We start from the raw sequence: 56,949 nt of genomic DNA on the forward strand, positions 1-56,949 counted from the left end.
CCGGCCAGCTGCTGACTGAGCATGACGGCATCGATAAAGTCTCCTTCACCGGTGGCGTTGCCAGCGGCAAGAAAGTGATGGCAAACGCCGCAGGCTCAACGCTGAAAGATGTCACCATGGAACTGGGTGGCAAATCGCCGCTGATTGTCTTTGATGACGCCGATCTCGATCTGGCAGCCGATATCGCGATGATGGCGAATTTTTACAGCTCCGGTCAGGTCTGCACCAACGGCACGCGCGTATTTGTGCCCGCTGCCCTGCAACCGGCGTTTGAGCAGAAAATTGCCGAGCGCGTGGCGCGCATCCGCCCCGGCTCGCTCACCGACGCCGACACCAACTTTGGCCCGCTGGTTAGCTTTGCCCATCGCGACAACGTGATGCGTTACATCGAGTCAGGTATTGACGAAGGCGCACGTCTGCTATGCGGCGGCACGCGTCTGACCGGCGCAGGCTTTGATGAAGGTGCATGGGTTGCACCAACGGTGTTTACCGACTGCCGTGATGAGATGAAGATCGTTCGCGAAGAGATCTTTGGTCCAGTGATGTCAATCCTGACCTATGAAAGCGAAGAAGAAGTGGTACGCCGCGCGAATGCCACCGAGTTTGGTCTCGCCGCCGGTGTGGTCACCAACGATCTGAACCGCGCGCACCGCGTGATTCATCAGATCGAAGCCGGCATTTGCTGGATCAACACCTGGGGCGAGTCGGCGGCGGAAATGCCGGTCGGCGGTTACAAGCACTCTGGTGTCGGTCGCGAAAACGGCCTGATGACCCTGCAAAATTACACTCAGGTCAAATCAATCCAGGTTGAGATGACGCGTTTTCAGTCCGTATTTTAATATTTGATCCTGAGGAGTAACCGATGGAATTTGATTATATCGTTATTGGCGCCGGTTCCGCAGGCAACGTGCTGGCGACGCGCCTGACTGAAGACAGCAGCGTCAACGTCCTGCTGCTGGAAGCGGGCGGCCCCGATTACCGTGCGGACTTCCGTACGCAGATGCCTGCCGCGCTGGCATTCCCTCTGCAAGGCCGTCGTTACAACTGGGCGTATGAAACCGACCCAGAGCCTTACATGAATAACCGTCGCATGGAATGCGGTCGTGGCAAGGGCCTTGGCGGTTCGTCGCTGATCAACGGCATGTGCTATATCCGCGCTAACGCCCTGGATCTCGACGGCTGGGCGAAAGAGCCCGGTCTGGAATCCTGGAGCTACCTGGATTGCCTGCCCTACTACCGCAAAGCGGAAACCCGCGATATCGGCCCGAACGACTATCACGGCGGCGACGGCCCGGTGAGCGTCACCACGCCAAAAGCGGGCAACAATGTGCTGTTCGAAGCGATGATTGAAGCCGGTGTGCAGGCAGGTTATCCGCGTACTGACGATCTCAACGGCTACCAGCAGGAAGGTTTTGGCCCAATGGATCGCACGGTCACGCCGAAAGGTCGTCGAGCCAGCACCGCGCGCGGCTATCTGGATCAGGCCAAAAGCCGTCCAAACCTGAAAATTGTCACCCATGCCACCACCGATCGCATCTTGTTTGACGGCAAGCGCGCCGTCGGCGTGGCCTATATGCTCGGCGACAGCAATGAAATGCACGAAGCGCGTGCGCGCCGTGAAGTGCTGCTCAGCGCGGGCGCTATCGCTTCGCCGCAGATTCTGCAGCGATCCGGCGTTGGCCCGGCCGCACTGCTGAAACAGTTCGATATTCCGGTGGTGCACGATCTGCCTGGCGTCGGCGAAAACCTACAGGACCACCTTGAAATGTACCTGCAGTATGAGTGCAAAGAGCCGGTGTCGATTTATCCGGCCCTGAAATGGTGGAACCAGCCGAAAATCGGTGCGGAATGGATGTTTAACGGCACCGGTATTGGCGCCAGCAACCAGTTTGAAGCGGGCGGCTTTATTCGCAGCCGTGAAGAGTTCGCCTGGCCGAACATTCAGTACCACTTCCTGCCGGTGGCGATTAACTACAACGGCTCGAACGCGGTCAATGCGCACGGCTTCCAGTGTCACGTGGGTTCGATGCGTTCCCCAAGCCGCGGTCACGTGCGACTGAAATCACGCGATCCGCGCCAGCACCCATCGATTCTGTTTAATTACATGGCGTCTGAGCAGGACTGGCATGAATTCCGCGATGCCATTCGCATCACGCGCCAAATCATCAATCAGCCGGCGCTGGATAAATACCGTGGTCGCGAAATCAGTCCCGGCCTCGACTGCCAGACGGACGAGCAGCTGGATGAGTTTGTGCGTAATCACGGCGAAACGGCCTACCATCCTTGCGGTACCTGCAAAATGGGTAACGATGAGATGTCAGTGGTTGACGGCGATGGTCGTGTGCACGGCGTAGAGGCGCTGCGCGTGGTCGATGCGTCTATCATGCCGCTGATCATCACCGGTAATCTGAATGCCACCACCATTATGATTGGCGAAAAAATCGCCGACCGTATTCGTGGCAAGGCACCGTTACCACGCAGCACCGCCAGCTACTTTGTCGCCGGTGAGAAACCGGTGCGCGGCGAGCCACAGCGCCCGTAAATTGTTGCGGCAATCAGCGCCATCAACGTTAACGCGTTGATGGCGTTTTTTTTGCCTGTCTGCGGCGCATGCTCACGTAAACTCGTTACTCACCGTCATCACCTGCGCTATTTTGTGATCCTTTCCGTTACTGGCTGTCCAGTTGCCCAAAAAGCTACGTTCATGCCCGCTTATCCTTAGGCTTTCGCCTGATGCTGCGCCGCGGCTGCATTCCTATACTCGCTAATGATTTGAACAGGTTACCGTGATCCCGGCTGGCTGGGATACCCTTCTGCGAGGTATCACTTTGGAAATATCATCAATTGAGGTTATGCGCATTGCGATTCCTTTTCATGCGCATCGCCGCCCGCCGCAGCGCGAAGAAACCACCTTTAATGCCGCGTCACCTTCCTTACGCAAAATGGAAACGCTGCTGGTGAAAGTGGAAACCACCAGCGGCCTGTGTGGCTGGGGTGAAGCCTTTGGTCACCTGGCAAACCCGGTGACTGAACAGGCGCTGCGCTCGCTGGTGGCACCGTTCTTTTTGCACCGTTCGATGCCTGAAAATAGCGGACAAATAGAAGCGTTAATGCAGCAGGCAGAACAGGCGCTGCATGCCTTCGGACGCAGCGGGCCGGTGCGTTATGCGCTTTCGGCGCTGGATATCGCGCTGTGGGATCTGCTCGGCCAGCACCTGCAACAGCCACTGTGGCAACTGCTGGGCGCGCAACGACAACACATCGAACGCTACGCCAGCCTCGTCAGTTATGACAATGATCCCGAAGCGGTCGCTAAGCAGGTGGTGCGGGCACAGCAGCAGGGTTTTACCACGCTAAAGCTGCATGAAACGGAAGTTGCCGCCATCACGGCGGCCCGCCGCGCACTGCCTGAAACCGTTGAATTAATGGTTGACGTTAACTGTCCGTGGACGCCGGAGCAGGCGGTGCAGCAAGCGCATGCCCTGCGCTCGCTTAATCTGGCCTGGCTGGAAGAGCCGATCTGGCCGCCGGATGACTATGCAGCGTTGTCGGCGCTGCGCGAAATTGGCGTGCCGATTGCGGCGGGTGAGAACGCCGATGGCGACCAGGGTTTTGCTCACTTAATGGCGTTGAATGCCGTGGATATTGTGCAGCCAAGTGTGGCAAAAGTCGGCGGCATTAGCGCGGCACTGCGCGTGTTCGCTCTTGCCCGACAACACAAGGTCACCGTGGTGCCGCACTGCTTCTATTATGGCGCTGGCATGCTGGCGACCGCGCATCTGGTTGCCACTCTGCCGCCTGCGATCAAAATGGAAGTGCCGTGGATCACCTTTGAGGCGGCGCTCTATCCTGAGCTGTCAACCGCGGTGAACTTTACCCTTTCATCCGCGCCCGGACTCGGCTATCAACCCGATCCCGCCGTGCTCCAGCGCTACCGTATTTCACACCATCGAATTGCTGCCACAGAGGGAAGCCACCATGTTTAAACGCTACCGGGTGGTCATCGCCCTGCTGCTCTTTTTTGCCGGCATGCTTAACTATCTCGACCGCGCCGCGCTGTCAGTGATGGCACCGCTGGTCAAACAGGATCTGCACATTAATGACGCGCAGATGGGCATTCTGTTTAGCTGCTTTTTCATCGGCTACTGCGCATTCTGTTTTATTGGCGGCTGGTGTGCCGATCGCTTCGGTCCACGCCGCGTCTACGCCTGGGCGGCCACCATCTGGTCGTTGTTCTGTGGCGCAACCGCGTTGGTCACCGGCTTTGCACATCTGCTGATTGTGCGCATGCTGTTTGGCGTGGGTGAAGGCCCGATGGGCACCACCACCAACAAATCGATCGCCAACTGGTTCCCCAAACAGGAAGTGGGTCGGGCGGTAGGATTCACCAACGCTGGCCAGCCGCTGGGCGCCGCCATCGCCGCGCCCATTGTAGGGCTGGTCGGCTGGCACTTCGGCTGGCGCATCGCTTTTGTGGTCATCGCGCTGCTAGGGTTTATCTGGGTAGGCTGCTGGCTGCTGCTGTTTCGCGATAAGCCGGAGCAGCATCCGCGCGTCAGTCAGGAAGAGAGTGACTACATCGCACGAAATCGTCCGGCAAGCCTGAAAAGCGCAGCCTCGCCGCAGCAGGACCCGCATTCATTGTGGCGTTACGTTTTTTCCCTGCCGGTGCTCGGCGTCGCCAGTGCCTTCTTCTGCTTTAACTATATCCAGTTCTTTTTTCTCTCCTGGCTGCCCAGCTATCTCACGGACTTTCAACATCTGGATATTAAAAGCATGAGCATTATCGGCGTGCTGCCCTGGCTGGGCGCGACGATGGGCTTTCTGGGCGGCGGCATGGTATCGGATATGCTCTATCGGCGAACGCGCAACTTTCTGCTGTCGCGCAAGCTGGTGATCTTTGTGGGTCTGGCGGTGGCAGCGGTCTGTGTAATGCTTACCGCCTGGAGCAGCAACGTAGTGAGCGCGGTAACGCTGATTACCCTCGCCAGCGTCTTCGCCTACATGACGCCGCAGGCCTGCTGGTCGCTGCTGCAGGATATTGTGCCGCCCGGCCGCATAGGCACCGCTGGCGGGTTTGTGCATCTGCTGGCCAATCTGGCGGGAATTCTGTCACCGGGAATTACCGGCTTCCTTATCCAGTACGGCGGCGGTTATCACACTGCCTTTGTACTGGCGAGCCTGCTCGCACTGGCGGGAATGCTGCTGCTGGCAGTGCTGGTGCGTGAAAAAGGCGTGGCATCGCTGCGTGCGTTGGCGACAGAGTAAGGCCTGAAACAGAGGCCGAAACGGCCTCTGTTTTTACGCGTTTTTCTGTAACATGCCGTGTTGCCACAGCCGATCGCGAGCGATGTTTTTCATTTTGACCTCACACATGATGTCAAAATCTGCAAACGACAGCGCCCAGTTATTCAACGTGTCATTGAAATAGAAGTCGGAATGCGCCCGCAGCTTCGACTTCCCGATGCCCAGCGTAAGCTGATCGGGAAAGCCGGTTTCCGGGATCAGTCCTTCCTGCGAGATCGAGTAGTGCAACACCGGTCTGACGCCTCGCCACGATGCTTTGATGCGTTCAATACGCGCATCGTCAGGCGTAATAAATTCGTTCTCTTTTACCCAGTGGTGATGAATATCGAGCACCACCGGGCACAACTCTGCTGCCTGCAGAACATCGTCCAGCGAACAGGAGATTTCATCGTTTTCGACCGTCAGCATGCGCCGCGCTTCCTCGCTGAGTTGGCCGAACGCCGCCTGAAAACCGGCAAAGCCCTGTTTGCCGTTCATATGAATATTAATTTTGAAGTCCTGAAACGCACGACCATAGCCGAGCATCACCGCGCAAAGTGCGTGGTATTCCACATCTTCCCGCGCGCGTTCCACTACCAGCGGATTATCGGACGCCAGCACTGAATATTGTCCCGGATGAAACGAGAGGCGAATATTATTGGCCTTTGCCACTTCACCGCAGGCGGTAAACAAAGGTGCCAGATCGGGCAGCAGTTCCTGATAAAGTCGGCTGGCTTCGGGCACGGTAAATAATGGCAGCAGATCGCTGCCGATACGCATCATTCTTAGTGCGTCGGGCTGGGTCGCCAGCGCGTTAAAGGTTGCCAGCAGATGATTAAGATTATTGGTAGCAAGCTGATACAGCAGCGCAGACTGCTCTTCTTGTTTCAGGCTTAAAAAACGCGTGCGGGTGGTGGCCTTAAAAGGGAATGGCTGTTTAAAATCCGCATCAAGATATTTACACGCAAAGCCTAATTTCATAATAACCTCAGTTTGTTCAGGTGCTATAAGTGTAACAACAAATCCCACTTTCGCTGGCGACCCACACCCGCTGCGGCCTGACTGCGTTATTAATAAGCACCTCATAATCTGCTGCCTTTTACCGGCAGGTTATGATGCCGCGTTATAAGTTATATCGCGGCGGAAGTGTGCAGTTTCCGCGACTTATATTACTATCCAGCACTTAACTTTTCTGAAGGGATACGTTCATGTTTAAAGGTTTGCTTACGGCGTTACTCGCCAGCTCCGTTTTACTGTTATCCGCCTGTTCACCCGATAACGACAATAAAGTCAAAGTTGCCATCAATACCGGTCCGGATCAGGCAATCTGGGAAGAAGTACAGAAAGTCGCCAAAGATAAATATAAGCTGGACGTCGAAGTGGTCTCCTTCAACGATTATGTGCTGCCGAATGAAGCGCTGAGCGGCAAAGATGTCGATGCCAACGCCTTCCAGAGTCTGCCTTATCTTGAAGATCAAACCAAAGCGCGCGGTTATAAATTTGCCGTAGTCGGAAAAACCTTTGTTTTCCCGATTGCCGCCTATTCCCACAAAATCAAAAACATCAATGAACTGCCGGATGGCGCAACCATTACCATTTCCAATGAAGCGACCACGCTGGGCCGCAGCCTGCTGCTAATGCAGGCACAGGGCTTAATCAAGCTCAAGGACGGCGTGGGTTATCTTCCGACTACGCTCGACATTGTTGCCAATCCGAAACATCTGAAGCTGGCCGAAGTGGATACGCCGCAGCTGACCCGTACGCTTGACGATCCAAACGTCACCCTGTCGATCATTAACACCAACTTCTCTGCCCAGGCGGGATTATCTTCAACCCGTGATGGCCTGTTCCGCGAAGGCGCGGCTTCGCCATACGTTAACGCACTGGTTTCACGTGAAGAAGACAAAGACAGCGATAAAATTCAGAAGCTGAAAGCGGCGTTGCAGTCGCCGGAAGTCGCTGCCAAAGCGAAAGAAGTTTACAAAGGCGACGCGATTCAGGGATGGTAATCCACGGATTACCTGGTGATGGTTGCAACGGCCTGCGCTCAGCAGGCCGTTTTCTTTTTTAGCGCTCGCCGGTGAACAGGCCACGATGGTTTTCCAGCCAGTGGTGGAAGGTTTGTGGCTCACGGCCGGTTAACTGTTTGAAGTCGGTGGTCACCGCCGCGACGCGGCCCGCAGCGGTATTGGCATCAAACGAGGCGAAAATACGCGCCAGCGGCTCCGGCAGGCCCGCCGCCATCATACCCTGCACCAGCGATTCCAGCGGAACCTGCACCACCGTAATCGGTTTATTCACCACTCCGGCGATGGCCGTGGCAATCTGCTGTTTGGTCAGTGATTCGGGGCCGGAAAGCGTCCAGGTCTTTTTACCGGTTTCTGTGCCTGAAAGCGCTACGGCAGCGGCCAACGCCAGATCGTCACGCGCGATATCGGCGCTGCCCTGCCCTTCGTCTGCGCTGTACCACTGGCCCGAGGCGATGGCAGCCGGAATCGACATCGCAAGATTTTCGAAATACCAGTGATTGCGCAGCACCGTCCAGCCCGGCAGTTCGCTGGCTGCCAGCGCCTCTTCGGTGCCCAGGTGGTCGGGGGCGATCAGCAGCGGTGCACCCTCAGGATGAGGTGCGGAGGTGTAGACCACATGCTGAACACCGGCCGTTGCAAAACCAGTAACAGCATTCTGATGCTGCTGCAGGCGCTGGCCTGGCCGGTCGAGGGTATCGGTGCTGATCAATAACGCCCGCTCAATGCCTGATAGTGCCGCCACAAAGCTGGCCGGTTTTTCAAAATCGAGTTCGCGCACCTGCACACCTTTGGCGGCCCAGCTGGCAAGTCGCTCCGGCTGGCGACTGGCGGCGACGATGCGATTAGCCGGGATATCCAGCGTGCTGGTCAGATGCTGTAACACTGCCTGGCCAAGCTGGCCCGATGCGCCGGTAACGAGAAGTAATGATTCCACAGTGAAACTCCGCTATTGCTGTTAAGAGAGAGAAACCATAAACTCATACCGCACTTAAAAGAAGTACGCACAAAAATGTTAGTAAGGAAAAAATATGAAAGAGGCAGAAAAACCGGCGTCCGGATTGACCGCTGCGCTGCGCCGCGGCGAGTTGACCAGCGTTGACTGTCCTTCGCGCGAGGTGTTTAAACATGTCACCAGCCTGTGGGGCGTGCTGTGCCTGATTGCATTACGCGACGGCACGCTGCGCTTCAGCGAACTGAGACGAAAAGCCACCGGCGTGAGCGAACGTATGCTGGCGCTAACCCTGCAACGGCTGGAAGAAGATGGTTTTGTCAAACGAACCGCTTATCCGGTTATTCCGCCGCGCGTGGAGTACGATCTCACGCCGAGCGGTGAACAGGTTGCGGCACACGTAGCCATGCTGGCTGACTGGATTGAGGAGAATACCGGAGACGTGATGCAACAGCGGCAGGCGCGCGGCTAAGCACGGCGCCTGCCATCAAACCACCTGCACAGCACTGTGCAGGCAGCTGACGCATCAGTTTTTTTCAGGCCAGGAGACCGCGGGAATACCGTTGCGTTTCGGCGTGGCGAACAGCGAGCCCTGGAAGTGAAAAATACCGGCTGCTTCGAGCCACATCCACTCTTCCGGCTTTTCAACGCCTTCCGCCGTCACGGCAATCTCCAGCGATGAACAGCATTTCAGAATCGCCTGCACGATCGCCTGCTTCGGACCGCTTTTGTGCACGTCGCTGATGATATTGCGGTCGATTTTGATCTTGTCGGGCTGGAAACGTGTTAACAGCAGCAGTCCGGCAGAGCCGGCGCCAAAATCATCAATCGCCACGCTGATACCGGCAGACTTCAGCTTTTTGATCGCGCTTTCAAACTCATCAAGTCGGGAAATCACTTCATTTTCAGTGACTTCTACTACAACCTGCTCTGGCACCAGATCGCTGGCTTTCATCGCCTCAATCAGCTTTTCAACCGCGTCTGGCACCACCACCAGTGACATCGGCAGCAGGTTAACCGACAGCGTCAGGCCTTCGATGCCCAGCTTTTTCGCCAGCGCAAAGGCCGTGGCTTTCGACTCAAGATCCAGCGCATAGATCGCGTCCTGCGTCAGTTCCGCTGCGTTCTCAGCCGGACAGAACACCGCCTCAAGCGACACAATCTGACGAGCAAAGGGATCGATAATCGGCTGGAAGGCGAAATGATGGTTGCCTGTACCCGACGCATCCGCGGCATCTACTGAAGCCACCACATCATCGGTAATGAAATCCCAGTAGTCCGCCGGTGGGACCTCAAAATAGTTCTCTTTTTCACGTGCCTCGACAAAAGTACGCAGAAATTGCAGCGCCCGATCATCATAGGTCAGGCGATATTTTGAGGTGCCTTTATCCAGCACCGCCTGCAATACCGATTCTTTGTCGTACTGACGCAGATCGAACAGCTCCATACCGGCGTTACCGAAACGACGCGCAGGACCGTGATCGCGCATTAATTCAACAACGTTGTGATGGCGGGTATCGCTTAAGATACAGCCATAAATGTCGAGAACTGCCTCTTCCGGGCCTTCCAGCACCTGGAAAAAGTGGGTGCCATTGAACAGAAGAATCCCGGTCACGTTAAATAAACTGTTCAGTTTATTCGCTTTTTCCGCCAGGTACTCCAGAGATTTAATCGGAACGTCATCGGCAAGATGACTGCGATAGATAATTGTCGACAACATTACGTATTCCAGACTCCTTGCGTGTGTTCGGCTACTTTACCAGAAGTTCACGCCGTGTTGTGCAGATCTCTGCAACATTGCGTTATCGTATTATGAGCAACGTTGACAGAATAACAAACCGTAACGCACGGTTATTTATCCTTTATGGAGAATATTATTTTTTCTGCCCCGGCGTATGGACTGACGTCAGATGCGCTTTTGACGGGTATACCTGGCGGCAACGATGACACGGTGAATGACGAGTCAGAAAAAGCCGCCTCTGTGTTGATGCGCTGGCTCGTACCGCTCGCCAGCCAGCGCACATTCATCAGGCATTGGCGGCGGTGGGCAATACGAAGTAAAACACGCTGCCTGCGGACGCACGCGGTTCAGCGCATAAGCTGCCGTGATGTCGCTCGATAATGCCGTGGCTGATGGTTAATCCCATCCCCATCCCTTCTGCTTTGGTGGTGTAAAACGAGTCGAACACCCGAGCAATCACCGCCGGTTCAATGCCGCTGCCGGTATCCGCCACGTCAATGCGCAGTTGATCAGGCGATGGATTGCTGCTGGTCAGGGTCAGCACGCGCGGGCGATCGTTAATCGCTGCCATCGCCTCGATGGCGTTTACCACCAGGTTAAGCAGAACCTGCTGCATTTGAATGCTGTCGCCAATGATCCCATCATTGCTGGCCCACAGCTGATAATCAACGCTGATGGCGCGGCGCTCCAGCTCGCTGCGCGACAGGGTAATAATGTGATGCACCGTATCGTGCAGGCTGAGCCAACGCGCGCTGGAAGCCTGATTGCGGGTCAGCGCCTGTAGCCCGCGAATGATATTCCCGGCGCGCTCGCCCTCGACAATGATCTCCTCCAGCCCGATACGCGCGTTTTCCAGCTCAGCGGGCGCGCGCCTTAACCAGCGCAGGCTGGCGCCCGCGTTAGCGACAATCGACATCAGCGGCTGATTAATCTCGTGAGCAATAGAGGCAGTCAGTTGACCCACGGTGCTGGCGCGCGACACGCGGGCCAGATCGGCCTGCGCCACGCGCACTGCATCCTCGGCCTGCCGCTGCGCGGTGATATCGGTAATGATGCCAAAATACTCCTTCACGCCATCTTCACCGTCTACCGGATCGCCGATGCCCAGCAGATAGCGGCATTCGCCATCCATACGAATAATGCGAAACTCGGCGCGCATTGAGGCGCATTGATGCACGCTTTCCACTACCCGTTTGCTGATGCGCACATAATCTTCCGGGTGCACCAGCGTGAGAAAATCGGCCATCGATAAGGTTTTTTGCCCTGTTGGCAGGCCGAGAATACGCACGTACTCATCGGAAATGGCCATCACATCCTGCTCAAGCTCCCAGCGCCAGCTGCCGGTATGGCTAATCTGCTCGCCGAGCATCAACGACGTCTGGCTGGCGCGCAGATCTTTCTCTACCCGACTGCGCTGGATGTTTTCCGCCAGCAGCTCGGCATAGAGCCGTGCGGTCTCCAGCGATACCGCCGCCTGAGCCGCCAGCGTCTGCACCACGTGTGAATGTTCGGCGGTGAAGACGTCGGGCATCAGGCAGTTTTCCAAATACAGCACGCCGACCAGTCGCGCCTGCTTAAACATCGGCACGCACATCACTGCCGCGCCGGAAGTGACCAGATAAGGATCCTGACTGAAGGGGCTGAAGCTGCCAGGACGGCCGGTGCGAATCGCCTGGCCGGTGCGAATCACGGCTGACAGTACCGACAGCGGCAAATCGCTGGCCAGCGGCGTTTCATTCACCATGCGTACATAAATGCCGTCGGGGGTGGTTTTTGCCCAAGCTTCCGTTTCGGCAATATCACCGTCACGGATGCGCAGCAACAGGCAGCGCTGCGCGCCCGCGCGTTCCAGCAGCATGGTTAACAGAATCTTGATCAGTCGGTCGAGGTTGATCTCTTCGGTCAGTGCACGCGCAGCGGTGGCAACGCTCTCCAGATCGCGTATCGCCTCGCTTTGGGCGAAGGCGATGGTATCAAACGGCGTCTGCGGCGCCGCGTTAACCAGATGCGGATGACGCTTTTCCAGCTGCTGTACTTTGGCGTTTGCGCCCCAGCGCGCCCAGGCGGCGATCGCGCCGCGCAGGTAGGCATCTGCGGCAACGGCTAAACCTGTGCGGGTGGCAAGGCGCGCGGCCAGTTCATAAGCCAGCCCGTTCACCTGCACAAAGCCGCCTTCATGCGACAGCACAATCGCCTTTTCATACTGCATCATCGCCTGACCGACATCGCCTGCCAGGCGCGCCAGCTCGGCCTCAATCAGCGCGGCTTTATCAGCGAAGGTGCCAGGATTGACCTCTGCCCAGCAGCGCAATTTATCCACATGCGGCTGCAGACGCTGGGTGCGTTCCTCAGAAATTTCCTGCGTGTCTTCCGCCAGCGTCAGCGCCAGCGCACTGTAAAAATGATAATCGAGCAGCGGCACGTGGCCCGGCACGGCGGCCACCAGCGGCGCGGCGCGGGTAAAACAGCGGTCCGCCTCGGGATATTCTCCGGCGGCAAAATGCGCCAATCCGCGATAGAGCCAGCGCCAGAAATGCAGCAGCGGCGTATTGCCCTCTGCTCCCCCTTTCACCGGCGCATCGGCGAGCAAACGAGCACCGCTGAAGTGCGTGTCAAACGGCTCACGCAGATGCTGCACATAGTGCCGCTGAATCAGCAACACGCTTTCAACCTCGGCAAAATCGGTTTTGCGCACAAAGGCGAGCCCGCGATCGAGGGTGGTCAATACGCTGTCAAGGTGATCACCGCGCATCAGGTAGTTCATGATCTGATGACGAATAGCAAAACAGGCGGCGGTTAAATCGCCCTGCGCCACCGCGGCGGTAAAGCAGGTTTTCGCGCAGTCAACGGCATACGAGAGCGGCTGGGTCCAGATGCTGACCTGATCCAGCGGCAGCAGCGTGCGCCCTTTGAAGTGCGTAAAATCGTGCTGTATCACCAGCTCACGTGCCAGCGAGCCGCTTTTGAAACCCAGCGGATACTCCTGATAATAGTGACCAATCAGCACGCCGTACCACGCCAGGGCGAAAGTGGAAGCGCCGCTGATACCGTGATCGAGCGTGAGATGCAGCATGCGGCAGAGCACCAGAAAGTGCAGCCGTGGGCAGACAAAGGCGGCAAAAATAGTCGCGCTGGCCATCAGTTCCAGCATGGCTTCAATTTCAGGATTGTCCATGACCGACAGCGGCATAAACGCCTGATAAGGATCGCTGCCAACGCGGGCGCGTAGCTGCTGGCGGGCGGCATCGCACTCCTCGGCCTTGGGCTGGCGGCTGAAACGCACGCCAAATACTGCCAGCCACGCCAGCGTGGTTTCCAGCGCCCGCTGGTTATCTGACTGACGCATATGCACTTCGGCCAGCAAACAGGCCGCCGAGGCTTTCTCTGCCAGCCCACCACGCGTCCGCATCAGCGTATCGCACAGGCTCAGCGCCGCGGGAAGATCGCCCTGCAAAAAGTGGCATTTCGCCGCTTCAAGATTCAGCATCAGCGTCTGTTCATCGTTGTCCGGCTGTTTGAGCACCTGCGCCACGTGCAAATAGCGCAGCGCTGACGCGTAATCTGCGCTGTTTTTTGCCTGGCGGGCGGCCTGCACGGTAATGGCATAACAGGCATCGCGGTGCGGCGAGCGAGCCAGTACGTGGCTAACCGCAGCGATATGGTGCACCGCCTGAAACAGCGCGCGGCTGCCGTCGACCTGCCCCGCCTGATCACTCAGTAAAATGGCCGCGTTGAGATGCAACTGCTGCCGATCGTCGTCGCCAATGAGCGCAAAAGAGGCGGCGTGCACGCGATCGTGCGTAAAGGCGTAATCATCACCGGTGAGCGTGACCAGCTGGGCGATGATGGCCGGATAGAGCCGCTCGCGCAGCGCGTGCACCGCGCTTTGCTGCATCTGGGCCAGTGCACGCAGATCGCCAGAGGCGCCGAGACAGGCGAGCCAGCCGAGCAGTTCTCGGGTGGGTAACGGCATGGTTGCCAGCTCTTGCAGCACCCGGCTGGCGACGTTATCGGTGTAGTGGCGCGCGCGCAACGCCGTGCCGTCAACGTGCCATTTACCGTGCTCGGGATGATGGACGATCAGCCCATCCTCCTGCGCCTGGCGAAAGAAGGTATGCGTGTAGAGCGGATTGCCGCCGGTCTTGCTGTGAATCAGCGCGGCCAGCCCCAGCGTTGAGGCGATGCGCGACTGAAAATGGGTAGCCAGCCAGCGGGCGATCGCTTTGACGGTCAACGGCGCAGGCTGAATATCGATCAGCCGGGTAGCCGCACCGCGTAACTGCGTCAGCCGCAGGGCAAACTGTGGCAGCGGCAGTGACGCTTCCTCGCGGTGCGCCACCACCAGCATCAGCGGCAGCGCGTCGCTGTCAACGATCAGGTGCTGCAACAGTTGCAGGCTGGCGTCATCGGCCCAGTGCATATCGTCGATCAGCACGATCAGCGGGCAACCCGGCATTGCCAGCGCGCTGACCAGCGACTGCAACATCTGTCGGAAGCGGGTATGCGCATGCAGCGCCAGCCGATCGTCCGGCACTGCGGGGCGGCGATCGATCAGCAAACCCAATTCCGGCACCAGGCTCACCGCCAGCCCGGCATCGTCGCCCAGCCGGTTAAGCAGCCGCGCCTTCCAGCGCACCATCTCTTCAGCGGGTCGCCCCAGCAGCCACAGCGTCAGCGAGCGGAACGCCTCATTAAGCACCGCATAAGGCACATCCGGCGAATATTGTTCAGCTTTACCCACCGCGAACAGGGCAGGTTCATGCTGTAAGTGAACCAGCGCAGAGGCGATGAGCGATGATTTGCCGATGCCCTGCGCACCGCGAATCACCACCAGCTGGCTGCTGCGCGTCTGTTTCATCTTATTAAATACTGCCACCAGCTCACGCGCCTGCGGGTGCGTTGTGCACAGCGTGTCGGTGAGATAGCGGCCGGGCACGCTGTCTTGCAAGCCCGGCGTAAAGCTGGCGATATCACCACCAACGGTCAGCGTCGCCTGACAGCGGCGCAGATCGGCCAGCAGCCCGGCTACAGTTTGGTAACGATGCTCTGGCAATTTTGCCAGTAACCGCAAAACAATTGCCGCCAGCATCGGCGGTACTTCGGCATGCTGCAGCGGCGTTAAGCGCGGCGGTGAAGCGATGTGATGATGGATCCATTCCGCCTGGCCGTCATCCGGCGCACCAAAAGGCAGGTCGCCGGTCAGCAGCTCGTAAAACACAATGCCAAGGCTGTAAATATCGCTAAGCGCATTGACCGGATGGGGCGTGCGCGAACTGTGCTCAGGCGACATATAGGCCAGCGTACCGCCGATCATCGGCAGCGAGGCCGCGGAGGGGATGCCAATAGAGGCCGATGCCAGCCCAAAACCGCCCAGCATAAAGCGGCCGTCGGCGGCGATAAAAATGTTGCCGGGTTTAATATCACCGTGCGTAATGCGCTGTTTGTGCAACACCTGTAAGGGTTCACACAGGGCGATCGCGCGATCGAGAAAGTCGGCCATTTTCGGCGTGGCGCGCGGCGGCAAAGTAGCCAGCGTAATAAACGGAAATGGCGCGTAGATCAGCGCATAGCGCCCGTGCCAGATGGTGCAGGCATCGGGCCGAATTGCCCAGCGTGCGGAAAGGTGCTGACGCAGCGCAAACTCATTTTTCAGCAGCTGGCGGGCCTGTCCGCTGGCTTGTTCATGCACGGCGGTGACCAGCACGCCTTCATCGCCTGAGAGCTGGCGATAGCGCAGCCACACCAATGCGCCCTCCTGCGCCAGCGGCGTAAATTCCGCGTCGTCGTCCAGCGTGATGCAGACGTTTTCAGGCGGCGTGTTGCGAACAGAAAGGGATGATGAGCGGGCGTCGGGCATGCAGATGTCCTGAGTCAGGCTAAAGACTGACGGATACAGTCGAGTAATGTATCAATATGAATAGGCTTGCGCATAAATGCCAGCGCGCCGGTGCCCATGGCATACCAGTGCATGTTTTCATCGCCATGGCCGGAGATGTAAATCACCGGCGGCAGCGCCGCGTGCTGTGCCAGTTTTTCCACCAGCGCGAAGCCGCTGATGCCCTGCAATTTAATATCGATAATTAACAGCGCCGAGGTGTCCAGCGTCTCTGGCACCGCCAGCAGCGCTTCTGCAGAATCAAAGGTCTCGGTCAGGTAGCCTTCTGACTGCAGTAAATTGCTCAGCCCGCTGCGCACCGACCGTTCATCGTCCACAATGATAATCCGCTGTGATCGCATCCTGTCGCTCTCCTCACCGTCGGTGTGCGCTTCAGGGGCGCGGACCCTCGACCGGCGGCGGTGTGCCGCTGATTTTTGGCACGCATTCATGACGAAACCACGCCAGCGTTAGCGGCTCACCGCGGCGCAGACGTTGCGCTAAGGGCACCAGCTGTTCGCCCACCAACATGCCAAACAACCCCGCCAGCGCGGCTACCGGCGGTGCTGGTGAACGCAGGCTGATTATGCTGTAAATCACGCCAACCAGCAGGCCCATTGCCAGCGAAAAACCAAAAGATTTCAGCATAGTCATTCCGTTGCAGAAGTGCTTTGTGGCGCGGCATGCGCAGCAGGCAGCAGATGGTTGGCGATCTGTTCGCCGCAGAGCATACCTAATAAGCCGATCAGCGCGATCGCCGGAGGTGCTGGCGATCGTACCCTGAACAGCGCGTACAGCAAGCCGATGCCCACGCCTGCAGTGAGGGAGATAAGAACAGTGTTCATAGCAGCTCCGGGTGCGGATCGGGCAGCACAGCCCGATCCGCCACCTCTTATTTGTTAGCCGGCACTGGCGCCAGCGTATTGTGACGGCCCTGTTCGCGAGAAGGCGACTTGTGCACCATGGTATAAGCGTAATCAACGCCCATGCCGTAGGCGCCGGAGTGCTCTTTCACGATATCCATCACCGCGTTGTAAGTCTCTTTACGCGCCCAGTCACGCTGCCATTCCAGCATCACCTGCTGCCAGGTCACCGGAATCACGCCAGCCTGAATCATGCGCTGCATGGCGAAGTCGTGCGCTTCTTTGGTGGTGCCACCAGAAGCATCTGCCACCATATAAATCTCGTAGTCCCCTTCCAGCATGGCGCACAGCGAGAAGCTGTTGTTGCACACTTCGGTCCACAGGCCCGATACCACGATTTTTTTCTTGCCGTTTTTGGCTAGCGCGTCACGCACCTTCTGGTCATCCCAGGAGTTCATTGAGGTGCGTTCCAGAATGTCGTGCTCAGGGAAGACGTCGAGAAGCTCAGGATAGGTGTGGCCTGAGAAGCTTTCGGTTTCTACCGTGGTGATGATGGTAGGAATGTTAAACACCTTTGCCGCTTTAGCCAGCGCCACGGTGTTGTTCTTCAACACCTGACGATCGATAGACTGTACGCCGAAGGCCATTTGCGGTTGCTGATCGATAAAAATCATCTGGCAGTTGGTAGGGGTCAGGACTTCAAGTTTGGAGTCGGTCATAAGGTATCCATTGAGCAGAGGAGGCAGAGCTTCCGCAAAAATCAGTAAGCGGAAACAAGCGAGACAGTGCGCCAGGCGGCGTCATGCTGTCAGGGCTGATACTAGGCGCGTGCTCTCCGATCGGATATTACCAATAGGTATAATATACCTTGGTATAACTAGACGCTGCTTTCGCCTGCTGACCATAATCGCCGCAGTTATCGCCTCCCAGAGGACGTCGCACCGGCTTGCTGTTCCGACGTTCCCTTCCGGACATCTTATGCAGGAGTGAATATGGTCAACCTTGATAAAGCCGATCTGATCTTAACCAACGGTCAGTTTCATACCGTCGATCGGGAAAAACCGTTAGCGGAAGCGGTCGCTATCCGCGGCGGCACATTCCTTGCGGTGGGCAGCCAGGCCGAGGTGATGCAGCACTGCGCCGACAGCACCAACGTGGTGGATCTGCAGGGCCAAACCGTGATTCCCGGCCTGAACGATTCGCACCTGCATCTGATTCGCGGCGGCCTCAATTACAACCTTGAGCTGCGCTGGGAAGGCGTGCCGTCGCTGGCCGACGCGCTGCGCATGTTAAAAGAACAGGCGCAGCGCACGCCTTCACCACAATGGGTGCGCGTGGTCGGCGGCTGGACCGAGTTTCAGTTTGCCGAACGCCGTATGCCCACGCTGGATGAGATCAACGCGGCGGCGCCTGACACGCCGGTGTTTATTCTGCATCTATACGATCGCGCCCTGCTGAACCGCGCCGCGCTGCGCGTGGTCGGTTATACCCGTGATACGCCCAATCCACCGGGTGGCGAAATTCAGCGCGACAGCAACGGCAACCCGACCGGCATGTTGATTGCCCGCCCGAATGCGATGATTCTTTACGCCACGCTGGCTAAAGGCCCGAAACTGCCGCTTGAGCAGCAGATCAACTCCACCCGCCAGTTTATGCGCGAGCTGAACCGTCTTGGCCTGACCAGCGCTATCGATGCCGGTGGCGGCTTCCAGAACTACCCCGAAGATTATCAAATCATCAGCGAGCTGCATGAGAAGAAGCAGATGACGCTGCGCATCGCCTATAACCTGTTTACCCAACGTCCCGGACACGAGCTGGAGGACTTTGAAAAATGGACCGACATGCTGGCGCCGGGCCAGGGAAGCGATTTCCTCCGGCACAATGGCGCCGGCGAAATGCTGGTATTTTCCGCCGCCGACTTCGAAGACTTCCTCGAACCACGTCCGGATCTGGCGCCTGGCATGGAAGATGAGCTGGAACGCGTGGTGCGTCATCTGGTGGAACATCGCTGGCCTTTTCGCCTGCATGCCACTTATAACGAATCGATCGGCCGTATGCTGGACGTGTTTGAAAGGGTTAATCGCGATATACCGTTCGACGGCCTGCACTGGTTTTTCGACCATGCCGAAACCATTACCCAGGCGAACATCGACCGCGTCAAGGCGCTGGGCGGCGGCCTGGCCGTGCAGCACCGCATGGCCTTTCAGGGTGAGTATTTCGCCGAGCGTTACGGGATTGAGGCGACTAAACAGACGCCGCCGGTCAGACGCATGCTTGATACCGGCGTGCCGGTCGGGCTGGGCACCGACGCCACGCGCGTTGCCAGTTACAACCCGTGGACTGCGCTCTACTGGCTGGTTTCCGGCCGCACCGTCGGCGGCATGCAGATGTATGACGTCAATGCGCGCCTCGATCGCGACACCGCCCTGATGCTCTGGACGCAGGGCAGCGCGTGGTTCTCCAGTGAACAGGGCAAAAAGGGGCAGATCCGCGTCGGCCAGTTGGCTGACCTGGCGGTGCTGAGCAAAGATTACTTCCGCGTGCCGGAAGAGGAGATCAAAGGCATCGAGTCGGTGCTAACGGTTGTCAACGGCGATATCGTCTATGCCGCTGGTCAGTTTGGCCCGCTGGCTCCGCCCGCCATTCCGGTGCTGCCGGAGTGGTCGCCGGTGATCACCGTGCCCGGTCATTATCGCAGTGCGCCGCCGCAGGCGGGTTTGCTGCCGATGGTTCACCATTGCAGCGGGCCGTGCGGCGTGCACAGCCATGCGCACAATGCTGCCCGTCACGCTGGCGTACCGGTTTCCGATGACAACGCATTCTGGGGGGCGCTGGGCTGTAGCTGCTTTGCGTTTTGAGTCCGCTGATGTCCGGCATTCAGGTCAATTGTCGCCCAATCGATAACAAGGAATCGCGATGAGTCATATCAGTGAAACGGTGTCGGCGGATCATACCGCTGCGCCGCTGGCAAATCCGCCTTCCTCATGGCAGCCGCTGCAGCAGCCGGTTTTCCGCATGCTCTGGATCGCTACCGTGGTCTCCAATATCGGCTCATGGATGAGCGATGTGGGCATTAACTGGACCATGCTGTCACTGAGCGCCGATCCGCTGGACATTGCGCTGGTGCAGGCGGCCAGCAGCCTGCCGATGTTTCTGTTTGCTCTGCCCTCGGGCGTGATGGCCGACATCGTCGACCGGCGGCGTTATTTGATCTTCTCTCAAATCTGGATGTTTATTGCGGCGGCGGGCTTAACTCTACTCTCGCTATTTGGCCTGGTGACACCGATGATTCTGTTAGCCGCCACCTTTCTGCTCAGCACCGGTGCGGCAATGAGCTCACCACCGTTTCAGGCGATTGTGCCCGACCAGGTCAGCAAAGCGGAGCTAAGCCCGGCCATCGCGCTGAATTCGCTGGGCATCAACATCAGCCGGGCGATTGGCCCGGCGCTGGGCGGGCTGATTCTCTCGTTTGCCGGTCCGTGGATGGTGTTTGCGCTGAATGCCCTGTCGGTGCTCGGCGTCATGTGGGTGCTGTGGCGCTGGAAACCAGCGGCAAGCGTACAACGGTTGCCGCCGGAGCATTTTTTCTCGGCAGTACGGGCAGGATTGCGTTACGTTCATGCGGCACCGGTGCTGCGTAACGTGCTGATCCGCACCATCGCCTTTTTTCTGTTCGCCAGCGCGGGCTGGGCGTTGCTGCCGCTGGTGGCGCGCCGTGAACTTGGCCTTGGACCCGGCGGCTATGGCCTGATGCTCGCCTGTATTGGGCTGGGCGCGATTTGCGGTGCCGTGCTGCTGCCAAAACTGCGTGCGCGACTCAATCCCGATCGGCTGATGGTGGCCGCCAGCCTGCTGTTCGCCATGACGCTGCTGGCGCTGGCGTTTGTGCGTCATGTCTGGTGGCTGAATGCAGCGGAATTCTTTATGGGATTTGCGTGGATTGCCGTGCTGTCAACGCTGAACGTCGGTGCACAACGCAGCGCCGCCCGCTGGGTCAAGGCACGGGCGCTGGCGGTCTATCTGACGGTATTTTTTGGTGCCATGACGTTGGGCAGTGCCATTTGGGGGCAGCTCGCCTCGCAGTTTGGCATCAGCCAGTCGCTCATGGTGGCCACCGTCGGCTTAGTGCTGGCCAGTGCCACTGCCCTGCGCTGGCGGCTGGATCAGGATCCCGATCTTAACCTCGATCTCAGTGGCCAGACCGACGCCAGCGGGCTAAAGATTGCTCATGGCCGCGGTCCCGTAATGGTCAGCTATGAATACGCCATTGATCCTGCCACCGGCTATGATTTTATGGTGGCCATTCAGGAGATGCGCCGGGTGCGACGACGCGGCGGCGCTATCAGCTGGTCGGTTTATGAAGATGTGCAGCAGCCGGGCATTTTCGTCGAAACCTTTGTCATCGGCTCATGGATGGAGCATCTGCGTGAAGCCGATCGCCACACCATGAACGATTTAAAAATTCAGCGTCGCGTTCATGCTTTTCTCGCTGACAACGCCCGCCCAACGGTGCGCTATCTGGTGGCACCGGAATAACAGACTCGATAAGTGACTTCACCCCCTTGAGGAGAACACCATGAGCACCATTAAAACGCAGGACGGCACGCAGCTTTACTACAAAGACTGGGGCAGCGGTAAGCCGGTGCTGTTCAGCCACGGCTGGCCGCTGGATGCCGATATGTGGGACAGCCAGCTTAACTTTCTCGCGGAGCGTGGCTGGCGCGCTATCGCCTTCGATCGCCGTGGTTTTGGTCGCTCCGATCAGCCCTGGGTCGGTCACGACTACGACACCTTCGCCTCGGACATCAATGACCTGATCACCGCGTTGGATCTGCAGGACGTTACGCTGGTTGGTTTTTCCATGGGCGGCGGCGATGTGACGCGCTATATCGGCCGTTACGGCAGCGATCGCGTGGCGGGTCTGGTGCTGCTTGGCGCGGTGACGCCGATTTTCGGCAAAACCGACGATCATCCGCAAGGTGTCGAGCACAGCGTATTTGCCGGTATTCAGTCGGGCCTGCTAGCCGATCGCCCGCAGTTTCTTCATGATTTCTGGACGCCGTTTTACGGTCTTAACGCCGGACAAACGGTTTCAGAGGGCATACTGACGCAAAGCTCATCGATTGCGCTGCTGGCGTCGCTGAAAGGCACGCTGGATTGCGTCATGGCGTTTGCTGAAACGGATTTCCGTCCTGACGTGGCGAAAGTAGATGTGCCAACGCTGGTGATTCACGGTAGCAACGATCAGATCGTGCCGTTTGAAGCGACCGGTAAACTCTCAGCCGAGATGATTGCCGGTGCGGAACTGAAGATCTATGACAATGCGCCGCATGGCTTCGCCGTCACGCATCAGGACCAGCTTAACAACGATCTGCTGGCTTTCCTGGAAAGCCATTAAGTTAACGACCCTGCGCCTCGCGCGCAGGGTCGTTTCCCTTCTCTGTTTCTACGCCTCCGGGCGCATATCGAACAGCAAGACTTCCGCCTGCTCGCCATCGCTGAAGGTAAGCGTGCTTTCATTACGTATCCGCGCGCCATCACCCGCATTAAATCGGATGCCGTTAACGGTGATTGCGCCACGCGCCAGATGAATCCAGGCCCAGCGATCCGCCGCCAGACTGAACGTCTGCTGCTCAGCGTCATCAAACAGCCCGCTCCAGATACGCATATCCTGGCGAATACGCAGCACCCCGGCACCGCCTTCCGGCGAAACGATCAGCCGAAGGGCACCACGCTTTTCCGCGTCGGCAACCGTCACCTGCTGATAGGCAGGCGGCGTCTCTTTTTCCGCAGGCACCACCCAGATTTGCAGAAAATGCACCTCGTCCACCCCTGAGTGATTAAATTCACTGTGGGTGATGCCCGATCCGGCGCTCATCAGCTGCACATCGCCAGGCCGAATCACCGAGCCGGTGCCCATGGAATCTTTATGCTCCAGCGCCCCTTCCAGCACATACGAGATGATTTCCATATTGCGATGTGGATGCGCACCAAAACCGCGTGACGGCGCAACGCGATCGTCGTTGATCACCAGCAGATCGGAGAATCCCGCCTGCTCAGGATCCCAGTAGTTGGCAAATGAAAACGTATGACGGGAATGCAGCCAGCCATGGTCGCCGCGTCCGCGTTGTGCTGACAATCGTTGCTCAATCATGATCCGCTCCTGAAGTCGTTGAGTGAGTCGGGGGAAGCGCGTTCGCCCTTCCGGTAGAAAGAGATTACCGGTAAACTAATTCACTCAACAACGGGCTGAAACGGCAATCAGTGTCCTGATTTAGTGGACAACAGAACAGCGGATATGTTTACTCTGCGCGCAGTTCCTCATAAGAGATCATCACATGTTGGCGAAAGGCGGATCGTTGGGGTTCATGGCAAGAAATGGCGGCGTGTCGTTGCCACCATAACGGTGGCCAATATCAATGCGCTGATAATCGAGATCCAGCTCTGCAACGCACCACATCAACGCCTGCACGTTTGAAGAAGTTTTCCTGCCCCATAGAGTTAACATCTGCTGCCCTCTGTGTTGTTATGACGGTTGCTCAAAGCGTCTTTTCCCCTTGCGAAGCGGAATCCTTCAATGAACATAACGTATTTAACCAACCATCTGCCACAGCTGCGCCAAACCGCGCGTTTGATGTCAGCCGAATGGTCCGCGCTACCCTTGTGGGCGTCGGAAACAGAGATTGTTGCCCGCCTGCAGGCGCGGCTGGCAGCGCAGGATCATCAGTTCACGCTGATCGCGATTGATGAGCAGGAACGGGTCATCGCTACCGGCAGTATTATTCGTTATGAGCTGGAAGATGTTGAACAGCGCCGCTGGTGGTTGGGCGAAGTGGTGACCGATGCGGCCTGTCGCGGTAAAGGCATCGCCAGCGCGCTGATCGGTCAGTGTCTGGCGCACTGTCAGGCGAAAGGCATTGCCACACTCTGGCTCTATACGCCGGATCAGCAGGCATTTTATCGGAAATCGGGATGGCAGGAGATTGAGCAACGCGAGGTCTATGGTGAACGGGTGTCGGTAATGAGCCTGTCATTGTCACCGCAGGAACGCGCACCGGGCGTAATAGCGGATGAATAACCGCCAGGTTGAAAGAAGGCCGCCGCGGCGGCCTCAGCAGGACTATTTGGCGATGATGAAACGTTTGTCGTCGTCGATATAGGTTTTCTCACCGGCGGGCGCGTTGATCGCACCAAAGTTCATCTGACCGCGCAGCTTCCAGCTGGCAGGCACATTCCACGTGCGTTGAACGTCTTCGTCAATCAGCGGATTGTAGTGCTGCAGGTTAGCGCCAATCCCCTGCTCGGCCAGAGCAACCCAGACGGCATATTGCGCAATGCCGGTGCTGTGTTCAGACCATGCCGGGAAATGCTCCGCATAAGCGGCAAACTGCGCCTGTAGCGTTTTCACCACTTCCTGATCTTCGAAAAACAGTACCGAGCCAGCGGCCGCGGCGAAGCCGTCAATCTTGTCGGAGGTCGCCTGGAATTTCTCAGCGGGCACCCGCTTTCTGAGCTGTTCACGGGTCAGTTCCCACAGTTTATTGTGTTCTTCACCGAGCAGAATCAGAATGCGTGAGCTTTGGGAGTTGAAGGCTGATGGCGCCTGTTTTACCGCTTCTTTGATCAGGTTGATCACCTGGTCTTCAGCAATCGGCAAGGTCTTTCCGAGGGCATAAATCGTTCTGCGTTGTTTCGCGAGCGACAGAAAATCTTCTGACATAACTCCTCCTGTAGGGATCACATTTCAAAGGCGTGTGGAAAACGTTCACTTCCGGCCCTGGAATCGGGACAACACTGTGTTCACTATAGCGATGATTGATCGGCCTTTTAAGATTTATTTGCGCTTTGCTTAATCACGCCGGTCAATAAGAAAAGGGTATTTCCTGTCGTTGGGCGTCACGCGTAAGCTGCATAAAAAAATAAGGATCTTAAAGCATGGACATTATTGCTGCGGAAGCAAAACACCTTCCCGCTATCCAGCAGATTTACGCCTGGCACGTGCTGTACGGCACCGGCAGCTTTGAAAGTGAGCCGCCAACCGAGGCAGAAATGGCTGGCCGCCTGAAGCACATTCAGCAGGCGGGATTGATCTGGCTGGTGGCGGTTGAAGGAGACGACGTTAAAGGTTACTGCTATCTGATGCCGTATCGGCCCCGCTTTGCCTACCGCTTCACGCTGGAAAATGCGGTCTATGTCGATCCGACCTTTCAACAACGTGGCGCAGGTCGCGCCCTGCTCGATCGGGCTATCGCCTGGGCGACAGAACATGGCTATCGTCAGCTGATCGCCAACGTCGGCGACAGTGAAAATCGTGGCTCACTGGGTCTGCATCACGCCGCCGGATTCAGCGTAATGGGCACATTACATGCGGTGGGTTTTAAGCACGGACGCTGGCTGGATACGGTATTAATGCAGCGCCCGCTTGGCGAGAATAGCGAGACGCTGCCAGCGATCAACTCAGCACCTTCATCATAAACACGCTAAGCGGATCGGCCTGATAAGGAAAAAATGGCGCGCAGAAGCCGTAGCCACAGCGTTGATAGAGCTGAATCGCCGCGGGTTGATGTATACCGGTTTCCAGGCGCAGCAGCGTGCAACCGGCCTCCCGCGCCAGCGTCTCCAGCGCCGCCACCACTTTTTCGCCGAGCCGTTGCCCACGGCAGTCAGGATCGAGATAAACACGCTTGATCTCACCAGCCTGCTTATCGTCGAACACCACCGCACCGCAACCCATGGCGCGCCCGTTTTCGTCGCGCACCAGAATGCAGCGCAGCCGATCTTCCGCCAGCGCATGCAGGGCAACGCTGTGCTGGCTGGCGGGCGGATAGAGTGCGTTTTGATACGCATCCAGCGCGGCAATCAGCGGCACCAGCTCTAATGAGCGCGCTGAAATTTCGGTCAGGCTATACATCGTTGCGCCCTCTTTTTAGCTGTACAGCGTCGTGGACGCGGCGCGAGGGATAAACCGCGCACCACTGAAGGCCGCGATCAGCTGTTCGCCAGCGGGCCAGTCGCCAAAGCCCGCCGCCGAATGAAGGTGCCCGCCCCCGGCAATCACTTTTAGCTCGCTGCCCCACCAGGCGGCGAGTTGCTGAGCACGCGGTAAGGTCAGGTGCTCATCATTATCACTGCATATCAGCAGCGTCGGCAGAGGGAGCCGCGTGCCGGGCAGCGGGCGCTGCGGTTGAATGGCGTCAAGCGCGTGCGGCGCATCAACATCGGCGGGCGCGACCAGAACAGCGGCTTTTACCCGCTCGTGAGGATTAACAGCCAGCCACTGGGCCGTCGCCACCGTACCGCAGCTGTGTGCCACCAGCACCACATCGCCGGGCGTCGCGGCCACGGTTTCGCCCACACGACGCGACCAGCGCTCACGATCGGGTTTTTGCCAGTCATCCTGTTGCACCCGCCGCGTGTTGACGTATTTGTTTTCGATGCAGGTTTGCCAGTGTTGCGGGCCAGAGTTGGTAAAGCCCGGCACGATGATAAATGTCACATTCATAAGCTACGCTGTTCCTTATTACGCGGTGAGAACGTTATTCCACAAAAATCCAGGCAGGTTATCAAATCTTAATGCGAACTTTTGATTCGGCCATAAAAATGAGCCTGATGAACAGCTTATTGCCAACACAGGCGAAAAGCGGCCACGTAAAAAAATGGATTAGCGCATTGTGCTATCTGGCTTAATTTTCTGCTTTTTATTTCGCTTAAGATTGCTAATTACACCGTGCAGACATGGCCGATGAAGTCATACGCTGACTTCTTTATTACCATCGGGTTTTAACGCGGTTTTCTCAGCGGTCATTAAATCAGCAATATGTTGATTATTAACACAAAATTTATAAATAAATGTTAACAAAATAAATCATTGAGCTGGGAAGAAAAAAACCCTATATTGGCCGCGCTTTTATACAGCCCCACACCTTAAACGTAATTATTCAACTGCGGCTTATACCACAGCCCCGGTTGTAGGAGAGATATGATGACGGATAAAGTCCGTATTGATAATTTAGATGCCAATTCATCACACGCAAACAATGAAGCCTATTTAGCGCGTCAGGCGGAATTTGAATCAAATGTTAGGAGTTATCCACGTAAGCTGCCGTTAGCCATCGCGCAAGCGCAGGGAGTATGGATTACGGACGTTGAGAAAAATCAATATCTTGATTGCCTTGCGGGCGCGGGAACGCTGGCGCTTGGGCACAATCATCCTGACATCTTGCAGAGCATTCAAAATGTCATTACCAGCGGCTTGCCGTTACATACCTTAGATCTGACGACTCCGTTAAAAGATCGCTTCTCAGAATACCTGCTCTCGCTGCTGCCAGGCCAGGGCAAAGAATATTGCCTGCAGTTCTGTGGCCCGTCGGGTGCAGATGCGGTAGAAGCCGCGCTGAAGCTGGCGAAAAAGCACACCGGTCGCACCGGCGTGATCAGCTTCTCTGGCGGTTATCATGGCATGACGCACGGCGCGCTGGCGGTGACCGGTAACCTGTCACCGAAAGAAGCGATTAACGGCATGATGCCAGAAGTGCAGTTCATGCCCTATCCGCACCAGTATCGCTGCCCGCTCGGCATCGGCGGTGACGCGGGCGTGAAAGCGCTGACCTATTATTTTGATAATCTGATCAATGACGTGGAAAGCGGCGTGCGCAAACCGGCAGCGGTGATCCTGGAAGCGGTTCAGGGCGAAGGCGGGGTTAACCCGGCACCGGCTGAATGGCTGCAGCGCATCCGTAAAGTGACTAAAGAGCACGGCATCCTGCTGATCCTTGATGAAGTGCAGGCGGGCTTTGCCCGTACCGGCAAGTTCTTCGCCTTTGAGCACGCGGGCATTGAGCCAGACATCATCGTGATGTCCAAAGCCGTAGGCGGCGGTCTGCCACTGGCGGTGCTGGGCATTAAGAAAGAGTTTGATGCCTGGGAACCGGGTCACCACACCGGCACGTTCCGCGGCAACCAGCTGGCGATGGCGACCGGCCTGACCACGCTGCAGCACCTGAAAGACAACAACATTGCGGATAAAGTGGCAGAGCAAGGCGAGTGGCTGAAAGGCAAACTGGCTGAGATGCAACAGCGCTATCCGGTTATCGGTCATGTTCGCGGCCTCGGCCTGATGATCGGCATTGAGATCGTGAAAGCCGACGCCGAGCCGGATCACATGGGCAGCTACCCTGCGGATGGCGCACTCTCTGCGCTGCTGCAGAAGAAATGCTTCGAAAATGGCCTGATTCTGGAGCGCGGTGGCCGTCATGGCAGCGTGCTGCGTCTGCTGCCGTCGCTGCTGATCAGCAACGATGAGCTGAACATTTTCCTCGATAAGTTTGAGCACGCGCTGTTATCTGCTGGCGTGAAACCGGTTTGAGTGGAGTAAATACGATGTCCCGGGAAAACCCGATTCTGGCCGCGGCGGCGCACAGCACCGACGCGTACCAGCAGGCGATCGCCCAGAGCAGTCAGGCGGTGGTGCAGTGGCTGCAACAGCCCGAAATGTATCAGGGTAAAACCGTTGCTGAACTGCGCGAGCGCATTACCCTGGATTTCAATCCGCAGGGATTGGGCAATCAAGTGGCGATTGAACGTGCCATTGAATACTTTCTGAAAGACAGCCTGTCGGTGCACCATCCGCAGTGCGTGGCGCATCTGCATTGTCCAAGCCTGGTGGTAAGCCAGGCGGCCGAAGTGCTGATCAACGCCACCAATCAGAGCATGGATTCATGGGATCAGGCGCCGTCTGCCACGATCATTGAGCTTAAGCTGATTGAATGGCTGCGCGAGCAGGTCGGCTATCAGGCAGGCGATGCCGGTGTGTTCACCAGCGGCGGCACGCAGAGTAACCTGATGGGCTTGATGCTGGCGCGTGACGCCTTCTTCGCTCGCCAGGGTCACTCCATTCAGCAGCACGGTTTAACCGGCAATCTGAAGAAGATCAAGGTGCTGTGCTCGGAGAATGCGCACTTCTCGGTGCAGAAAAACATGGCGCTGCTTGGCCTCGGCTATCAGTCAGTCACGCTGGTGAAAACCGATCGCTTTGCGCGCATGGACATGAACGATCTGCGGGCGAAACTGGCGCAGGCGGAAGCTAACGATGAGCAGATTCTGGCTATCGTGGCAACCGCCGGTACCACCGATGCCGGTGCGATCGATCCGCTGCGTGAGATCGCGGCGCTGGCGGCCGAACGTCAGATCTGGGTGCACGTTGATGCAGCCTGGGGCGGCGCACTGCTGCTTTCCGAGAAATACCGTGACTATCTCGACGGCATTGAACTGGTGGATTCCATCACTCTGGACTTCCACAAGCAGTTCTTCCAGACCATCAGCTGCGGCGCGTTCCTGTTAAAAGAGGCGCGTCACTATGAGCTGATGCGTTATCAGGCGGCTTACCTGAACTCTGAGTTCGATGAGGCGCAGGGCGTGCCGAATCTGGTCTCGAAATCGCTGCAAACCACCCGCCGTTTTGATGCGTTGAAACTGTGGATGGGCCTCGAAGCGCTGGGACAGAAACAGTACGCCGAGATCATCGATCACGGCGTAACGCTGGCGCAGCAGGTGGCGCAGTATGTAGCTGAGCAGCCGCGGCTGGAGCTGGTGATGGAGCCGCAGCTGGCCAGCGTGCTGTTCCGCTATCGTGCGCCTGAATTGCCGGAAGCTGACGTGGCACTGTTCAATCAGCGCATCGGTGACGCGCTGCTCGAGTCGGGCCGCGCCAACGTCGGCGTCACGGAGTTTGACGGTGTGACCTGCCTGAAAATGACGCTGCTGAACCCAACGGTGACGCTGGAGGATATTAAAGTCCTGCTCGCACTGGTGGAAAGCACTGCCGCCGGCTTGATGTCCGCCTGATAGCGAACGCCACGCAATAAAAAGCCGCTAACGTTGACCGTTAGCGGCTTTTTTTTATCGTTTTTTTTGCTTATGTCGGCTGGCGCGAAACATGCTGCGCCGCGGCGTCATTTGCCAGCATCACGGCTTCCGCAAGGGAGCGTTGCCCGGCCAGTGCGGTGCACAGCACGCCGGTAAAACAGTCTCCGGCGCCGTGCGTGCTCACCAGCGTAATCTTCTTCGCGGCCAGCGCCTGGCTGCCCTGCCCCTGCTCGCACCATGCCACGCCATGTTCACCGGCGGTGACCACCACCTGCGAAAAGCGCTGCGCCAGCTGTTCGGCCGCTGCCTGCGCCGAGGCAAGATCGCTCACCGTGATGCCAGACATATCACGCGCTTCAATAGCGTTAACGATCAGCACATCAATGACCGCTTCCAGCACAGCGCTTAACGGACGCGCAGGCGCCGCGTTGAGACTTACCGTAACGCCTCGTTCGTGAGCGGCTATAGCGGCCTGTTGATTAATCGCTTCCGGCACTTCGTTCTGCAAAATGAGCAGGCTGACATCCTGCCAGAACGCGGGCTGAGCAAAGGTTTCTGGCGAAATATGCTGGTTAGCGTTGGACACCACCACCGCGCCGTAATCACCTTCGCTGTCGGTAATCGCCACGCTCATGCCGCTGGGCATGCCCGCGACGATCTGCACCGCTGATGTATCGACGTTTGCGCCCTGCAGGCGGTTAAGCAGAAACCGACCCTGCTCGTCGTCGCCTACCGCCCCGGCAAACCGCACGCTGGCACCGGCCAGCGCCGCGGCTATCGCCTGATTGCCGCCTTTGCCACCAAACTTATAGCTACACGCCGTGCCCATCACCGTTTCACCCTTTTCCGGGCGGTGGTGCGCGTCCAGCATAATGTCGTAATGCAGGCTGCCAGTTACTGCGATTTTACTCATGGCTAGAATTCCCGAAGGTCCTGAACCGCATGCTGGGTTTTCATCAGGTTCTTTTCCGCCCGCTTCAGATCTTTCTTGGCGATGGCCACAAACAGTGCGTCCAGAATATTTAGCTGGGCAATGCGTGAGGCGGCGTTTTCCCCGAGCAGATGCGATCCCTGAGAGGTTGAATTGAGTACCACATGCGCACTGTGCGCAATCGGCGATTCGGCATAGTTGGTAATGACAATCACTTTGGCGCCGTTACGCACCGCCAGCTTCACCGGATCGTGCACCGCCCGCGTGGCGCCTGAATGAGAAATGGCAATCACCACGTCATCATCAGAGAGCACCGCCGCCGACATCAACATAATGTGCGCGTCATCATAGGCCGTGGATTTAATGCCAATCTTCAGCATCTTGTGCGATAAATCGCGGGCCACGGTGGCAGAACCGCCCACCGCATATAAATCGATATGACGCGCTTTAAATATAATGTCGGCCGCACGGTTAAATTCAGACACATCAAGAATTGACAGTGTTTCTTCAATTGCCTGAATCGAGGTTCTGAATACTTTTGAAAGCAGCTGTTCCGATGAATCATCGGGCTCAATTTCCGCATGCAAACCCGCAACTTCAGACTGGTTGTAATAAACCAGGTTGCTTCTGAAATGGCGGTAACCGGTAAAGTTTAATTTCTTGGTAATTTTAACGATCATCGCCTCGGAGACATTATTTTCCTGCGCAATCTCTTTTAACGAGGTTTGCTCGGTCATGTCGGTGCGGGCGGTAATGGCATCGATTACCTTGCGTTCTAACGGCGTCAGTTGTGGCAAACGCATGCGAATCTGAGCACCAATGGCTCGCGGATCTTGCTTCATTACTTGCCTCGGGTCGCTCGGTCAATCAACATCGCTATGATAATAATAAGGCCGGTAGCGAGCAATTGGTAAAAGGCCTGAATATTTAGCAGCGTCAATCCGTTACGTAATGCGCCGAGAATAATGACGCCGATAATGGTGCCGAACACGCTGCCTTTACCGCCCATCAGCGAAGCACCACCGATCGCCGCCGCTGCAATCGCGTCCAGCTCCCACAGGTTGCCGATGGTCGGCTCCGCCGCGCCAAGGCGGCCAATCAGAATCAGCGACGCCAGCGATGCCAGCGTACCGGAGATCACATAGACCGTGACCTTGGTGCGCTTCACTGGCACTCCCGCCACGCGCGCCGCTTCTTCATTCCCGCCAATCGCCAGAATATATTCGCCCAACGGCGTTTTGTTCATTACCGTCCACAACACCAGTGCAATCACCGCCACGATAATGATCGGCGTGGGTACGCCAAACAGCGTGCTGTTGATGATGCTGCGAAATTCCATTGGGATACCAAATATTGGATTGCCGCCGGTGTAGATCAGCGCGATGGCGCGAAACAGTGAGAGTCCGCCAAGCGTAACGATAAACGGCTGCAGGCCAGCATAGGCGATCAGCGAACCGCTGAAGACGCCGCAGGCTGCGCCCACGCCCAGCGTTGCCAGCACCGCAATCGGCACCGGCACGCCAGAAATCATCAACGTGGCGCCGAGCACCGCCGAGAGCGCGGCTGTGGGGCCGACCGACAAATCGATACCACCGGAAATAATCACCAGCGTCATGCCGAGAGCAATCAGCGCATTAATTGAGGATTGTTGCAGTACGTTCAACAAATTTGGCAGGGTAAAAAATACCGGTGACAAAAATGAGAAGGTCACAATAATAATTAATAATCCAATGAGTGTTCCCGCATCGCGCACATTGAATTTAAATGCCGATGAAGCGTGCAGTCCTGAACGGACCGGAGTTTGAGTCATCATTATGTTGGCCTTTACATAAAAGCAGGTGAACAGGTTAGGCAGTCTCGACATCTTTAATGGCGAAACGGGCGATATTTTCTTCGGTGATGGCGCTGCCGCTCAGCTCTTTGGTAATTTTCCCTTCCCGCATCACCAACACGCGATCGGAAATACGCATGATTTCGGTCATTTCGGAAGAGACCACCACTATCGCTTTGCCCGCCTGCGCTAATTTCTCTATCAGGTTATAAATTTCCGACTTGGCGCCAATATCAATTCCCCGGGTCGGCTCATCAAATAAAAACACCTGCGCATCGGCGGCGACCCAGCGACCAATAATCACCTTTTGCTGATTACCGCCGCTCAGCGTGCCGATGGTTTTTTCGATATCCAGCGGACGCAGCTTTAATTCGCTCATCACTTCATGCGCCACACGATTGAGCTTCTCTTTACGCAGCAGCCCGCCAAGGGTGAAATTGCGCATCGACGGCAGCGCCATGTTCATTTTCACCGCGCGCTCTTTGATGATGCCCTCTTTCTTGCGGTCTTCCGGCACCAGACCGATGCCGGCACGGATCGCTGCGCTGACGTTGTGATTACGCACCGCCGTCCCGTTCACCAGCACGGTGCCGCTGCTGCGCTTGTCGATCCCGGCAATCAGCTTCAGCAGTTCCGTACGTCCGGCGCCTACCAGTCCGGCGATGCCGAGCACTTCCCCTGCCCGCACGCTAAAACTGGCGGGCAATACGTCGCTACCGCGCGCCAGATTTTCCACCCGCAGCACCTCACGATCGGTGGCCCAGGAGTTGTGGTCGAGCTTGTCGATCTTACGGCCGACCATTTTGGCGACGATGCTCTCTTCATCTTCGTCGGCAATATTCACCACGCCAACCTGCCGGCCATCACGCATGATGGTTGCCCGGTCGCACACCCGGAATATTTCATTCATTTTGTGCGACACGTAAATCAGCGACACACCCATCGATTTCAAATCGCCAATCAGCTCAGCCAGGCGATCAAACTCGCGCGGCGTCAGGCTGGAAGTCGGCTCATCCATCGCGATGATTTTCGCGTCATCAAGCAGCGCGCGTGCAATCTCCACGATCTGCTGCTGCGACACCTTGAGATTTTTAATCGGCTCATTGGGATCGATGCTGGGATCGAGCTGCTTCAGGAGCAGCCTGGCGCGCTCCAGTTGCGCCCGCTTATCCACCCACATTCCGCGGGCCTTCGTTAGCGGGCGGCCCAGAAACATATTTTGCGCCACGGAGAGCTCAGGAACATGCTGCAACTCCTGATGAATCATCGCGATACCCGCGTGACGGGCACTGAGCGGATTTTTCATCTGCACCAGCACGCCGTTAACGCTGATCTCGCCGCCATCGGCTGGCCGCACGCCGGACAGAATATTCAGCAGCGTCGATTTTCCGGCGCCGTTCTCACCGATCAGCGCGTGAACTTCACCGGGCTTCACGAAAAAATCAACATCCTGTAAAGCAGCGGCGCTGCCGTAGGTTTTACTGATGCCGCGCATCATCAGACGATACTGTTCCATACGCTCTCCGCCGAACTTATTGTTGAGCCAGAAGCTGACGCAATTTGGCATTGTCTTTGGTTGAGAAGGCGTCGGCGTTCTCTTTGGTGATCAGCGCCTGCGGCGTGGAGATCACGCGTGACAGCTTTTGGCCGTTGATCAGGCGAATCATCACATCCATCGCCACTTCACCGGTCAGCACCGGGAAGCTGTCGACCGTACCGGTCAGTTCGCCGCGCTTGATTGACGCGTACGCATCGGAAATACCGTCGGTGCCAAATACCGCGGTCTGGGCCGATTTGTTCTGTGCGCGCACCGCTTCCACTACGCCGAGCGCCATGGTGTCGTTGTTGGCATAAAAACCGATCAGGTCAGGGTGCTGCTGCAAAATGGTTGAGGCGGCATTAAACGCCTGCTCGCGGCTCCAGTTAGCTGGCACGCTGGCAACAATGGCGAACTTGCCGTTGGTCTGCAGCGTCTCTTTAAAGCCGCTGGTACGTTGACCCGCAGCGTAAACGCCCGGCTGGCCTTCGATTACCGCCACTTTACCGCCCTGCGGATGGTGCTGAATAAACCACTTCGCCACGCGCACGCCGTTGTCTTTCTGCACGTTGCCGACGTAGTACTGCGCGTTCGGCATGACCGCATCATTGACGTTCACCACCGGTATTTTTTTGCTGTTGGCACTTTCCAGCGCCGGTTCAAGGTTGATGTCAGTTTGCGGCGAGACCAGCAGGCCGTTGAAGCCCTGAGAAATCATGGTTTCGGCAATCGACAACTGGCCAAGCTGATCGTCTTCGTTAGCCGCTGCCTGATAGGCCACGCTAAACCCGTATTTTTTGGCGACGTTTTGATAACCTTCGCCCAGTGAACGCCAGTATTCATTGGTCAGGGTTTTAGACACGCCGCCAATTTTTAGCTTGCTGTCCGCTTTCGGCAGCGGGCCATATTTGCTGTCGAGCTGGGTCCAGTCGGTGCGATCCGGTTCGGTATCAGATTTCAGTGGTGCGAGTTCCGCGGCGTAAACGCTGGTGCAAAGCAGGGATGATGCGAGTACAGAGAGAAGCAATTTTTTCATTTTATTCGCCTTTTATTCTCGTCTTGTGAGGTCATTTTTATCGGGTTTTTGCAACCGCTGTTGTTATCTGGCCAGCATAATATCGTTGACGATCTGCTGAGAACTCACCGCATCCTGACGACTAATCGCGTCGGTCAGCTCAGCGTTACCTTCCAGTTGATCACAGAGCTTCAGCAGACGTTTCACGGTGATGATATTCAGCTCCGCTTCGCGAACCGGATCGAGGCCGCTGGCATCCGGGAAGGTGTCAAAGTAGTACGCGCCCTGATAGCCATCACGCTGCATCTGCCAGAGGAATTCCAGCGTGGCGCGCGGGTTCACTGAACCGACCATTAGGCCATCGTCACGTTTACCCCAGCCGTCGTTTAAATCGAGGCCCATCAGCCGTGAGCGACGTGCGACCATTGCGGCGGCAAAGGCCGGGATTTCGTTGGCAAACAGTACATGGGCAAAGTCGAGGGTAATGCCGAGGTTAGGGCTGCCCGCCTCTTCGACCGCCAGCAGGCAGGTGGTGACGTTAGGGAAAATGCTGTAGGCGCGCGGCTCGTTGGGTTTGTATTCAATGCTGATGTCCACATCGGGCGCATACTCAGCGATTTCCCGTACCGCGCTGACCGCGTCTTCCCAGATTTTTTTGTAGTCGGCCTGAAAGCAGTAATCAAAACCATCCTGCCCCATCCACAGTGTCATCAGGCGGGAATCAAACTCGCGCCCTGCATCGATGCCGCGCTTGGTCAGCTCAATCGCTTCACGGCGGATCTTCGCATCGGGATGGGTAAAGGCGCCGATTTTGAACTGCGGCGCATCCCAGCGCATCTGCATACCGTTGACTGCAAGGCCTGCATCAGCAATCGCTTTCCGCATGGTAGGGATGTCGCTGACCATGTGCTGCGGATAGTTGAGATCAAGATGGGTCAGGCCGTTAACCGTTCCGGCGCGGGCGATCATCTGCAACACCGAGGGCTTGCCCTGAAGTTCAGGCCAGTAGAGGTTTGCCCCCGAGGCAAAGGAATTCAGACGCGTAGCAAATTTCAGTTCCGACATGAGGCAAGCCCTTATCTGTAAGTTGTGATGTACTTTTCTTGTTCACGATTTATTGTGAAGTTGTGTAATTTATACGCCCGCAAAAATAATAAACAAGGGGTATTAATGGCAATTGATCGATTTTGAGATGCGGTTCACGGATGTGAAAAGGGATAAGCAGGCGTGTGTAGTTGCAGTTTGAGGAGAGTTTTAACAGGTATGCAGGGTGGTAGCCGATGCGTTTGTGCTGTGAGCGAGCAGCAGAAATTCCGCTAATAACCACGGATTATTACCCTCACCTTCAAGATAACAATGCGTTCATGAAGCACGCTTTCTTACATGCCATGTTATGGTTAAAACCCTTTCACAACATGAGGATAGAACAATGATTGTCAGAACATGGCACGGATGTGTACCGTTCAGGCATGCAGAGGGCTTTGCAAACCATCTGCAAAAGACCGGCGTTGAACATGCAGAGGCGACACCAGGGAACCTGGGGGCATATGTACGGCGGGAGACGCAGGGTGAATGGGAACATTTCTTCCTGGCAACTTACTGGAACGATCTTGAGGCAGTGAAAGCATTCGCAGGCGAACAGTACCCGATTGCAGTCACCTATCCGGACGACGAGCAATTTGAGTTGCTATCCGATCCGTATGTCTTCCAGCACAACGTGCAGGCAGTTACCCCTTTGTCGTTATTTGCTGGCCGCTGACGCTTTACTATTGAGAGGCGCACTCGATTTAACAGATTGCTCCAGCTGGAAACCGCTCAATGATGAGAAGATGGGTTTACGCGGCAGGTGGCAACGTCAGTCGGGTTGCACGCAGCAGCCCGACTGACCAGGCTTTCCCCTAAAGGCATGTGGGGCAGGCATCCAGCCTTACAGGCGGTTACCGGCCTCAACCAGTTCATTATAGGATTTTAAAACGCGCATCGGTGAACCCGATACCATCCAACCCGAATTGCCGCTTCCTTTAAGCAGGCTCTGCTCACCCGAGCTGTAAGGTGTTTTATCGCGAATCCGACGCATGCGATCCTTGCAGTCTTTCAGGAAGGTTCCGGCATTATCCTGGAAGATGGACCAGGTTAATGGCTTGCCCGCTTCGCTGGCCGTTGCCTTTTCTGCCTCATCCAGCAACGTACTGTAAGCATCGAGGGCTTTTGTCATACCGGCCACGTCGGGCGCGGGGGAGGCAAACAGGGTCGCCAGCGGTTTGGCCTGAGTAACTAAAGCCATACGATAATAGCGACTATGGCGGCCTTCAGACTTTCCAATCTCAATGAGTTGCGCAGCCACAACCGCATTATTTTCTTTTTCCACTTCGGCACCAAACTGGTCGCTGGATTTCATAAAGTGGTTAAACGCCTTCATGAGGGGCTGATGCATCTGCTTGCCTTTCGCGAAGCCGTCATCCTTGTAATCTTCCTGACTGTAATAACGGCTTGCCTGAGAAACCAGCGGCTGCAGCGTCGTTAAATCCGCCAGATACTGTGTGGCTGCGGCATCCAGCGCCGGCAATTTTGGACTGGCCGTTGATGCCTCATTAATGGCTTTGGTGCAGGTTTCCAGTTCGTAAGGAGTGACATCGCCCAGCACATTGACGTTGCGCTCTTTGCCGATTGGCCCCTTTTCCGCATTCGCCATCCAGCTCACATAGCGCAGAGCACTGTTGCGAACAGAGTCATCGGCAGTGTTGAAGCAGCCCACATAGGCGTTTAATTTTGAGGTGAGTCGCGCAGCGCTATCCTCCGCAACGGCCTGGGGTTGACTCTGCGGGGCAGGTTTTACATCTGCTTTGTCACTGTTGTCGCATGCTGCCAGTGGCAAAACAAGGGCGCTCACCAGCATCCCGGGTAACAAGGTCCTGCTTGCTCTTTTAAACACAATCGCGCCTTCGTTTAGGGTTTTTAAATACAGAGTGGGAATGAATGTCCGTATCACCTCCCTCATCAAGGGTGATAAGTGGGGCACTAAGCTGCGGATTATAGGCTCTGCGCCGCCGCGGGTTCTTTCGGCAGTAACGCCCGGACAGCTTGATGACGATGCCAGTACAGGCCAGGGGGATTTTTTAAAGGCTTCAATCTCTTTCTTCAGCCCCGGTAGAAGAACCTCACTGTACTTTCTCCCTGCGGGTTCGGCAGCACGTAGAGCTTATCCTGGCCGAAGTTACGAATGAGATTGATGTTTTTATCGTTATTCTCCTCCAGCACCTCGCCATTTCTCGGCGACACAATGAACTCTGCTGGCGAAAATTATGATTCGGGGGAACCCTCCGCAGCCGGAGTTTACCGGATGTCTGGACGGCACAGGTGCAGAACAACAACCTCTCATTGATGTTAATCCGCCTGCCCGGCAGTTTGCATAGTCACAAGATGTAGCGTTATCCACAGAAACGGTGGATAAGTGGGCCAATCCGGCAGAATTGGTGCTTTACCGAATCCCCGGGGAAGGACGTAAAAAAACCGCCTGGCGGCGGCCCGTCGACTTTTACCAACCGATAGCTTCCTGCAGCGCAGAAGGTCAGTTTCGCCTGCAGCATCGCTTTTCATAACAAGTGATGTCACAGAAAGCATGCTGCGTGAACGTTCCAGCCTCTCTTCATTACGCCCCGTATTAGCTGTAATAGCTACATAACTATCTTCAGTGACAATACGCTGAGCGCCTGCCAGCCCTATTCCACTTGTACCACCCGTGATTAATATACGTTTACCCTAAAACCTGCCCCTGCTTACTCCCTTTATTAGGTTTTGGACTCAGCATTACCTTGCGTAAAAAAACACTATCCGTTCTCGGTTTCATTACGCAACTATGACATTGCTGCTTGAGTGTCCGTTATGAGCGAAAAGCGGAAGTTCAAAAGGCCCGTAATTACGAGCCAGCAAAAATGGCATCTAATTTTACTTACAACTCCATCAGGGCCCTTTCGTTAAAAGCGTCATATTTCCGAACCTCACCCGTCATTCGACCCTGCCATCGATGAAGAAAAGCAAGCGTATCCGCGGATTCCAGATGGGCGCTAAGTGCTGCCTGATCTTTCCAGCGTTCAGATATGAGCAACTTTCCAGCAGAATAATCTTTCACGGCTATGTCATAGGAATAGTTTCCTTCGCGCTGTCGCACGGCTTTAGACAGAGACTGTGTATCGCACACAAATGCTACCAAATCCTCAGGCCTGACGTGAATGTAACCGCTGATAATAAGCATCTGGTCTCCTTTTTTTGCCATCTGTCTGAAATCAACTATTGGCCTGACTGAATAGTGATCATCAAAAGTTAGTGAGCACGATCTTGCCCTGAATGCTCCCCAGTGCAGCACGCTGATGAGCAGCGGACGCCATGGCTAATGGGTAAGTGCTATCAATAACAACCCGAATAATTCCCTCGTCCAGAAGGCTGCCGGCAGCAGCTAATTGCGCACCATTTGAGCGTACCTGCGTGCTTGAAACCGTAATGTTCTTTCTGAGTGCCTCCTCCTGTCCGGCAAACCCCAGAGGGTTGACGAGAAACAACGCGCCTCCCGGTTTGATACACGTCAGGAAGCGCTCCATGTTTGAACCGCCAACGGCATCAATCACAAGATCGACATTTTTTACCGCGGTTTCGGCTGTAATTTTGGTGTAGTCAATAAACTCATCAGCCCCCAGCTCACGCATAAGCTCCTCATTTCGTGATGAAGCCACGGCGATTACTCGCGCACCTTTCCACTTGGCTATCTGCACCGCAAAATGCCCAACGCCTCCACCGGCACCGTTTACCAGCACCGTCCGGCCTTCAAGTGGGACAGGTATATGCCTGAAGGACTGAAAAGGATTGGGAGCATCGTGACCCAGCCCGACAAGGAACTGCCAGGCTGTAAGTAAAGACATCGGCGCACCCGCAGCTTGAACATGTCCGATATGTAGGGGTTTCATTGCCAGCTCAGAGGAAAGTACGCTCACGTAGTCTGCATAGGCGCCGCTGCCATGCATTACCCCCTGAGGAAAACGCACCATTGAATAAACCTCGTTGCCGATGGTGAATTCCGAAACATCCTCACCGACAGCTGCGACTACGCCTGATATGTCTGTTCCCAGAATGAGCGGAAATGTCGAGTCAGGCCACCATTCAGGCGGGAGCGCCCGGTAACCGTCGCGCAAATACCAGTCCGGTGGATTAAGGCCGGCCGCATGTACTTTAACGAGTACTTCATTGCTTCCCATCACTGGACGGTTTGTCTCGCCATATTGCAGGTTTTCAGGCCCACCAAATGCATGAAGCTGTACTGCTTTCATCATGTCAGTCATCACAATCTCACTTAAGGGTAATCAGATAACAGATGATAAGCCTAATGTCTGACATTGATAATTAGGCTAAACTTCGCTTTAATTGTGCCATGAAGGAACAAATAGGTTTTGAAAGACTCACAGGTTTAATTGCATTCGCTCGTGCTGGCGTTCTCGGCAGCTACACTGCGGCTGCCCGTTCCCTGTCAGTTTCACCTTCAGCAATCAGTAAGAGCATCCAGCGGCTGGAGACGCAACTTGGCATTACCCTGTTTACCCGAACGACACGTTCGCTGGTTTTAACCGCAGAAGGCCGTGAGCTTCACGAGCGGGCGTTACGATTGCTTCAGGATGCAGACGAGATTGAGCAGATAGCGAAACGCGCGCGTGCGGAGCCCGCAGGTACACTAAGTATTGCGGCGTCATATCCAATCGGTCTGCATATGATTGCGCCTGCACTTCCGCAATTCTGCGCGCTTTATCCAAAAGTGAAAATTGACTTGCGGTTGAGCGACCGCGTAATCAGTATCGTGGATGAGAGCATTGATATTGCCATCCGACTTGGCGATCTTGACGATTCAAATCTTCTGTCGCGCCGTCTCTCGCCGTACCGGCTGGGGTGTTACGCCTCGCCTGAATATCTTGCCAATAGCTCTACCCCTGAAAATCCAAGCGACCTCATGAGCCATAAAACGGTAAACCTGCGTTATCAACATACAGGGCAGCTTTTTCGCTGGCCTTTTCAGGTTGGGGAACGAGAGAAAGAGATTTTGCCATCGTCCGATGTTGTTGTTGATGCAAGCGAAGCCGTACTGGTCTTAGTTGCTGCAGGAGGCGGAATAGGAATGGCGACGAGTTTTATGGCTGATTCATGGGTAAAGAACAAAAGACTGGTTCCGATACTGACCGATTTCGCAGTTGAGCGGCATAATATTACGGCACTCTGGCATGAAAGCCGGCGGTCTAATCCAGCTGTTCGTGCGTTACTGGATCATCTTATTGATTATTATTAGGCGAGCTTAGAGTTACGGGGCTATCTCTATATTCTCATTGCAGCCCGCAGCAATGGTTTTGGGTCTGCCAGTATTATTCGCCATGTGACTACAGCAGGCATACATTCTGCTCGTTCGGGCTGGTCGTGTCACCAACACCTCATCCTTAGGGCCGTTGCGTCTGTTCAAGGTGGGGCGCTGAGATGGTGCTTAATACCTTCTCCACGACGATGGCCGGGTATTACCGAAATATGAACTGCTCCCGTTTACAACATAACACTATGCCAACAACGTCCGCTTCTGGCTCATAGTGGACATCGGAATCACGCAATGTCCGCTATGAGCGATAAGCGGACAATGCGTTGAGACCTTTATCCTATATGTTTATAGCGATAACTTTGGTCAGGAAGCACCCACCTCAATATTGGATTTAGATAAATGGATTTGCCAAACGAGGATTTGGGATGGAAAATTCGCTTATCAAACTGTGTTAAGTGGGACTTAATGAATGAAAACCGATCTGTTTATTTCATACGCTTGGACTTCAGACGTCCATAGGGAATGGGTTAGATTAATCGCAAGTCATCTCGACCATATTGGTTATACGGTTAAAATCGATGAATCTGTAAGGTATGGTTCAAGCTTAAGTGGTTTCATGCGAGAGGTTATCGAATCCGATCATGTACTGTTGATTGTCGATGAAAACTATGTCGAACGAGCTAACAATAATCCGAATTCAGGGGTTGGTATCGAGAACAAATGGATAAGTGAAGCTTTTATAACCAAACCAAGCACATGGTTATCGGTGATCTTTGTTCGAAACCCTAAGCGGAAATTACCTAACTGGCTTGAGGAGCATAAACCAAAGGGCTTCGACTTTAATTTTAATCCCGATATAAACGAGTTCCCTGGTTCTAAACAGATTGATGCTATTTGGCGTTGGATCGAAGGATTGCCAGCAGACAAAAAGCATGCGATTCCATTTTCGGTGCATCGTCAACGAGCTGCACGGCTCGAAAATATTGATATTCTCCGCGACCCTGCGCATTATGCGAATCCTGCACTTAAGGGACGCGAGATTTTTCGCTTCAGAGACCATCCCCACTATACGGTTGGAAATGGTGATTACCAGTTTAAAATAGTGTTTGGTGCACACTCACACAGTAGTGTTTACCTCCTTATAGATGGCGGGCTTAAAGCCGTCGGGCTGATTACAATTCCAGATTTTGATGTGCTAACTGTCGCCTCCTTCTTAACTCCTAGCCGTTATGTCACTCCGACTGTAAAACAAAAGGCTGTCCTACTAAATACCAGTGGGATTCTCTGCGTTATAACAATTGATAATGTGCAACACGAAATTAATTCAGCAGAGTATGTTCATCCACATGTGGAGTTCTCTTATGAAATATTTGAAAAGTATTAGTGAAAAATCAGGAATATATTCAATAACACTACAGTCCCTTTTTTCGAGAGGGGCCTCTCCTGGCACGAGGCGGACAGGACATGGGGAGATGACGTCAGCTCTAAGCGAGGAGCTGATGTTAGCAGGGTGGGTTCAGTACAATCATAGGAGATCCAAAGTGTGCAGACACTGACTAGATTAAAGAAAATATCATCTACGCTATATGAATATTAATAATATCTATGACGAATATCATTATACGCAGCCTCGGAAAGTTCGAATATCCGATCCAATCCGGAATGGGGTAATTCCACAACCAATCCCCGCTGAATAAGTTTATCGATCTGCATTAAAGCTATTTTATCTACAATAGATCGAGATAACTTAGGCGTTGCACCCAATAATAAATATTTATATACTTCCATAATTCTTACAATACTAAGCTCCCGATTACTATGCCTTAATTTAATAGCGCGAGTGAAACTAGGAAACGAAAACTGTCGTCCTGACATGTTAATTTCAACATGTCCACAGAACATGTTAAATAGAATTCTTCGAAGTCCTTCATCAGATGATAAATAATCTATTAATTCTTCTTGTCTCTTTTCTTGAATCCAAGTTCTAATAAAGAGCCATCCTGATAATAACGACGCGCATAATAGATAATATTGCGAGTTAGGGAGTTGTAGCCAAGGACCAATGATTGGGTTATCTTTAGCCGTATTGGGAAACGTAAAAAAGAAAGCGCTTAGCGTCGCAAATACTCCTGACCCCAATCGAGGGAGAAATGCACGGGATCGTGTATCACTCCGAACTTCTGACTTTATTAATGAAGGCGTCATACTAACAGTCTGAGTTCCTGTCGCAGTAATCACTTTAACCAAATCCATCACTTGTGACATGGGTATTAACTGTTTGCCATTTTCATCCCTAGATTTCTCAATAGACTGATTATCAATGAATTCTTTTGCTGAATTAAGGTGTTGCCATAGATTTTTTGACTCGTCATCAATAAAAATACCACTAGTGTTGTCTGGATGTATTGATGCCATTTTTCTGACTATTGCCTGGCGTAACCCATTTGGGTCACTTTCTATAACATTCGAAAACTTAAAATATGCAGCAATTTCTTTATTGTTTTTCCAGTCCATAGTAATTCTGCCCAATGAAGTAAAATATAAAATTTTATTTTTTTTCGTTTAGGTTGAGTTTTAATTAACAAAAGCATTAATGCTAAATCAAACGATAGTTTGCAATGACAATATAAGCGCTTTCAGTGATTTAAGCAATGCTAGGAAGTTATGAGACAGATTACGTCGCCTCCACCATAATGATTAGCGAACCGTACTATTTGCAAAGTCCGCTGTTGGCACAAAGCGGACTGACATCTGGACAAGGTCCGCTATGAGCTAAAAGCAGGAGAAAAAATCTAAGTGGAAAAGATAAATGCAAAATGCATTTATCTTTATCGCAGCTATCAAAACTATTAACGTTTAGTCTTCTTGATTCTCTTTTTTCTTTATTGCATCGCTATACCGCTGCCGCTCAACAAGGCTGGCACCTGGATCGTTCAATACATCCTTACCTTTGATATGTACGTCGTGATCTATCTCATGTTGTGGGGCATAGCTTTTATCAACTCTACCTTGTGAAGTTGCGCTCATTAAGCCAGCGTGTAATGAATTCAGTTTCTCCACATCAGAGGTTCCCATATAGGCAAGGAGAAAAGCAAAAATAAAAGTACCGTACCACACCATAGTAAAGCTGCTAATTCCATAATTGAAATCTGCAACGTTTGCCCTTGTAGCTAACAAAATCAAAAAAGAAGCTAAGACTAAGGTACGTCTCTTCCATTTATTCAATAACTTACGCGAGTATTTAACATAGTTAACCAGCGTAATCATAAAAAGGATACCAGATAATAGCATCGCCCATACTGGAAGTGACGGGGAATTGCTGACGCAATTACTTGCTATTGTAATCGCTGAAGCAACCAAAAAAATAGAAAGAACATACAAACGAATGGCAAGCCCTATTTTTTCACGTTTATCAATTTTTAATAAAAGAACCGGCAATACAACCAATGCGTTTATTGGCATTGATAAAAATATAAGATTTAGATACTGTTGCATATTGACACCCCGCCTTTGCGCTATTACAGCCCTTTAAAATAAAATTATCGCAGCTACTTCAAGAAGATATATAGCTTATTGATTATCTTCTGTCAGGAGATTCATAGCCTTCCGTAGATTAACTTATCGAACCTATAGCTATGAGCAGTAAACAAGGCTAGAGAATACTACGAAATAGTTAAAAAAGAATCAGTACTATCCATTTACCTTAGTATTTCTTCGATGCGGTGACGTGGCAATACACTTTCATCTACTCGCTATATATTGGCGTCTTGCGATGCTAGCAACGTCCGCTTCTGGCACAAAGCGGACGGAATGAGATAAACGTCCGCTATGAGTGAAGAACCGAAGTTGGCATTTTTCTCACAGATGTTTGAGCTATTGCCGATAACAAGTCAGAAAAACTAACAGCAAGGAACATAAAATGTTACATGGAAAAGCCACCTGGCTGCTTTCAACCCTAATGATGTACTCCGCAGGTGTTGGTGTGTGGTTTACTGATTTTTTTCTACAGAGAGACCGGGTTTTAAAGAATATGGTCTGGAATGACTTCGTCTTTACGCAGCGTTAAGACTTCAAAACCATCAGCGGTCACTGCTATGGTGTGTTCCCACTGAGCAGAGAGTTTTTTATCCCGGGTTACCACTGTCCAGCCGTCTTTTTTAGTCTTTATTTTGCTGTCGCCCTGATTCATCATCGGTTCGATGGTAAAAACCATTCCCGTACGCAACACTTCGCCTGTACCGGGTTTACCGTAGTGCAGCACCTGCGGTGCTTCATGCATTTCTTTGCCGATGCCGTGTCCGCAATATTCCCTGACAACGCTGTAGCCACTGCTTTCAACATGCTTCTGAATGGCATATCCGATGTCTCCCAGCGTCGCGCCTGGTTTTACCGCTTTAATGCCCAGCCACATAGCTTCCCAGCTTTTCTTCACCAGGCGGCGAGCTAAAGGAGAAACGTCGCCGATCAGGTACATTTTGCTGGAGTCAGCAATCATTCCCTCTTTCTCCAGGGTAATGTCCACGTTAACGATAGCGCCAGGCTTCAGGCACTCGTTAGCTTTAGGGATACCGTGACAAACGACTTCATTTACTGAAGTGTTTAATACGTAAGGGTAATCATATTGTCCTTTGCTGGCCGGGCGGGACTGCAACTGCTCAACAATAAATTTTTCTGCCTGATTATTAATGTCCAGGGTAGTGACGCCCGGAACAATAAATGCGTCCAGCATTTCAAAAACGGAAGCAAGTAGTGTCCCTGCATGCCGCTGACGGGCAAGTTCATCGCTGGTTTTAATGGGAATTGATGGCATTGATCACCTCCATTAAACGGTCAGAGCCTGATTTCAGCATCATCAGCTTGATTTGCTGATAGTTAAGGTCCGGGTAAAGCTCGCTCATCATACCCAGGCGGATCCAATATTCTGCTTGCGCGTTCACTGAACGCGACATGGCTTTACTGGCATCGCGGACATCTTCATGCAGCAAATCTGAAATTTTAACGATACCCATAAACATACATTCCGTAATAATACATATATGAATTGTATGTTTTTCTCAGAAAGATGTCATGGTGATTTTTGTCGTTATCATTGAGGTCTACTTCTGGCACAACATGACCTGAGGTCAGGCTGACATCTGCATTGATGCGCCTGAGATGACAGCACTATCCCAGGCACACCCTTTAGCTTTCGCTGGTCGCCATTAGCCCTTTAATCAGCAAGGTGAAGGCTGTAACGGCTTCTGTTTCTTCAAGTTGCCCACGCGTTAGCGCCACGGATAATGCTTCTCCGGCGCCGACCAGGCCAATGCAGCACTGACGTAACGCCTGAGGTCTCATGTTTGCATGTGGCGTCAGAACTGACACAAACATTGCGACGCAGTTGTCCAGAAGTTCCTGGAAAACCACTGCCTTCTCTTCGCTTCCCGCCAGCGCCGCACCTACTGCGTGAAACTCATCCGTCTTATCCGCAGCGCAGTGAATATAGGCGCTCGCCAGCATCCCTACCGTTTCCTGCTGGCTTCTGGGAGCCGCGCTCATGGCATCAGTAAATGTCCTGATGCGTTCCATATCAATCCATCTGTACAGCTGAATCAGCAACGCTGAACGCGTCGCGAAGTGATCATAAACCACGGGTTTTGAGACGCCTGCGCGCACCGCCAGATGTCCCAGAGTCAGCCTGTCTGCATTTTCCTGCCGCACGATCAGAAGCGCAGTGTCGAGCAGCTGTTGTCGTCTTTCCGCTTTCGACAATCTTCGCGCAGGCGACCTCGCAGCCGGGGCATTGTGCTCATTCATGGTATTTATCCTGTTAAACCTACTAAAAGTAGCTTGCGTGTAAATACGGTGCTATTGTTCCTACTATTGGTAGCTTATCACGTCAATAAGGAACCACGCTTATGTCATTTCATCCTGTCTTACTACTGGGCGGCTCCGGCGCTATTGGGCGCCAGACTGCCCGGGCAATTCGTACAACTTATCCTGACTTACCTTTGCTGATCGGTGGCCGTGACTTCTCCAGGGCACAGCGCGCAGCGGCAAAAATAGGAGGCGCGGAGGGGATAGAGATCGACTCGTGCTGCCCGAACCTGGGTCTTGGCGATCGAGAAGTCAGTGCGGTGGTCGTTCTCTATAAGGACTCTTCGCTGGCCACACTGCGCTTTGCTCAGTCACGCGGCGTACCGCATCTGAGTATATCTTCCGGCGTGTTTGAGATTGCTCCGGAAATCGCGAGCTTTATGAATGCCCCGGGCGCGTCGGCAGTGGTGCTGGGCTATGAGTGGCTGGTTGGGGCCACGACGGTTCCTACGCTTCATCTGAGCAAGTCGTTTAGTCAGGTAGATGAAATTCGTATCGGTGCCCTGGTCGATGAGCAGGATGTTGGCGGGCCTGCGGTCGCCGCTGATTTCGAACATCTGCATCACCTGCTGCCCGCCGCGCTCACCCGGCGCGCCGGCACCTACATATGGCGCGAAGGAAATGACACCAGGGCTACATTCCTGGCAATCGACGGCACTGAAATCGATGCCACAGGCTTCTCCTCGATCGACGTGGCTGGACTGGCAACCGCTACAGGCGCGCACACCGTTCAGTTTGATCTGGGCATGGGGGTCAGTTCAAGCCGACGCGAAGGCGGAACATTCTCAACCGAAATCATTATCGACCTTACCGGCCTCGATCACGCTGGAAAGGCGCTTCATACACGGAGTGCAGTTGTTCATCCGGGTGGAGCTGCTCCCCTGACGGGCATGGGAATTGCCCTGCTTCTTGAACGATTGATCGGGCTGGATGGAAAGCCGCCGGTTGCGCCGGGCCTCTATTTTCCTTATCAGATTCTCGATGCGGCGCACTACTTAACGCGGCTTGAGGAAGAGAACGGCCAGCTTATGCAACTGCCGCTGCGATAGCGATAAAAGTTGAAGAAACTGGCTGAAACTGTTTCAGCCAGTTTCTAAGCGCTATAAGCCAAAATCGTGCCTGTTACGTAAAGAGGACGTCGTAGAGGTTCACAACATAAGTAGCACAAACCCGGCGCAGATTTTGACGCAGTATCCCAGGGAACGCCCAGACTTCCCCTAACCTCAGCGGCGCCATCTGCTGCCAGGCAGTAATGAAGCAGATACCGCCCCGCTATCGGCATGATGTGAAAGGATTTTACGTACGGGATCGTTGAGCCTACTTAAAAGGTGCCCGCCCTTTCCCGCTAATCGGGAGTACGCGCATGGATTTTTCCTGCGCGGACGTTCAAGGATTGTCTATATTCCAGGCGGCAATATAGACAAGGCTATAAAACTTAGCAACTGTTATAATTGACTGATAAATAACACTTTTTTTAGAAGGCGTTCTGTGGCAGGATACGCGCTCTTTTGAGATGTCCGGCAGCATGCTGTGACAACAGCGACGGACCTGTCTGATGGATTATTTTGCGGTATTGATTCTGGCGTTTGGTATGTCGATGGATGCGTTTGCCGCCGCAATCGGCAAAGGCGCCGCGCTGCTTCGCCCTTCAGCGAAAGAGGTGATACGCACCGCGCTGATCTTCGGCTGCATTGAAGCGCTGACGCCGATTATCGGCTGGGGCATTGGCCTCGCCGCCAGCCGATTTATCATGAGCTGGGACCACTGGGTCGCTTTTGGCCTGCTGCTGCTGCTCGGTTTACGCATGATTCATGAAGGCGTACGCAAAGAAAATTGCGATGAGAGCGAGGTGCCGCGCCGACACAGCTTCTGGGTGCTGGTCACTACCGCCATCGCCACCAGCCTCGATGCGATGGCAGTCGGCGTTGGGCTGGCTTTCCTCAACGTCAATATCATCGCTACCGCGCTGACCATTGGTGCCACCACCACGGTGATGGCCGCCAGTGGCATGCTGTTGGGTCGCTATCTTGGCCGGGCGATTGGCAAATGGGCTGAGATCCTCGGTGGCGTGGTGTTAATCGGCATCGGCAGCTCTATTCTCATCGAACACCTCGGCCTGCTGCGCTAACGCGCCGCGGGCGGAGCCACTCATTTCTGCCAGACTGAATGTTATGACCTCAACTAAAATTTTGATTATCGCCGTGCTGTGTGCGGTTATTGCCGCTGTCGCCTGGTGGCTGACGCCTCATTACAGTGAACAGGACAAGGCGTATTACGTCTCGGTGTTCTGTACCGTTCGCCACGATGACAGCAGCCGCTTTGAACACGACATGCGCGCGGTGATTGAAGGCGGTAATTCCGATTACGCCCTGAAGAAAACCACTTATAACCCGTCGCTTGGTGACCGCATCGCTGCCAGCTGGCAGGCCCTGCCGCCTGCGGATAAACAGGCCGCCGGACAGGGTAATGGCCGCTGTCAGCAGATTATGACAGCGCAGCTGGCACGCTGACCATCGGGAGCAGCCGCATGCTGAAAGAGAATTTTAACGATCTCTGGTATCTCATCGTGGTTGCCCGTGAACGCAGCTTTACCCGCGCCGCTGCCAAACTGGGCGTATCGCAGTCGGCGCTGAGCCATGCGATACGCGGTCTCGAAGAGCGGCTTGGCGTGCGATTGCTCACCCGTACCACACGCAGCGTTGCGCCGACCGATGCCGGAGAAACCCTGATTGCCAGCATCGGCCCGCGCTTTGATCAGATTGAAACCGATCTGGTGGCGCTAACCGACCGCCGCGATCGGGTCGCCGGCACCCTGCGCATTACCGCCGGTGAACACGCCTTATCCTCTACCCTCTGGCCGCTGCTTAAGCCCTTTCTCAAAGCCTGGCCCGACGTCAACATTGAGCTGACCACCGACAATACGCTCACCGACATCGTTAACGATCGCTTTGACGCAGGCGTCAGGCTGGGCGATCAAATTGCCCGCGATATGGTCGCTGTGCGCATCGGCCCGGACTGGCGCATGGTAGTGGTTGGCGCGCCCGATTATTTTGCCGTCCAGGGTAAACCTGAAACGCCTACGGATCTGCAGCAGCATCGCTGCATCAACATGCGGCTGCCCACACACGGCGGCGTCTATCCGTGGGAATTTTCCCGCGATGACCAGCAGATTCGCATACGGGTGGAAGGCCAGCTGATCTTCAACAACCTCAATGCGCGCGTGGAAGCGGCCATCGCTGGTTTAGGCTTAGCCTATGTGCCCGAAGATTGCGTCAGCGAGGCGGTCGCCACAGGCACGCTGGTAAAGGTGCTGGACGCATGGTGCGAGCCGTTTAGCGGCTATCATCTCTATTATCCCAGCCGAAAACAGCACACCGCCGCTTTTGCGCACCTGCTCAATGCCGTGCGCTGGCAGCCGTAAAAAAAGGGCTACCGGCCGCAGCCGATAACCCTTTTCCCTGCGCCAGCGCGCAATCAGACTTCTGTCACTACCACGTCAGGCTTGGCTGGCGTTGGCGAAACTGCCCACCAGCGACGCATCATAAAGGCGACCCATAACAGCGCAGCCAGCGCCGGAACGGCACCCGCATAGCCAATGGACGCCATCGAGTTGGTGGTGCTGATTTTGTTACCCAGCAGCGCACCGGCGCCGATACCGATATTAAAGATGCCGGAGAACAGCGCCATCGCCACATCGGTAGCGTCATGCGCCAGGCGCAGCACTTTCATCTGCATGCTCATGCCAATCATCATAAACGCCATGCCCCACAGCATCGCCAACATCACCATAGTGCTCTGGCTGGCGGCTGCCGAACGCAGCAGCATCAGGCTGACAAACAGCATGCCGATAGCGGTAACCAGCACCAGCGACAGTTTGTTCTCACCGTATTTGCTGAAGATCAGGCTGCCCACAATGCCCGAAGCGCCCAATACCAGCAGCAGCAGCGTGGCAAAACCTTCGCTCAGGTGTGCGACATTCACGACAAACGGCTCAATGTAAGTGAAGGCGGTAAAGTGCGCCGCCACCACGGTAACCGCCAGCACGTACAGACCCAGCAACGCCGGGCGACGCAGAATTGACGGCAGGCTTTTCAGCGAGCCACCGTGCTCTGCCACCACACGCGGCATGGTTTTCACGATCAGCCAGAGCAGCATAAAGGCCGCCGCGCCGATGAGCAGGAAGGTGGTGCGCCAGCCGAAGCTCTGACCGATAATGCGGCCCAGCGGCAAGCCCAGCACCGAGGCCAGCGCGGTAGCGGTAGCCAGCAGGCTCAGCGCTTTTGCCTGACAGCCCGCGGGTGCCAGCCGTGCCGCTAACGACGCGGTGATCGACCAGAACAGCGCATGCGACAGCGCGACGCCAGCGCGGCTTATCAGCAGCACATCAAAGTTCCACGCGAAGTAAGAGAGCAGATGGCTGGCCGAGAACACCGTAAAGATGCCAATCAGCAACGCCCGACGGTCGATGCGGCTGGTCATCAGCATCAGCGGCAGTGACATCAACGCCACAATCCAGGCGTAGACCGTCATCAGCATACCGGCCTGAGAAGTAGCCATATCAAAGCTGCCGCCTATATCAGAAAGCAACCCCACCGGAATGTATTCCGTGGTGTTGAAGATAAACGCGGCGACAGCCAGAGTGAAAACACGAGACCATGCGGTTTTGCGAGAAACTGAATTCATATATCACCCGCGAAGCTGGTTGCGAAAAAAATGAAGCGCCAGATTCTAAAGCCGGATGAGTTGAATGCAACAGAAGTGTGATATTTATCGCATTTTTCGACAATTTAAGTTGTTTTTTTAGCCAACTTAGTCATTGAGGTAAACTATTGGCCTGCTAATGCCAGCAATATTCACTGTACAAAGCGATAGCCCACCCCGTTTTCGGTGATGAAATGCTGCGGCTGAGCAGAGCTGTTTTCCAGCTTTTGCCGTAAATGTCCCATATAAATACGCAGATACTGGCTGTTGTGGTCGGCGTTTGGCCCCCAGATCTGCCGCAGGATATGTTTTTGCGTCAGCACTTTACCGGGATGGGTGATCATCAGCGCCAGCAGGCGGAATTCGGTCGGCGTCAGATGCACCAGTTCGCCCGCGCGGGTGACCAGCGAGGTGGTGAGATTAACGCTGATGTCACCGAAGGCGATTTCCTGTGGCTTGTCGGTTTCATGACGTCGTAGCGCCACGCGCACGCGCGCCTGCAGTTCACCCATGCCAAAGGGTTTACAGAGAAAGTCATCAGCGCCGGCATCCAGCGCCTGAATCTTATCGTCCTCGTCGGTGCGGGCAGAGAGCACGATAATCGGCCGATCGCTCCACAGGCGGAACTGCCGAATAAACGACATGCCGTCGCCGTCGGGCAAACCGAGATCGAGGATCACTAAATCGGGACGACGCGCGGCCGCGGTAGTCAACCCATGTGCCAGCGTATCCGCTTCATACACTTTGGTCTCACCCTCTTTTTCCAGTGCCTGACGCAAAAATCGACAAATTTGTTTTTCATCATCGATTACCAGCAACGTTTTCATACCCTTCCCTCTTCCGGGTGCAGCGCCGTTTCAGGCAATGATAACGGCAATCTTACTGAAAAACAGGCGCCGCCCTGTGGTCGATTGACGACGCTGATTTCACCCTGATGCATGCCGACGATGGCGCGACAAATTGCCAGACCGATACCGACGCCAGGAATCGAGGATTCGCTGTTGCCACGGGTAAATTTGTCAAACACCAGCTGCTCCATGCCGACAGGCACACCGGGCCCGCTGTCCCAAAAATTCAGGATCAGCGTCTGGCCATCGACCTTCGCCTCAATGCCAATGTCGGCATCGGGTCCGCTGTACTTTACCGCGTTCTCCAGCAGGTTCACAAATACCCGCTCCAGCAGTGGGCCGTCGGCGCGAAACAGCACCATCTCTTCCGGCAGCTGGAGCTGCACCTGACGATCGCCGAGCATTGACGCCTGCGAACGCAGCGTGCTGCCGATGATCTCATCCAGCGCCAGCCAATCCATGCGCAGGTGAAATCCATCCGCCTCTATGCGTGCCATATCGAGAATATTGTTCACCAGCCGGATAGTACTTAACGTCTGCTGACGAATGGCGTCGGCCTGCGACGCATAGGGTGACTGGTCAGTGGCGAGATCGAGCATTAAGATCTCCGCCTGACTGAACAGCACGGTCAGCGGCGTGCGCAAATCGTGCGAGAGCGCGGCGAGCAGCGAATTGCGCAGCTCCTCCCTTTCCACCAGCAGCCGCGAATGCTGTTCACGGCGCGTCAGTTCCAGCCGGTCCAGCGCGCCGGCGATCAGCACGACAAAGGTTTCCAGCAGGCGTTGCTGTTCGGGAATGAGCAGCGAGCCGCCTTCGGTTTCGGCGATCAGCAATCCCAGCGTTTCGCCGGAGGCGATCAGCGGCACGATGGTATAGGGCACGCCGGGCAAGGTGTCGGTGCCTGCGCCTGCGATTTGCCCGTTATGCGAACTCCACTGCAGAAAGGCGGGCTCCGGCAGCGTGTTGAGCTGTTTCTGTTCCGGTGCGATAAAGTTGCCCTGCTTATCCGGCAGCCAGATTTCGCAACGCGCCACCAGCGCGGCGCTGACCACCGGCTGGCACACCGCCGGAATATCCTGCGGCACGCGTACACGGCTAAGTTCACGCGCCATCTCATACAGATAACGGGCGCGCTTTTCACGATAACGCGCCACCCGCGCCTGATAGCGCATGCCCGCGGTGAGATTGCCGGTGATCACGCCCACGGTCAGCATGACCGCAAAGGTCACCAGATATTGCGAGTCAGTGACCGCAAACGAGCCGGTGGGCGCGATGAATACCAGATCGAAGGCGACGATGTTGAGCAGCGCGGCGACCACCGACGGCAGACGGCCAAAGGTCATGGCGATCAGCACCACGCCCAGTAAATAGATCATCACGAAGTTAATTGGCGAGAAGCCCGGCAGCAGCCACTGACAGCCGACGGTGATCAACGCACAAAGCGCCGCAGCGGCCAGCGATCCGCGTAGCTGACGCTGCCATTTACTGCGCACCGGCACCGCTTTCAGCGGACCCACCGCCGCGGCATCATCCATCGCCACGATCAGCAGATCGAGTTCCGGCCCATGCTGGCTGAGGCGCTGGGTAAAATCTTTGCTGAGACGCCAGCGACGTTTTGGCGCACGGCCAAGAATCACCTTGCCGAGATTGTGTTCACGGGCGTAACGCACCACCGCATCCGCTTCGTCACTGTCGGAAAGCGTGGCGGTTTGTGCGCCCATGCTCTGCGCCAGTTGTAAGGTCGCCAGCACGGCACGACGGCGCGCCTGCCCCTGATGATATAAAGAAGGCGTTTCCACGGTGATGGCATGCCATTCGCAACCCAGCCGCGTGGCCAGCCGCGCGGCAACGCGCACCAGCTTTTCGCTGCCGCGACGGCCGCTCAGGCAGAGCAGAATGGCATCGTGGGTATGCCATACTTTCTCTTCATGACGCTGACCATCGCGCCAGCTGCGGATCTGATCGTCCACCCGTTCGGCGGTGCGCCGCAGCGCCAGCTCACGCAGCGCAAACAGATTGCCCTTGCGGAAAAAGTTTTCGATGGCGCGCTCGGCGCGATCGCCCACGTAAACCTTGCCCTCTTTCAGCCGTTGCAGCAGATCGTCCGGTGGCAGATCGACCAGTACAATGTCCGCGGCTGAATCAAAAAAAGGATCGGGCACGGTTTCCCGTACCCGAATGCCGGTGACGCCGCTGACCACATCATTCAGGCTTTCCAGATGCTGCACGTTGACCGTGGTCAGCACGTCGATACCGGCGTCGAGCAGCTCTTCAATGTCCTGCCAGCGCTTGGGATGGCGTGCGCCGCGCGGATTGGAATAGGCCAGTTCGTCCATTAATAGCACCGCCGGATGGCGCGCCAGCGCGGCATCGAGATCGAAGGCGCTGCTGCTGCCGCGACGCGGTAAATATTCCAGCCCTTCCAGCAGTGCGGCGGTTTCCTGGCGGTTATGGGTTTCCACCACGCCAATCAACACATCCAGCCCCTGCGCCCGCAGCCGCCGCGCCTCCTGCAACATCGCCCAGGTTTTGCCCACGCCCGCGCAGGCGCCGAAATAGATTTTCAGCTTTCCCCGGCGAGCGCTGTCCGCCTGCGCCAGCAGCAGATCGGGATCGGGACGCAGCGGTTCATCAACCATCGTTATTCCTTAATGCTTATCCAGGGCGTCCAGCGCCATATTAAGTTGCAGCACGTTAACCACCGGTTCGCCGATAAAGCGCATCAGCGGCTGCGTGGTGGATTGCGCGATCAGTCGTGCCACCACGTCGGTCGGCAGCTGGCGCGCCTGCGCCACACGCGGCAGTTGCCACTGCGCCGCTGCCGGTGAAATATCGGGATCGAGGCCGCTGGCCGACGCGGTAATCAGATCGGTAGGGATGGCACCAGTGGCCTGCGGATTAGCGGCACGCAGCGCGCTGACCCGCTGGCGAATCGCCTCATCCAGCGCCGGATTACTCGCGGCGAGGTTGCTGCCCGATGAGGCCAACGCATTATACGGCTTTTCCCCGGCTGCCGATGGGCGACCGTGAAAATAGTCCGCGCGCGTGAACTCCTGCCCAATCAGCCGCGAGCCGCGTGCTTCTCCCTGCTGGATCAGCAGCGATCCCTGCGCCGCATTTTGAAACCACAGGTTGCCCAGCAGCGTGGTGAGCAGCGGATAGGCGACGCCGGTGAGCAGCGTTAGCAGTACGAAAACAGAAACCGCAGGACGTAAAGCATTCATCATCGTTTTCCTCAGCCCAGACCGGCAACGGTCAGCAGCATATCAATCAGTTTGATACCGATAAACGGCACCACCAGGCCACCGGCGCCATACAGCCACAGGTTGCGACGCAGCAGCGCCGCGGCTGACATTGGGCGATAACTGACGCCTTTTAGCGCCAGCGGAATCAGTAGCACGATGATCAGCGCGTTGAAAATCACCGCCGACATGATGGCGGAATCGGGCGAATGTAAGCGCATCACGTTCAGCATATTGAGCTGCGGATAGGTCACCGCAAAGGCCGCCGGAATAATGGCAAAATATTTCGCCACGTCGTTGGCAATACTGAAGGTGGTCAGCGATCCGCGCGTCATCAGCATCTGTTTACCGATGTGCACCACTTCCAAAAGTTTGGTCGGGTTCGAATCGAGATCCACCATGTTGCCCGCTTCCTTGGCCGCCTGCGTACCGGAATTCATCGCCACCGCCACGTCGGCCTGCGCCAGCGCCGGTGCATCGTTGGTGCCGTCGCCGGTCATCGCCACCATGCGCCCTTCCGCCTGATATTGACGAATCAGCGCCAGCTTGGCTTCCGGCGTCGCTTCTGACAGAAAATCATCCACGCCCGCTTCGGCGGCAATCGCCGCGGCGGTGAGCGCGTTATCGCCGGTGACCATCACCGTTTTGATGCCCATTTTGCGCAGCTCAGCAAAGCGCTCTTTGATACCGCCTTTAACGATATCTTTCAGCGCGACCACGCCGAGCACCTGATTGCCTTCGGCTACCACCAACGGGGTTTCGCCCTTACGGGCCACCGCTTCCACCGTGGCCTCAACGTTGGCCGGGAACTGGCCGCCGTTGCTTTCAATGTGGCGACGAATAGCATCTGCCGCGCCTTTGCGCAACGAGGTTTCGCCCATGTTGACGCCGCTCATGCGGCTCTGCGCCGAGAAGGGAATAAAGGTGGCGGCCAGGCTGCTGAGATCGCGCTCACGCAGGTTAAATTTCTGCTTGGCGAGAATCACGATGCTGCGCCCTTCCGGCGTTTCATCCGCCAGCGAGGCCAGCTGCGCGGCGCT

At 55.4% G+C, this 56,949-nt stretch carries 52 protein-coding genes and 1 pseudogene (2 of these 53 running past the window's edge); 20 read left to right on the forward strand and 33 right to left on the reverse strand.

Going from position 1 to position 56,949, the window contains the following annotated elements:
• The 4 genes from betB to ACJY2L_RS05940 form a co-directional block, all read left to right on the forward strand.
• Positions 1–839, forward strand: partial view of a betaine-aldehyde dehydrogenase gene (betB, locus tag ACJY2L_RS05925; RefSeq protein ID WP_439213197.1) — the 3' portion only. Its footprint begins 634 nt before the window's first position; the window shows 839 of its 1,473 coding nt (coding positions 635–1,473); its start codon lies beyond the left edge, outside the window; it ends in the stop codon at positions 837–839.
• Between the two features lie 23 nt (positions 840–862).
• Positions 863–2,542, forward strand: a complete 1,680-nt coding sequence (gene betA, locus ACJY2L_RS05930; protein ID WP_439213198.1) for a choline dehydrogenase — start codon at positions 863–865, stop codon at positions 2,540–2,542.
• Between the two features lie 286 nt (positions 2,543–2,828).
• Entirely contained in the window at positions 2,829–3,986 is a 1,158-nt protein-coding gene (locus ACJY2L_RS05935) for a mandelate racemase/muconate lactonizing enzyme family protein (protein ID WP_439213199.1), read from the forward strand.
• On the forward strand, positions 3,979–5,268 hold the full coding sequence (locus tag ACJY2L_RS05940) for an MFS transporter (RefSeq protein WP_439213200.1): 1,290 nt from the start codon (positions 3,979–3,981) through the stop codon (positions 5,266–5,268). The genes ACJY2L_RS05935 and ACJY2L_RS05940 overlap by 8 nt, the downstream gene beginning before the upstream one ends.
• A 33-nt stretch (positions 5,269–5,301) precedes the next feature.
• On the opposite strand, the gene ACJY2L_RS05945 is transcribed toward ACJY2L_RS05940, so the two are convergent.
• Positions 5,302–6,267 carry a UV damage endonuclease UvsE gene (locus tag ACJY2L_RS05945; RefSeq protein ID WP_439213201.1) on the reverse strand — a complete coding sequence of 322 codons (966 nt, stop codon included), beginning with the start codon at positions 6,265–6,267 and terminating at the stop codon, positions 5,302–5,304.
• A gap of 227 nt (positions 6,268–6,494) precedes the next feature.
• On the opposite strand from ACJY2L_RS05945, the gene ACJY2L_RS05950 reads away from it, so the two are divergent.
• On the forward strand, positions 6,495–7,295 hold the full coding sequence (locus ACJY2L_RS05950) for a MetQ/NlpA family ABC transporter substrate-binding protein (protein ID WP_067436778.1): 801 nt from the start codon (positions 6,495–6,497) through the stop codon (positions 7,293–7,295).
• Between the two features lie 58 nt (positions 7,296–7,353).
• On the opposite strand, the gene ACJY2L_RS05955 is transcribed toward ACJY2L_RS05950, so the two are convergent.
• Positions 7,354–8,250 carry an SDR family oxidoreductase gene (locus ACJY2L_RS05955; RefSeq protein ID WP_439213202.1) on the reverse strand — a complete coding sequence of 299 codons (897 nt, stop codon included), beginning with the start codon at positions 8,248–8,250 and terminating at the stop codon, positions 7,354–7,356.
• A 94-nt stretch (positions 8,251–8,344) separates the two neighbouring features.
• Here ACJY2L_RS05955 and ACJY2L_RS05960 point away from each other — a divergent pair, with 94 nt between their 5' ends.
• Positions 8,345–8,737, forward strand: a complete 393-nt coding sequence (locus ACJY2L_RS05960) for a winged helix-turn-helix transcriptional regulator (protein ID WP_439213203.1) — start codon at positions 8,345–8,347, stop codon at positions 8,735–8,737.
• 54 nt (positions 8,738–8,791) lie between these two features.
• On the opposite strand, the gene ACJY2L_RS05965 is transcribed toward ACJY2L_RS05960, so the two are convergent.
• From ACJY2L_RS05965 to ACJY2L_RS05990, 6 genes are all read right to left on the reverse strand, one after another.
• Entirely contained in the window at positions 8,792–9,985 is a 1,194-nt protein-coding gene (locus tag ACJY2L_RS05965) for a diguanylate phosphodiesterase (RefSeq protein WP_439213204.1), read from the reverse strand.
• Between the two features lie 307 nt (positions 9,986–10,292).
• Entirely contained in the window at positions 10,293–15,863 is a 5,571-nt protein-coding gene (locus ACJY2L_RS05970) for a trifunctional serine/threonine-protein kinase/ATP-binding protein/sensor histidine kinase (RefSeq protein ID WP_439213205.1), read from the reverse strand.
• Between the two features lie 14 nt (positions 15,864–15,877).
• Positions 15,878–16,243, reverse strand: coding sequence for a response regulator transcription factor (locus tag ACJY2L_RS05975; RefSeq protein ID WP_187485271.1), 366 nt, complete (start codon positions 16,241–16,243; stop codon positions 15,878–15,880).
• Between the two features lie 31 nt (positions 16,244–16,274).
• The gene (locus ACJY2L_RS05980) at positions 16,275–16,529 is read right to left on the reverse strand and encodes a XapX domain-containing protein (protein WP_439213206.1); all 255 of its coding nucleotides are present in this window, start codon (positions 16,527–16,529) and stop codon (positions 16,275–16,277) included.
• 2 nt (positions 16,530–16,531) lie between these two features.
• Complete coding sequence (locus tag ACJY2L_RS05985; RefSeq protein ID WP_067436762.1) at positions 16,532–16,726, reverse strand: DUF1427 family protein; 195 nt, start codon at positions 16,724–16,726, stop codon at positions 16,532–16,534.
• A gap of 47 nt (positions 16,727–16,773) precedes the next feature.
• Positions 16,774–17,463: a hydrolase gene (locus ACJY2L_RS05990; RefSeq protein ID WP_067436756.1), complete on the reverse strand. Its 690-nt coding sequence runs from the start codon at positions 17,461–17,463 to the stop codon at positions 16,774–16,776.
• A gap of 273 nt (positions 17,464–17,736) precedes the next feature.
• Here ACJY2L_RS05990 and ACJY2L_RS05995 point away from each other — a divergent pair, with 273 nt between their 5' ends.
• Genes ACJY2L_RS05995 through ACJY2L_RS06005 form a run of 3 tightly spaced genes read left to right on the forward strand, consistent with a single transcriptional unit; the run spans position 17,737 to position 22,142 of the window.
• A complete protein-coding gene (locus ACJY2L_RS05995; RefSeq protein WP_439213207.1) occupies positions 17,737–19,602 on the forward strand; it encodes an amidohydrolase in 1,866 nt (621 codons plus the stop codon).
• A gap of 58 nt (positions 19,603–19,660) precedes the next feature.
• Entirely contained in the window at positions 19,661–21,280 is a 1,620-nt protein-coding gene (locus ACJY2L_RS06000) for an MFS transporter (protein ID WP_439213208.1), read from the forward strand.
• Positions 21,281–21,320: 40 nt separating this feature from the next.
• On the forward strand, positions 21,321–22,142 hold the full coding sequence (locus ACJY2L_RS06005; RefSeq protein WP_439213209.1) for an alpha/beta fold hydrolase: 822 nt from the start codon (positions 21,321–21,323) through the stop codon (positions 22,140–22,142).
• A 48-nt stretch (positions 22,143–22,190) separates the two neighbouring features.
• On the opposite strand, the gene ACJY2L_RS06010 is transcribed toward ACJY2L_RS06005, so the two are convergent.
• Positions 22,191–22,898 (reverse strand): pirin family protein, encoded by a 708-nt coding sequence (locus ACJY2L_RS06010; RefSeq protein WP_439213210.1) that lies wholly within the window; start codon positions 22,896–22,898, stop codon positions 22,191–22,193.
• Between the two features lie 204 nt (positions 22,899–23,102).
• Positions 23,103–23,252, reverse strand: a pseudogene (locus ACJY2L_RS06015) (glutathione S-transferase); the annotation flags it as partial.
• A 69-nt stretch (positions 23,253–23,321) separates the two neighbouring features.
• On the opposite strand from ACJY2L_RS06015, the gene ACJY2L_RS06020 reads away from it, so the two are divergent.
• Positions 23,322–23,822 (forward strand): GNAT family N-acetyltransferase, encoded by a 501-nt coding sequence (locus ACJY2L_RS06020; RefSeq protein WP_067436738.1) that lies wholly within the window; start codon positions 23,322–23,324, stop codon positions 23,820–23,822.
• Positions 23,823–23,864: 42 nt separating this feature from the next.
• On the opposite strand, the gene ACJY2L_RS06025 is transcribed toward ACJY2L_RS06020, so the two are convergent.
• Positions 23,865–24,464 carry a nitroreductase family protein gene (locus ACJY2L_RS06025; protein WP_439213211.1) on the reverse strand — a complete coding sequence of 200 codons (600 nt, stop codon included), beginning with the start codon at positions 24,462–24,464 and terminating at the stop codon, positions 23,865–23,867.
• A gap of 215 nt (positions 24,465–24,679) precedes the next feature.
• Between ACJY2L_RS06025 and ACJY2L_RS06030 the strand changes: the two genes are divergently transcribed.
• The gene (locus ACJY2L_RS06030) at positions 24,680–25,219 is read left to right on the forward strand and encodes a GNAT family N-acetyltransferase (RefSeq protein ID WP_439213212.1); all 540 of its coding nucleotides are present in this window, start codon (positions 24,680–24,682) and stop codon (positions 25,217–25,219) included.
• Here ACJY2L_RS06030 and ACJY2L_RS06035 read toward each other — a convergent pair.
• Positions 25,197–25,655 (reverse strand): GNAT family N-acetyltransferase, encoded by a 459-nt coding sequence (locus tag ACJY2L_RS06035; RefSeq protein ID WP_439213213.1) that lies wholly within the window; start codon positions 25,653–25,655, stop codon positions 25,197–25,199. The two genes, ACJY2L_RS06030 and ACJY2L_RS06035, sit on opposite strands and share 23 nt — an antisense overlap.
• A 15-nt stretch (positions 25,656–25,670) precedes the next feature.
• Positions 25,671–26,246, reverse strand: coding sequence for an RBBP9/YdeN family alpha/beta hydrolase (locus tag ACJY2L_RS06040; RefSeq protein ID WP_439213214.1), 576 nt, complete (start codon positions 26,244–26,246; stop codon positions 25,671–25,673).
• Positions 26,247–26,726: 480 nt separating this feature from the next.
• On the opposite strand from ACJY2L_RS06040, the gene ACJY2L_RS06045 reads away from it, so the two are divergent.
• Both ACJY2L_RS06045 and ACJY2L_RS06050 read left to right on the forward strand, forming a co-directional pair.
• Entirely contained in the window at positions 26,727–28,109 is a 1,383-nt protein-coding gene (locus tag ACJY2L_RS06045) for a diaminobutyrate--2-oxoglutarate transaminase (RefSeq protein ID WP_067436724.1), read from the forward strand.
• Positions 28,110–28,123: 14 nt separating this feature from the next.
• Positions 28,124–29,587: a pyridoxal phosphate-dependent decarboxylase family protein gene (locus tag ACJY2L_RS06050; RefSeq protein ID WP_187488052.1), complete on the forward strand. Its 1,464-nt coding sequence runs from the start codon at positions 28,124–28,126 to the stop codon at positions 29,585–29,587.
• Positions 29,588–29,657: 70 nt separating this feature from the next.
• On the opposite strand, the gene ACJY2L_RS06055 is transcribed toward ACJY2L_RS06050, so the two are convergent.
• From ACJY2L_RS06055 to ACJY2L_RS06080, 6 genes are all read right to left on the reverse strand, one after another.
• On the reverse strand, positions 29,658–30,521 hold the full coding sequence (locus tag ACJY2L_RS06055; protein WP_439213215.1) for a PfkB family carbohydrate kinase: 864 nt from the start codon (positions 30,519–30,521) through the stop codon (positions 29,658–29,660).
• A gap of 2 nt (positions 30,522–30,523) precedes the next feature.
• Positions 30,524–31,381: a MurR/RpiR family transcriptional regulator gene (locus ACJY2L_RS06060; protein WP_067436716.1), complete on the reverse strand. Its 858-nt coding sequence runs from the start codon at positions 31,379–31,381 to the stop codon at positions 30,524–30,526.
• Positions 31,381–32,352: an ABC transporter permease gene (locus ACJY2L_RS06065; protein WP_439213216.1), complete on the reverse strand. Its 972-nt coding sequence runs from the start codon at positions 32,350–32,352 to the stop codon at positions 31,381–31,383. Before ACJY2L_RS06065 ends, ACJY2L_RS06060 begins: the two co-directional genes overlap by 1 nt.
• Before the next feature lie 34 nt (positions 32,353–32,386).
• Positions 32,387–33,886 carry a sugar ABC transporter ATP-binding protein gene (locus ACJY2L_RS06070; protein WP_067436710.1) on the reverse strand — a complete coding sequence of 500 codons (1,500 nt, stop codon included), beginning with the start codon at positions 33,884–33,886 and terminating at the stop codon, positions 32,387–32,389.
• Between the two features lie 16 nt (positions 33,887–33,902).
• On the reverse strand, positions 33,903–34,943 hold the full coding sequence (locus ACJY2L_RS06075; protein ID WP_439213217.1) for a sugar ABC transporter substrate-binding protein: 1,041 nt from the start codon (positions 34,941–34,943) through the stop codon (positions 33,903–33,905).
• Between the two features lie 63 nt (positions 34,944–35,006).
• Positions 35,007–35,987, reverse strand: coding sequence for a TIM barrel protein (locus tag ACJY2L_RS06080; RefSeq protein WP_439213218.1), 981 nt, complete (start codon positions 35,985–35,987; stop codon positions 35,007–35,009).
• 364 nt (positions 35,988–36,351) lie between these two features.
• Here ACJY2L_RS06080 and ACJY2L_RS06085 point away from each other — a divergent pair, with 364 nt between their 5' ends.
• Positions 36,352–36,681 carry a hypothetical protein gene (locus tag ACJY2L_RS06085; protein ID WP_439213219.1) on the forward strand — a complete coding sequence of 110 codons (330 nt, stop codon included), beginning with the start codon at positions 36,352–36,354 and terminating at the stop codon, positions 36,679–36,681.
• A gap of 168 nt (positions 36,682–36,849) precedes the next feature.
• Here ACJY2L_RS06085 and ACJY2L_RS06090 read toward each other — a convergent pair whose 3' ends face one another.
• From ACJY2L_RS06090 to ACJY2L_RS06105, 4 genes are all read right to left on the reverse strand, one after another.
• The gene (locus ACJY2L_RS06090) at positions 36,850–37,854 is read right to left on the reverse strand and encodes a YiiG family protein (protein WP_439213220.1); all 1,005 of its coding nucleotides are present in this window, start codon (positions 37,852–37,854) and stop codon (positions 36,850–36,852) included.
• A 206-nt stretch (positions 37,855–38,060) separates the two neighbouring features.
• Positions 38,061–38,201 (reverse strand): hypothetical protein, encoded by a 141-nt coding sequence (locus ACJY2L_RS06095; protein ID WP_439213221.1) that lies wholly within the window; start codon positions 38,199–38,201, stop codon positions 38,061–38,063.
• Between the two features lie 670 nt (positions 38,202–38,871).
• Positions 38,872–39,174: a putative quinol monooxygenase gene (locus ACJY2L_RS06100; protein ID WP_439213222.1), complete on the reverse strand. Its 303-nt coding sequence runs from the start codon at positions 39,172–39,174 to the stop codon at positions 38,872–38,874.
• A 61-nt stretch (positions 39,175–39,235) separates the two neighbouring features.
• Positions 39,236–40,252, reverse strand: coding sequence for an NADP-dependent oxidoreductase (locus ACJY2L_RS06105; RefSeq protein WP_439213223.1), 1,017 nt, complete (start codon positions 40,250–40,252; stop codon positions 39,236–39,238).
• Between the two features lie 89 nt (positions 40,253–40,341).
• On the opposite strand from ACJY2L_RS06105, the gene ACJY2L_RS06110 reads away from it, so the two are divergent.
• The gene (locus tag ACJY2L_RS06110; RefSeq protein WP_439213224.1) at positions 40,342–41,244 is read left to right on the forward strand and encodes a LysR substrate-binding domain-containing protein; all 903 of its coding nucleotides are present in this window, start codon (positions 40,342–40,344) and stop codon (positions 41,242–41,244) included.
• A 487-nt stretch (positions 41,245–41,731) separates the two neighbouring features.
• Positions 41,732–42,646 (forward strand): toll/interleukin-1 receptor domain-containing protein, encoded by a 915-nt coding sequence (locus tag ACJY2L_RS06115; protein WP_439213225.1) that lies wholly within the window; start codon positions 41,732–41,734, stop codon positions 42,644–42,646.
• A gap of 209 nt (positions 42,647–42,855) precedes the next feature.
• Here the strand turns inward: ACJY2L_RS06115 and ACJY2L_RS06120 are convergent, their stop codons facing one another.
• The 5 genes from ACJY2L_RS06120 to ACJY2L_RS06140 form a co-directional block, all read right to left on the reverse strand.
• Complete coding sequence (locus tag ACJY2L_RS06120) at positions 42,856–43,776, reverse strand: hypothetical protein (RefSeq protein ID WP_439213226.1); 921 nt, start codon at positions 43,774–43,776, stop codon at positions 42,856–42,858.
• Positions 43,777–44,118: 342 nt separating this feature from the next.
• A complete protein-coding gene (locus ACJY2L_RS06125; protein ID WP_439213227.1) occupies positions 44,119–44,757 on the reverse strand; it encodes a hypothetical protein in 639 nt (212 codons plus the stop codon).
• A gap of 526 nt (positions 44,758–45,283) precedes the next feature.
• Entirely contained in the window at positions 45,284–46,072 is a 789-nt protein-coding gene (gene map / locus ACJY2L_RS06130) for a type I methionyl aminopeptidase (protein WP_439213228.1), read from the reverse strand.
• Positions 46,053–46,271, reverse strand: a complete 219-nt coding sequence (locus ACJY2L_RS06135; RefSeq protein ID WP_034950480.1) for a ParD-like family protein — start codon at positions 46,269–46,271, stop codon at positions 46,053–46,055. The genes map and ACJY2L_RS06135 overlap by 20 nt, the downstream gene beginning before the upstream one ends.
• A gap of 172 nt (positions 46,272–46,443) precedes the next feature.
• Complete coding sequence (locus tag ACJY2L_RS06140; RefSeq protein ID WP_439213229.1) at positions 46,444–47,058, reverse strand: TetR/AcrR family transcriptional regulator; 615 nt, start codon at positions 47,056–47,058, stop codon at positions 46,444–46,446.
• Positions 47,059–47,159: 101 nt separating this feature from the next.
• Between ACJY2L_RS06140 and ACJY2L_RS06145 the strand changes: the two genes are divergently transcribed.
• The 4 genes from ACJY2L_RS06145 (at position 47,160) to ACJY2L_RS06160 (ending at position 50,539) form a co-directional block, all read left to right on the forward strand.
• Positions 47,160–48,167 carry an NAD(P)-dependent oxidoreductase gene (locus ACJY2L_RS06145; protein ID WP_439213230.1) on the forward strand — a complete coding sequence of 336 codons (1,008 nt, stop codon included), beginning with the start codon at positions 47,160–47,162 and terminating at the stop codon, positions 48,165–48,167.
• Between the two features lie 506 nt (positions 48,168–48,673).
• Positions 48,674–49,246, forward strand: a complete 573-nt coding sequence (gene mntP, locus ACJY2L_RS06150; RefSeq protein WP_067436647.1) for a manganese efflux pump MntP — start codon at positions 48,674–48,676, stop codon at positions 49,244–49,246.
• A 43-nt stretch (positions 49,247–49,289) separates the two neighbouring features.
• On the forward strand, positions 49,290–49,628 hold the full coding sequence (locus ACJY2L_RS06155) for a hypothetical protein (RefSeq protein WP_187485292.1): 339 nt from the start codon (positions 49,290–49,292) through the stop codon (positions 49,626–49,628).
• A gap of 17 nt (positions 49,629–49,645) precedes the next feature.
• Complete coding sequence (locus tag ACJY2L_RS06160; RefSeq protein WP_439213231.1) at positions 49,646–50,539, forward strand: LysR family transcriptional regulator; 894 nt, start codon at positions 49,646–49,648, stop codon at positions 50,537–50,539.
• Positions 50,540–50,592: 53 nt separating this feature from the next.
• Here ACJY2L_RS06160 and ACJY2L_RS06165 read toward each other — a convergent pair whose 3' ends face one another.
• From ACJY2L_RS06165 to kdpB, 5 genes are all read right to left on the reverse strand, one after another.
• A complete protein-coding gene (locus tag ACJY2L_RS06165; RefSeq protein WP_439213232.1) occupies positions 50,593–51,801 on the reverse strand; it encodes a sugar transporter in 1,209 nt (402 codons plus the stop codon).
• Between the two features lie 170 nt (positions 51,802–51,971).
• Positions 51,972–52,646: a two-component system response regulator KdpE gene (gene kdpE, locus ACJY2L_RS06170; RefSeq protein ID WP_439213233.1), complete on the reverse strand. Its 675-nt coding sequence runs from the start codon at positions 52,644–52,646 to the stop codon at positions 51,972–51,974.
• Entirely contained in the window at positions 52,643–55,306 is a 2,664-nt protein-coding gene (gene kdpD, locus ACJY2L_RS06175; RefSeq protein WP_439213234.1) for a two-component system sensor histidine kinase KdpD, read from the reverse strand. The genes kdpE and kdpD overlap by 4 nt, the downstream gene beginning before the upstream one ends.
• Positions 55,307–55,315: 9 nt before the next feature.
• Positions 55,316–55,891 (reverse strand): potassium-transporting ATPase subunit KdpC, encoded by a 576-nt coding sequence (kdpC, locus tag ACJY2L_RS06180; protein ID WP_439213497.1) that lies wholly within the window; start codon positions 55,889–55,891, stop codon positions 55,316–55,318.
• A gap of 11 nt (positions 55,892–55,902) precedes the next feature.
• Positions 55,903–56,949, reverse strand: the 3' portion of a protein-coding gene (kdpB, locus tag ACJY2L_RS06185) for a potassium-transporting ATPase subunit KdpB (RefSeq protein WP_187485296.1). 1,011 nt of this gene lie beyond the right edge of the window; 1,047 of the gene's 2,058 nt are visible here — the last part of the coding sequence; its start codon lies beyond the right edge, outside the window — the gene reads right to left on this strand; its stop codon occupies positions 55,903–55,905.

Source organism: Duffyella sp. Ts4, from assembly GCF_051851875.1.
GTDB lineage: Bacteria > Pseudomonadota > Gammaproteobacteria > Enterobacterales > Enterobacteriaceae > Duffyella > Duffyella gerundensis.

What these genes read in the sequence shown, in the direction of transcription:
- betA (WP_439213198.1), top strand. Translation starts at nt 863, where the DNA reads ATGGAATTTGATTATATCGTTATTGGCGCCGGTTCCGCAGGCAACGTG.
- ACJY2L_RS05940 (WP_439213200.1), top strand. Translation starts at nt 3,979, where the DNA reads ATGTTTAAACGCTACCGGGTGGTCATCGCCCTGCTGCTCTTTTTTGCC.
- ACJY2L_RS05945 (WP_439213201.1), bottom strand. Translation starts at nt 6,267, where the DNA reads ATGAAATTAGGCTTTGCGTGTAAATATCTTGATGCGGATTTTAAACAG.
- ACJY2L_RS05950 (WP_067436778.1), top strand. Translation starts at nt 6,495, where the DNA reads ATGTTTAAAGGTTTGCTTACGGCGTTACTCGCCAGCTCCGTTTTACTG.
- ACJY2L_RS05960 (WP_439213203.1), top strand. Translation starts at nt 8,345, where the DNA reads ATGAAAGAGGCAGAAAAACCGGCGTCCGGATTGACCGCTGCGCTGCGC.
- ACJY2L_RS05965 (WP_439213204.1), bottom strand. Translation starts at nt 9,985, where the DNA reads ATGTTGTCGACAATTATCTATCGCAGTCATCTTGCCGATGACGTTCCG.
- ACJY2L_RS05970 (WP_439213205.1), bottom strand. Translation starts at nt 15,863, where the DNA reads ATGCCCGACGCCCGCTCATCATCCCTTTCTGTTCGCAACACGCCGCCT.
- ACJY2L_RS05975 (WP_187485271.1), bottom strand. Translation starts at nt 16,243, where the DNA reads ATGCGATCACAGCGGATTATCATTGTGGACGATGAACGGTCGGTGCGC.
- ACJY2L_RS05980 (WP_439213206.1), bottom strand. Translation starts at nt 16,529, where the DNA reads ATGCTGAAATCTTTTGGTTTTTCGCTGGCAATGGGCCTGCTGGTTGGC.
- ACJY2L_RS05985 (WP_067436762.1), bottom strand. Translation starts at nt 16,726, where the DNA reads ATGAACACTGTTCTTATCTCCCTCACTGCAGGCGTGGGCATCGGCTTG.
- ACJY2L_RS05990 (WP_067436756.1), bottom strand. Translation starts at nt 17,463, where the DNA reads ATGACCGACTCCAAACTTGAAGTCCTGACCCCTACCAACTGCCAGATG.
- ACJY2L_RS05995 (WP_439213207.1), top strand. Translation starts at nt 17,737, where the DNA reads ATGGTCAACCTTGATAAAGCCGATCTGATCTTAACCAACGGTCAGTTT.
- ACJY2L_RS06000 (WP_439213208.1), top strand. Translation starts at nt 19,661, where the DNA reads ATGAGTCATATCAGTGAAACGGTGTCGGCGGATCATACCGCTGCGCCG.
- ACJY2L_RS06005 (WP_439213209.1), top strand. Translation starts at nt 21,321, where the DNA reads ATGAGCACCATTAAAACGCAGGACGGCACGCAGCTTTACTACAAAGAC.
- ACJY2L_RS06010 (WP_439213210.1), bottom strand. Translation starts at nt 22,898, where the DNA reads ATGATTGAGCAACGATTGTCAGCACAACGCGGACGCGGCGACCATGGC.
- ACJY2L_RS06020 (WP_067436738.1), top strand. Translation starts at nt 23,322, where the DNA reads ATGAACATAACGTATTTAACCAACCATCTGCCACAGCTGCGCCAAACC.
- ACJY2L_RS06025 (WP_439213211.1), bottom strand. Translation starts at nt 24,464, where the DNA reads ATGTCAGAAGATTTTCTGTCGCTCGCGAAACAACGCAGAACGATTTAT.
- ACJY2L_RS06030 (WP_439213212.1), top strand. Translation starts at nt 24,680, where the DNA reads ATGGACATTATTGCTGCGGAAGCAAAACACCTTCCCGCTATCCAGCAG.
- ACJY2L_RS06035 (WP_439213213.1), bottom strand. Translation starts at nt 25,655, where the DNA reads ATGTATAGCCTGACCGAAATTTCAGCGCGCTCATTAGAGCTGGTGCCG.
- ACJY2L_RS06040 (WP_439213214.1), bottom strand. Translation starts at nt 26,246, where the DNA reads ATGAATGTGACATTTATCATCGTGCCGGGCTTTACCAACTCTGGCCCG.
- ACJY2L_RS06045 (WP_067436724.1), top strand. Translation starts at nt 26,727, where the DNA reads ATGACGGATAAAGTCCGTATTGATAATTTAGATGCCAATTCATCACAC.
- ACJY2L_RS06050 (WP_187488052.1), top strand. Translation starts at nt 28,124, where the DNA reads ATGTCCCGGGAAAACCCGATTCTGGCCGCGGCGGCGCACAGCACCGAC.
- ACJY2L_RS06055 (WP_439213215.1), bottom strand. Translation starts at nt 30,521, where the DNA reads ATGAGTAAAATCGCAGTAACTGGCAGCCTGCATTACGACATTATGCTG.
- ACJY2L_RS06060 (WP_067436716.1), bottom strand. Translation starts at nt 31,381, where the DNA reads ATGAAGCAAGATCCGCGAGCCATTGGTGCTCAGATTCGCATGCGTTTG.
- ACJY2L_RS06065 (WP_439213216.1), bottom strand. Translation starts at nt 32,352, where the DNA reads ATGATGACTCAAACTCCGGTCCGTTCAGGACTGCACGCTTCATCGGCA.
- ACJY2L_RS06070 (WP_067436710.1), bottom strand. Translation starts at nt 33,886, where the DNA reads ATGGAACAGTATCGTCTGATGATGCGCGGCATCAGTAAAACCTACGGC.
- ACJY2L_RS06075 (WP_439213217.1), bottom strand. Translation starts at nt 34,943, where the DNA reads ATGAAAAAATTGCTTCTCTCTGTACTCGCATCATCCCTGCTTTGCACC.
- ACJY2L_RS06080 (WP_439213218.1), bottom strand. Translation starts at nt 35,987, where the DNA reads ATGTCGGAACTGAAATTTGCTACGCGTCTGAATTCCTTTGCCTCGGGG.
- ACJY2L_RS06085 (WP_439213219.1), top strand. Translation starts at nt 36,352, where the DNA reads ATGATTGTCAGAACATGGCACGGATGTGTACCGTTCAGGCATGCAGAG.
- ACJY2L_RS06100 (WP_439213222.1), bottom strand. Translation starts at nt 39,174, where the DNA reads ATGCTTATTATCAGCGGTTACATTCACGTCAGGCCTGAGGATTTGGTA.
- ACJY2L_RS06105 (WP_439213223.1), bottom strand. Translation starts at nt 40,252, where the DNA reads ATGACTGACATGATGAAAGCAGTACAGCTTCATGCATTTGGTGGGCCT.
- ACJY2L_RS06110 (WP_439213224.1), top strand. Translation starts at nt 40,342, where the DNA reads ATGAAGGAACAAATAGGTTTTGAAAGACTCACAGGTTTAATTGCATTC.
- ACJY2L_RS06115 (WP_439213225.1), top strand. Translation starts at nt 41,732, where the DNA reads ATGAAAACCGATCTGTTTATTTCATACGCTTGGACTTCAGACGTCCAT.
- ACJY2L_RS06120 (WP_439213226.1), bottom strand. Translation starts at nt 43,776, where the DNA reads ATGGACTGGAAAAACAATAAAGAAATTGCTGCATATTTTAAGTTTTCG.
- ACJY2L_RS06125 (WP_439213227.1), bottom strand. Translation starts at nt 44,757, where the DNA reads ATGCAACAGTATCTAAATCTTATATTTTTATCAATGCCAATAAACGCA.
- map (WP_439213228.1), bottom strand. Translation starts at nt 46,072, where the DNA reads ATGCCATCAATTCCCATTAAAACCAGCGATGAACTTGCCCGTCAGCGG.
- ACJY2L_RS06135 (WP_034950480.1), bottom strand. Translation starts at nt 46,271, where the DNA reads ATGGGTATCGTTAAAATTTCAGATTTGCTGCATGAAGATGTCCGCGAT.
- ACJY2L_RS06140 (WP_439213229.1), bottom strand. Translation starts at nt 47,058, where the DNA reads ATGAATGAGCACAATGCCCCGGCTGCGAGGTCGCCTGCGCGAAGATTG.
- ACJY2L_RS06145 (WP_439213230.1), top strand. Translation starts at nt 47,160, where the DNA reads ATGTCATTTCATCCTGTCTTACTACTGGGCGGCTCCGGCGCTATTGGG.
- mntP (WP_067436647.1), top strand. Translation starts at nt 48,674, where the DNA reads ATGGATTATTTTGCGGTATTGATTCTGGCGTTTGGTATGTCGATGGAT.
- ACJY2L_RS06155 (WP_187485292.1), top strand. Translation starts at nt 49,290, where the DNA reads ATGACCTCAACTAAAATTTTGATTATCGCCGTGCTGTGTGCGGTTATT.
- ACJY2L_RS06160 (WP_439213231.1), top strand. Translation starts at nt 49,646, where the DNA reads ATGCTGAAAGAGAATTTTAACGATCTCTGGTATCTCATCGTGGTTGCC.
- ACJY2L_RS06165 (WP_439213232.1), bottom strand. Translation starts at nt 51,801, where the DNA reads ATGAATTCAGTTTCTCGCAAAACCGCATGGTCTCGTGTTTTCACTCTG.
- kdpE (WP_439213233.1), bottom strand. Translation starts at nt 52,646, where the DNA reads ATGAAAACGTTGCTGGTAATCGATGATGAAAAACAAATTTGTCGATTT.
- kdpD (WP_439213234.1), bottom strand. Translation starts at nt 55,306, where the DNA reads ATGGTTGATGAACCGCTGCGTCCCGATCCCGATCTGCTGCTGGCGCAG.
- kdpC (WP_439213497.1), bottom strand. Translation starts at nt 55,891, where the DNA reads ATGAATGCTTTACGTCCTGCGGTTTCTGTTTTCGTACTGCTAACGCTG.